Source organism: Terriglobia bacterium (assembly GCA_020072785.1).
Taxonomy (GTDB): domain Bacteria; phylum Acidobacteriota; class Terriglobia; order Acidiferrales; family UBA7541; genus Acidiferrum.
Window position 1 is genome coordinate 229,219 of sequence record JAIQGG010000001.1, and the last position, 56,522, is coordinate 285,740.

The following is a 56,522-nucleotide window of genomic DNA, read 5'->3' on the forward strand; positions in this document are numbered from 1 at the left end:
TGATCGGCTTGACGGGTTCGCTCTGTCGGGCGACGAGAGGGGCCTCCATGGCCACTGGGATCAAGAACATCAGCGGTACCCAACGGAATGCGGCCCATATAAAGAAAAGTGGATGTCTCATAGTGTGTTGTTTGGGGGATTTGATTCCAAAAAACAATAGCACCCAAAAACCATTATGTCAACCATTTTCTGCCCTAAATTTTCCTCGTATCTCATTACAACTACACACTTTAGCTTCGAAAAGTGCCCTCTCCAGATCCCCCCTTATCCTCTCACTGGCCTTCGGGTCAGCAAAACTGGCCGTTCCGACCTGTACTGCCGTAGCCCCCACAACCATGTAATCCAGCACATCTTCGGCGGTTTCGATGCCTCCAAGCCCCAGGATGGGGAGAGTGCAGGCCTTGCTGACCTCCCAAACCAGCCTCAGGGTGATGGGCTTGATCGCCGGACCGGATAGCCCCCCGGTCGGGTTCCCCAGTCGGGACCTTCCCGTCCGGTAGTCCACGGCCATGGCCGGGTAGGTGTTGGCCACTGTCAGAGCGTCCGCCCCGGCCTCCTGGGCCGCCCGGGCGATGGCCCCGATGTCCGTCACCAGGGGGGAAAGCTTGACCCACAGAGGGCGCTTGACAGCCGCCTTCCGCGCCGCCCCCACAACTTCCGCCACCAGCCCCGGGTCGCTCCCGAACTGCATACCCCCCTTCTTGACGTTGGGGCAGGAGATGTTCAGCTCATAGCCGGCCAGGCCCTCGGCATCCTCCAGGACGCGGATCACGTCCACGTATTCGTCCATTGTGTAGCCGAAGACGTTGGCGATCACCGCGGTGTCGAACTGGCGCAGCGCCGGCAATTTCTCCGCGACGAACGCGCGCACCCCCACGTTCTGCAGCCCGACCGCGTTCAGCATCCCCGACGCGGTTTCACACAGCCGGGGCGCCGGGGCCCCCGCGATGGGCTCCCGGGAAATGCCTTTGACGACCAAGCCGCCGAGACGATGGAGATCCACCAGGTGGGAAAATTCGAGGCCGTAACCGAAGGTGCCGCTCGCTGCGAGAATAGGATTCCGCAGGCGCAACGCGCCGACTTGTACGCTCAGGTCGACTGCTGCCGTGACGCTCACTTCGCCGGAAGTGTAGCACGAAGCCGAAACGCCGCACGCGGTTTCTTGCGCAAAATCTTGCAGCGGGCCTCAGTGTGGCGCGGGCTTCTCTGTTGCTGCGGATTGCAACGCGTCTGCGAGCATGTGGCCGTCGCGCGGCGCCAGCGTAATTCCGCACAGGGCCGCCAGCGTCGGCGCGATGTCCGCCGGCGTCGCTCCCTTCCAGTATTCGCCCGGACGGATCCCGAAGCCCATCAGGAGAATTGGCACGCGCTGGTCGTAGAGATACGGCGTGCCGTGCACCGTTCCGTAGCGCCGCGCCGCTCCCGCCGCTGTGTAGTCCATTGCCCAGTACGGCTTCGGCACCAGAAAGAGGTCTCCGCTGCGCCCCGCGAAATAACTTGCCGCCAGCGCGTTGCGCACCGGACTCGCGCTCGCCGGACGGTCCTGCAGCTCCTCCGCGCGGTACACGCGCGCCACGCCCGGTATCTGCTCCAGCGCTTGCAGCACCGCCTGCAGCGCCGCCGGGTCGCTCTTCAGCCGCTCATACACGCCCGGCGCGAAATAGATTTCGCTGCCCGCGCTGGCCAGCACCGGCTTCGGGTAGTGGAACGGCTCCAGCGCTTTCTCGATGTGCGGCGCAACCTCCGCCACTTTCAGCCAGCCCGCGTCCGCTCCCGTCCACGCCATGTCCTCGGGAATGGGCACCACGCCATGGTCCGCGCTCAAGGCCACCACGTAGTTGCCGCGCCCCACCTTCTTGTCCAGGTGCGTGAACAGCGCCCCCAGCGTGCCGTCCAGCCGCGCCAGCACGTCCTGCACCTCGTGGCTGCGCGGCCCGAACGCATGCCCCGCGTAGTCCAGCGCCGAGAAGCTCACCCCCAGAAAATCCGTGCCCCCGCGCTGCCCCAGTCCCAGCGCATCCACCGCCTGCTCCGCCAGCCGCCCCAGATAGGCATCCGAAAACGGGCTGGTCTGCCATTGCTGATAGAACGCCCGGTCCGGTTCCGCCCCGCCATCCTTCCCGCGTAGCGCGTGCGGCAAGGCCGCGCCCCAACCTTGCGGCGGCACCGCCCCGGTGGCTTTCTCGTCGTAGAGATACGCCGCCGCGGGCAGCAGCGCCGCCCAGGTCTTCCCGTAATCTTCTTTCACCGGATGCGCCTCCGCGTATTTCTCCACGAACGGCGCCGCGCCATACACGTTGGAAGTGGTCCAGGCCCCGGCGCCGCCGTCAAACCAGGTCACCGCGTCCCCGCGGTGCCCGGCGAGGTCGATGGCCGCCCGCGCCTTCAGTGAAAACGTCACCACCCGCGTCGCCCCGCCGCTCTGGAAGCGCAGCTCCTCCGCAAACGACGGCACGGCCAGCCGCCACCCGCTGTCCCCGCCCTTCACGGCGATCCCCGCATAGCCGGTATTCTTCGCCCGGGGATCCGCCGTGCACGTCACCTCCTGCGCCCCGTCGCGGTCCCACCATTCGTTGGCCACCATCCCGTGCATCGCCGGAAACGCCCCGGTGGAGATCGTTGCGTGCCCCACGCAGGTCTCCGTGGCCGCGTAGGGGTAGGCCGCGGCGCGGAACCACGCGCCCTCCTTCACCAGCCGCTTCAGCCCCCCCGTCCACTGTCCCTGGAACTTTTCCACGTAGTCCCCGCGCATCTGGTCCACCACCAGCAGCACCACAAGCTTCGGCCGCGCGGCGGCCTGGCGCACCACTGCGGCTCGGGGGCGCGCGCTGGGAGCCGCCGCAGCTGCTTGCGGCTTGGTCTGCGCCCCCGCGCCTCCTGCTGTCAGCGCCAGCAGCGCCGCCAGCCCGCACGCGATCTGCCTCAAATTTCCGTTTTGCCGCACCATGCGCACCTCTATTTCTGTGACCGCAAAGCGGTCAACGCTTTGCACTTCGCCGCGCAGTCTACCACGCCAATATGAATGTTCGGTTTCAGCAGGATAGCCAGGAATGCCGGTCCCCCACCCCCCTCCCGCCACTTATGCTAAAATCCCGCCAGCATGCCGCTCATCGAAAAAGCCCAGTTGATGTCCGCTCCGGAAATCGACCGGACGCTCCATCGCCTGGCCCATGAGATCGTCGAGAAAAGCGGCGGCACCAAGCACCTCGCGCTCATCGGCATCCGCCGCCGCGGCGTGCCCCTGGCCCAGCGCATCGCCCACGCCATGCGCGGCATTGACGGCGTCGAAGTCCCCGTCGGCACCCTGGACATCACCCTGTACCGCGACGATCTTTCCAAGGTCGCCCCGCAGGCCGTCCTGCACTCCTCGGACATCCCCTTTTCCGTCGACGACAAGGACGTCGTCCTCGTGGACGATGTGCTCTACACCGGCCGCACCGTGCGCGCCGCCATGAACGGCCTCTTCGATCTCGGCCGCCCGCGCCGCATCCGCCTCTGCGTGCTCATCGACCGCGGCCACCGCGAGATGCCCATCGAAGCCAGCTTCGTCGGCCGCGTCGTGCAGACCAGCGACACCGAGATTATCGAAGTCCGCCTGCGGGAGATCGACAAGGAAGACCGCGTGGTTCTCGTGGACCGTACGGGGTAGGACATTGCCACGAAGATCGCCCGAGTGAGGAGGATGTGACGCACCGCTTCCGTGATCTGCTGGCCCTCGAACCGCTCACCGCGGCGGAACTCTCCTTTCTATTGGAACAAAGCAGGCCCTTCCAGGAAATTCAGCGCCACCCCCTGAAAAAACTGGCTACCCTGCGCGGCAAAACCGTGGCCCTGGCCTTCTTCGAAAATTCCACGCGCACCCGCATCAGTTTCGGCACCGCCGCCTCGCGTCTCGGCGCGGACACCATGAACCTCCAGGCCGAAGCCTCCAGCGTGAAAAAGGGCGAGTCGCTGCTGGACACCGTGCACACCCTTGACGCCATGAAGCCCGATTGCCTGGTCATGCGCCACGCCGCCTCCGGCGCTCCGGAGTTCGTCGCCCGCCACCTCGACATCCCGGTCATCAACGCCGGCGACGGCACCCACGAGCATCCCTCCCAGGGCCTGCTCGACGCCCTCACCATCCGCGACCGCAAGGGCGGCATCGAAAATCTTAACGTCACCATCCTCGGCGACATCCAGCACAGCCGCGTCGCCCGCTCCAACATCCACCTGCTCGGAAAATTCGGCTGCCGCTTCACCCTCTGCGGCCCCGCCATGTGGGTCCCCAAGGAACTGGAAAAGATCGGCCCGCCCGGCGCGGTCATCCGCTGCACCGCGCGCATGGACGAGGCCCTCGAGGGCGCCGACGTCATCCTGGTTCTCCGCGTGCAGTCCGAGCGCCTGCACGAGCCGGCTCTGCCCCTCGACGACTACGTCCTCCTCTATCAGCTCAACGCCGAACGCCTGCGCCGCGCCAAAAAAGACGCCATCGTCCTGCACCCCGGCCCCATGAACCGCGGCATCGAAATCTCGCCGGAAGTCGCCGACGGGCCGCAGTCCTGCGTCCTCGAGCAGGTCACCAATGGCCTCGCTGTGCGCATGGCCATCCTCTATCTCCTCATCGGCACCGCGGGAGAAGAGGCGCCGCAGACCACGGAATCTTCCGGGGAAAAAGCTCCCGCAAAGGCCAGGGAATCCACGCATGCTTCTGATTAAGAACGGCCGCGTCCTCGACCCGGCCAGCAAGACCGACGCGCCTCTCGACATTCTTCTCGATGGCGAGCGCATCGCCCAGCTCGCCCCCGCCGGCAAGGTTGCCGCGCCGCAGGGCTGCGAAGTTCTCGACGCCGCCGGCCTCGTCGCCGCCCCCGGCTTCCTCGACATTCACGTGCATCTCCGCGAGCCCGGCCAGGAATCCTCGGAAACCATCGAGACCGGCACGCGCTCCGCCGCCCGCGGCGGCTTCACCGCCGTCTGCTGCATGCCCAACACCCGGCCCGTCAACGACAACGCTTCCGTCACCCGCTTCATCCTGGACCGCGCCAAAGCCGCCGCCAGTGTCCGCGTCTGGCCCATCGGCGCCGCCTCCCTCGGCAGCAAGGGCGAAGCCATCGCCGAAATCGCGGCCATGAAAGAAGCCGGCATCGTCGCCGTCAGCGACGACGGCAAGCCCATCGCCACCGGCATGCTCACCCGCCAGGTCCTGGACTACTGCCGCTCGCTCGATCTTCCCGTCATCGAGCACGCCGAAGACGTTTCCCTCGCCGCCGGCGCCGTCATGCGCGAGGGCGTCACCTCCACGCGTCTCGGCCTGCGCGGCATGCCCGCCGCCGCCGAATCCGTCTGCGTCGCTCGCGACGTCCAGCTCGCCGAGCTCACCGGCGCGCGCCTGCACATCGCCCATCTCTCCGCCAAAGCCTCTCTCGAACAGGTCCGCTGGGCCAAGCAGCGCGGCCTGCAAGTCACCTGCGAGGTCACCCCGCACCACTTCACGCTCATTGACGAAGATGTGCGTTACGACTCGCGCTTCAAGATGAACCCGCCGCTGGCCGCCCGCGAAGACCGCGAAGCCTTGCTGGCCGGCCTCGCCGACGGTACCGTGGATGCCATCGCCACCGACCACGCCCCCCACGAGCCCGCTCTCAAGGACGTGGAGTTCGACAAAGCCCCCTTCGGCATCCTCGGCTTCGAAACCGCCCTCGCTCTGGCCCTCGAGCAGCTCGTGCACTCCGGGCGCATCTCTCTGATGCGTATGGTCGAGCTCTTCACCACCGGCCCGGCCCGCGTCCTCGGCATCCAGCGCAAGCTGGCTCCCGGCGAGCCCGCCGACCTCACGATTTTTTCCACCGGCCATCCCTGGACCTACAACGTCAACGACTCCCCCAGCAAATCCCGCAACTCCCCCTTCGACGGGCGTGCCTTCCAGGGCGCGCCCATGGCCACCATCGTCGCCGGCCGCGTGGTTTATAAAAGATAGGAAAGCCACAGAGACACGGAGGGGAGAAGAGAGAAAGATTTTCGATCTTTCTCTTTTCTCAGTGTCTCCGTGCCTCTGTGGCTAATCTTCTGTATGCGTGATCGCGAAGCGGTCAACTTTCTTAGTGCGCGGCGGGTTCGGCGGCGGGATGGATCCCGTGCTGCGGCACTTCGTGCAACCCGCGCGCGGGCGGCTCGATCTTCAGCCGGTAGAAATGGTCCAGCGGCAGGCGCCCCTTGCCCACCGCGTAGCTCTTCTCGATCGCTTTGGTGACGTAGGCCTTCGCCAGCATCGCCGCTTCCGAGAGCGGCCGCCCCGCCGCCAGTTGCGCGGCCAGCGCCGAAGCGAACGTGCAGCCCGTCCCGTGCGTGTTCTCGATCCTCACCCGGTCGCTGCCCAGCGTCACCACCTCGTTGCCGTCGAACAGCACGTCCACCGGACGCTCCATGTGCCCGCCCTTGATGATCACCGCGCGCGCTCCCATCTCCACGATCTTGCGCGCCGCCGCTTCCATGTCCGCAAGCTCCTTGATCGCCAGCCCCGTCAGGATCTCCGCCTCCGCCACGTTCGGCGTCACCACGCTGGCCCGCTTCATCAGCTCCGTCGCGATGTACTTGACCCCGCCCGCGTCCAGCAGTTCCGTCCCCGTCGAGGACTTCATCAGCGGGTCCAGCACCACGTGCGCGAAATTGTGCGCATCCAGAAACTCCCCCACCACCACGGCGTTCCCGCGGTTGCCCAGCATTCCGATCTTCACCGCGGCGATCTCCACGTCCTTGGCGAGCACCTCCAGCTGCGCGCGCAGCGTCGCCGCCGGCGTGTTGTGCACGTCCTCCACGGTCTGCGTGTTCTGCACCGTCAGCGCGGTGATCGCCGCCACCCCGTAACACCCGTGCGCCGCGAACGTCTTCAGGTCCGCCGCTGTCCCCGCCCCGCAGCTCGGATCAAACCCGGCGATGCTCAGCAGTATCGGTGGCGCGGCATTCGTTGGGTTGCTCATCGTCTTGTCGGTCGTCCCTCGTGCAGCAAGAGTGTTCCTGTTCTCTTCTTCCCGCCCTCGCCCCGCCAAGCGAAAAGTGCCGGACACGCTCCGCGCGCGGAACGCACCGGCACTCGCGAATGTACGCGCACTCTTTTCTTCAACGCAACAAAAAAGTGAAGAAGAATTCAGCTCCTGCGTTCTCCCAAATCATCCTCGGACTCCTCTGCGCAGCTCCGGCTGGTCCTCCGCGAAATTCCGAGGCGTCCTGCCGGCGGCTTTTCCCCGCACAGGCCTGCCGGCGGCTGCACAAAAACAAAAACGCCGCCCGGAAGGCGGCGTCTTTCCAGATCCCGATACGCGCTCAGCCGCTCACGGGAACAGCCCGCGCACCAGCGTGGCCTCCGCCACGCGTCCCACCGCCAGGATCATGGCTCCGGCGCGCGGCGGCACGTGATGCTTGCGCATCGTCTCCACCATTTCCGTGAATGCCCGCGTCATGGTCTTCTGCAGCCGCGCGTCCACTTCCTCCGCGTCCCAGATCAGCCCCTGCTGGTTCTGCACCCACTCGAAGTAGCTCACCGCCACCCCGCCGGCGTTGGCCAGGATATCCGGCAGGACGGTGATCCCGCGCCGCACCAGCACTTCGTCGGCGTGCGGCGTGGTCGGCCCGTTGGCCGCTTCGGCCACGATGCGCGCTTTCACCTGGTCGGCGTTGTGCAGCGTCAGCACCCCTTCCAGCGCCGCCGGCACCAGGATGTCGCACTTCAGCGTCAGCAGATCGTCATTGGAGATGCGCGAAGCTCCGGGCATGCCCACCACCGTTCCCGAGCGTTCCTTGTAGCGGATGGCCTTCAGGGGGTCGATCCCGCGCGGATTGGCCACCCCGCCGCGCGTGTCGCTGATGGCCACGATGCGCGCCTTCTTCTCCGCGAACAGCCGCGCCGCCGCCGATCCCACGTTCCCGAAGCCCTGAATCGCTACGCTGGCCCCGCGCAGCGGGATCTTCTTCAGCTTGCAGGCCTCTTCCACCACGCACAGCAGCCCGCGCGCCGTTGCATCGGTGCGCCCCGCCGAGCCTCCCACCGATAGCGGCTTGCCGGTCACCACGCCCGGCGCCGCATGCCCCACGGTCATGGCATAGGTATCCATGATCCACGCCATGGTCTGCGCGTCCGTGTACATGTCCGGCGCAGGAATATCCTGATCCGGCCCGATGATTGGAAAAATCTCGCTGGCGTAGCGCCGCGTCATGCGCTCCAGTTCGCTCTTGGACATGCGCTTGGGGTCGCAGATCACTCCGCCCTTGGCGCCCCCGAACGGCACGTTCACCGCCGCCGTCTTCCACGTCATCCACGCCGCCAGCGCCTTCACTTCGTCCAGCGTCACGTTGGGGTGGTAGCGGATGCCGCCCTTGCCCGGCCCCCGCGCCACATTGTGCTGCACCCGGTAGCCCGTCAGCACTTTCACCTGCCCGTTGTCCATCTTCGTCGGCACGGACACTTCCAGCACGCGCTTCGGCGTGCGCAGGATCTGGCGCAGGCTGGGATCCAGCTTCAGAAACTCCGCGGCCATGTCGAACTGAATCTGCGCGATGCGGAATGGATTCAACTCTTCGCGCGGGGCGATGCGTGGCACGATCGGTGCGATCCCCGCGGGGCGCAACGGGGCTGTGGACTTGGGAACCGTGGCCATCAGTGTCGTTCCTTTCCTTTATCCGGCGTTCGTCCGCCGTCTAACCATTCGCCGCGTAGCGCTGGGAACTGGCATACTCCTGCCGGCACTTTTCCGAGCAGAAATACAGCGTGTTCCCCCCTGCGCGCAGCGGGAATGCGATCTCTTCCGAAACGTGGGTCCCGCAGAGCGGATCGCGCTGCAACCGCCTTGCGACCTCGCCCCGTCCGCGATTGGCCCCGGCGCGTGGTGTGGCTCCCCGCAGCAGCCAGGCCACGGCGCGGCGCAACAGCGCCACGCTCCAGGACACTACCAGCAACCAGAACAAGAACCGCATCACACGCGCAAGGAAGTTCATGGGAATGTCGTTCGCCCCCGCGGCCGGTTCATTACTCTCTGTAACCGCGAAGCGGTCAATTGCAAGTGTGACCGCAAAGCGGTCAACCTGCGGCTAGTTGCCCCGCCGGCAGCGGTGAGCGAAGTGTATGCAACGGGAAAAAGGAGTGTCAAACGAAAACGTGCAAATTCAATAGGTTGCGCGACGGAAAGGGTACGCTAGAGGGACCTTTTTAGGCCTCTTTTCAGATCCTAACAATCACATTATAAATGGGTTATGCAAGAAATACGCTGGCCCGTACGTCGCCTCCGCCTAAGGGCTCTAAATCACCGCCGGAATCCGTTCAATCCCCATATACGGGCGTAAGACCTCCGGAATCACGATGGACCCGTCGGCCTGCTGGTAGTTTTCCACCACCGCGATCCACGTGCGTCCCACGGCCAGCCCCGAGCCGTTCAGCGTGTGCACGAACTCGCTTTTTCCGCCGCCCTTGGGCTTGTAGCGGATGCCCGCGCGCCGCGCCTGGAACGCCTCGCAGTTCGAGCACGACGAAATCTCGCGGAATTCCCTGCTCGACGGCAACCACACTTCGATGTCGTAGGTCTTGGCCGAGGCAAACCCCATGTCCCCGGAGCACAGCAGCACGGTGCGGTAGTGCAGCCCCAGCTTCTGCAGAATCGTCTCCGCGTTGCGCACCAGCGCTTCGTGTTCCTCGTAGCTTTTCTCCGGCTGCGTGAACTTGAACAGCTCCACCTTCTGGAACTGGTGCTGCCGCAGGATCCCGCGGGTGTCCTTGCCCGCCGCGCCGGCTTCCGAGCGGAAGCAGGACGTCCAGGCGGTCACGCGGATGGGCAGTTGCTCCTCGGGCAGGGTCTCGTCGCGGTATAGGTTGTGCAGCTCCACTTCCGAAGTCGGCGTCAGCCAGTAATCGGTATCCTGCAGCTTGAAGAGTTCCGCGGCAAACTTCGGCAGTTGCCCCGCGGCCATCAGCGACGCCGTATTCACCACAAACGGCGGCAGGATCTCCGTGTAGCCGTGCTCCCGCGTATGCACGTCCAGGAAGAAATTAGCCAGCGCCCGCTCCAGCCGCGCTCCCCAGCCCTTGTATACCGCAAAGCGCGCCCCGGTCATCTTCGTCGCCGCCGGCAGGTCCAGAATCCCCGCGCGCTCGCCCACTTCCCAGTGCGGCCGCGGCGAGAAATCGAACTTCGGCGCGCTGCCCCAGCGCCGCACTTCCTGGTTGTCCGCCGCGCTCGTTCCCGCCGGCACCGAGCTGTGCGGCACGTTGGGTATCGTCAGCAGCAGCTCGCGTTGCGTGGCGTCCAGATTGGTGATCCGCTCGTCCGCCTGCTTGATGCGCTCGGAGACCACCTTCATCTCCGCGATCCGCGCGTCCGCGTTCTGCTTGTCCTTCTTCAACCGCGCAATCTCTTCGCTGGCCTTGTTGCGCTGCGCCTTCAGCTGCTCCGTCGCGGTGATCAGCTCGCGCCGCTCGCGGTCCAGTCCCCGGAACCCTTCGAGGTCCAGCGTGATCCCGCGGCGCTTCGCCATCTCCGCGTACAGGTCCAGATGTTCCCGGAAATAACTCAGATCATGCATGGTCCTAGGAGAATACCGCAAAGCGCTTGGCCGTTGTAGCGCCGGGCGAAACCTGCTTCGACCGCGGGGGGAGCTGGGCGCGGAAAATGTCCACAGGGACCAAGGTACTACTCAAAAGTACTCCCGCGAATGAACCACCGGGACTATAGCCCGCGCAAGGGCCCTCAAGCAGAATCATCTCGTGATCGGAAGCTGAGCGAGCCCGCAAGGGCGCGCCGGCGCCGGTCATGAATCAGGATACCCTCCATCACCCCACGCCCCGAGCGGCCGGCACCCCCACCGGCCGCTCTTTTCTTGGCCCCACACCCTGGCCACCTTCGCGCACTACCTCCGTTCGATGGTCCAGCCTTCTTGGTCCGAGATGAGGAATCAGGCAGGCAGGCGCCGGGACCGCAAAAGCCCCGGGAAATGAAAAAGGGGGCCGGTGCGGGCCCCCTTTTTAGCTCTTGGTCCCCAGAACCGCGATCCAGTCGAGGTCGGATGCGGCCACCCCGGGAAGCCAATCTTATGTTAGTTGTCGCTAAAGAAGTGCAAGCCGCATGCCACTATCACGGGGAACACTGGGAAAACGCAACTCACTGAATATGCACGGCATAAGGATTTCTCAGGCGCTATTTTCTGGCCCTAGGCACTTCCAATATACAAATTCTCACAGACTTCTCTCATCTGGCTCCATTCTTTGGGAGAAACAGCTCCGCAAGGCGGAAGGAAAACCTTGACTGTCCTCCTCGGCGGAACACCGAGCAGCCAGAACTGTCGGAAAAGCTGCGTCCGGAGGAGCACCCATGGGCCCTGCTTACCTCTAGTAATTGAGCGAAAAAATCACATCAATTGTCGTTTCCACTTCCACCGGCTGGCCTTCGAGGAGCGTTGGCGAATAGCGCCACTGCCGCACTGCCCGCATCGCCTCCTGGGCTAGAGAACAGTAGCCCGTTGCCACACGTAACATGTGGATGGACCCGTCCTTGCCGATGATGGCGAAGAGCTTCACCGTGCCCTGCAGGCGTTCCCGCCGCGCTTTCTCGGGGTACAGCGGCTGGATGCGCTGCAGGATCTTCGCCGCTGTTGCATTTCCGCCCATGCGAATCCGCTTTTCCTCAGTTTCGCTCGAAACCTTCTTTCGTGTGTCAGAAAACGATTCCGGGGGATGCAGGTTCCCGGCAAAGCGGAACCCGCCTTCCACGTAAACGATGGCCCACATGCGATAAAACCGTTCCCCCTTGAAAAATCGCAGCTCATACAGCGGCACCGCCTTCTGGCGCATCACCATCACCGGATAGATGAGCTCTCCTGCGTCGTCGTCGCAGGAAGCTTCGTGCTTCCGTGCCACCACGGACGTGGCTTTCTTCTCCCCCATCTTGCGAAACATCCCGCTGAGATCCCCCTCCAGCCGCAGCCGGCCTTGCTGATACTCCTGGAACATCGGCCCGCCGTCCTCGCCAAACGTCTCTCGATACCATTCTTCCGGTACCGGCTGCGCCAGGCTGCTCACCAGCGCGCCGTACTGCGCGGCGTCTCCGTCCTTGGCGGCGCGGAAAATATCCTTCACCAGTTTTTCCAGTCCCCCCGCGTTGTCCGGATAGCTGGGCAACGCTGCGGTGGCTGCCGGAGCGCTCGCCGCGGCCGCTTGCGCGCGCAATTCCACGCACGACGCCGCGAGCAGCACGCCCAGCAGCAGAAACACACTTCTCTTAGTGAGGAAACTGTTTAACACCCCGCTATGTTATGCAGAAAGACACTGCAGGCAAGCAAAAAGTGCGGCTCAGGCCCCGATGGCCGCGCGCAGCGCCGCGGCCACCCGCTCGCTGTAGCGCTTCACGTCCGCTTCGTGTTCCGCTTCGACCATCACCCGGGCCAGCGGTTCCGTGCCCGAGTAGCGCAGCACGATGCGCCCGTTTTCTCCCAGGGCTTTCTGCGCTTCGTCCAGCGCCCGCGCCACTTCCGGCAGCGACTCCAGCGGCGGCTTCGTGCGCACCTTCACGTTCACGATCTTCTGCGGATACTCCTTCAGCCCCGCCACCAGCGCCTCCAGCGGGCCGTGCAGCGCCACCAGCGAAGCCATCTTCACCGCCGTCAGCAGGCCGTCGCCCGCCGGCGAATCCTCCAGAAAGATCACGTGCCCGGACTGCTCCCCGCCCAGCACGCTCCCGCTGCGCAGCATCTCTTCCAGCACGTAGCGGTCGCCCACGTCCGTGCGCGCCAGCGCGATGCCCTCCGCCGCCAGCACGCGCTCCAGGCCCAGGTTGGTCATCGAGGTGCCCACGACGCGCGGGCCCTTCAGCCGCCCCTGCGCCTTCAGGTAGCGCGCCGCCGCCAGCAGCACGCCGTCGCCGTTCACCACCTGCCCCCCCGCGGTGACAAACAGCGCGCGGTCCGCATCCCCGTCAAAAGCCATGCCCAGCGCCGCGCGCTCCGCCACCACGCGCTGCTGCAAGCCCTCCAGATGCAGCGACCCGCAGCCCGCGTTGATGTTGCGCCCGTCCGGCGCCACATTCATCGTCACCACCTCCGCGCCCAGCGCTCGGAACAGCTCCGGCCCCAGCCGGTAGGCCGCGCCGTGCGCGCCATCCAGTACCACCCGCAGCCCCGCCAGCTTGGCCCCCGGCAGCGCGCAGCCGCGGAGAAATTTCAGGTAGTCCGCATCCAGCGTTTCGTCGGCCGCCAGCTGCGGCGGATTCGCGGGCGCCGCCGCGCCGCGCAGGCGCAGAATCTCCCCCTCCAGCTCCTCCTCGAACGCATCCGGAAATTTCATGCCTGCGTGCGAGAACAGCTTTACGCCGTTGTCGTGGTAGGGATTGTGCGACGCGGAGATCACCACGCCGGCGCGGAAATCTTCCTGGCGCACCAGGCAGGCCACACCCGGCGTCGTGATCACTCCCGCGAACGCGGTCGTGGCTCCGGCTTCCGCCAGCCCCGCGGCCAGCACGGCCGCGATGTGCGGCCCGGATTCCCGCGTATCCATGCCCAGGAGGACGCGCGGCGTATCGTGGTCCTGGCGCAGGGAAGCGCCCAGCGCGCGGCCGGTGGCGTAGAGCGTGGCGTCGTCCAGCGGCGGTGTTCCGGGGATGCCGCGAATTCCGTCGGTACCGAAGAGTTGTTTGGCCATGAGTCCATCGCGGCGAAAGCCTGCACCGCACGACGCAAAATCACGCGCAAAACGCAGTCTAGCACAGCCCTCCGCGCGGAGTCCGCGCCCCCCGCTCCTGTTCCGCGCCTGGCAATGCCCTGCGCATGCGCCGGTGTTCCCGTTATCGAAACTGCACGCGCCTCCGCACTCTCCGTGTCCTGCGCTTTGTGCTATTTTGATTCGCAGAGGAGTGTTCTTGTCTGCGAGCAGTCCACGTCCGGATATTGTCCGTTTGGCGGGATCCACCTTCAGCCAGCGCGTCATGGCGGGGGCCATCATCCTGCTCTTCTGCTATTACGCCGCGGGCGTGGTCATCACCGTCCTGCTTTCCGTGCTCCTCGCCTACTTTCTCGATCCGGCCGTCGAGATGCTCGAACGCCTGCGCCTGCCGCGCACCCTGGGCGCGCTGCTCATGGTGCTGGTTCTCATCGCCGTCCTCTTCGGCGCCGGCTACGCCATCTGGCTGCGCGCCGCCGATTTCGCCGACAACTGGCCGCGCTACAGCGGCGTCCTCAGGCAGGCCGCCCGCGCCATTGACAGCCGCATCGAGCGCCTCGAAGGCGGTGTCTCGGAAATCTCCGAGGCCCCGGCTCCGCCGCGGGCGGCTCCCGCCGTGGCGCAGGGGCCCGGAATCGTGCACACGCTCTTGTTGCGCGGCGCCAATTCGCTCTACGCCCTCTTTCTCGAAGCCACCTTTGTGCCCTTTCTCGTCTTTTTCATGCTCGCCGCCAAGCGCGAGGTCTGGCACGGCACCCTCCAGCTCTTCCCGCTTTCCCGCCGCACCCAGGTAAAGGAAACCCTCGAGGATCTCCGCGAGGTGCTGCGCAGCTACCTCGCCGGCATGACCGTGGTGACCCTGGTGGTCGTCGCCGTCAGCTCGCTCTTCTTCTGGATGATGGGCCTGGACTACCCGCTCCTCGCCGGCATCGTCTCCGGCATCTTCAACATGGTGCCCTATCTCGGCGCCGTCCTCGCCTGGGTGCCTCCGATGGTCATCGGCCTGGCCAAGTGGCACTCGGTCGCACCCTTTTTGCTGATCGCCGGCGTGCTCACCACCTTCCACGTTCTGGCCATCAACCTTCTCGCGCCGGAGCTGGTTGGCCGCCGCGTGCGCCTCAACGCCGTGGCCATCACCGTTGCGCTCCTTTTCTGGGGCTGGGTGTGGGGCGCCATGGGTCTGGTGCTGGCCATTCCCATCACCGCCACGCTGCGCGTCATCTGCGACCACACCGAATCGTGGAAGCCCATCGGCCGCTGGCTCAGCGCCTGAACCTTTTGCCGGACCGCGCGGCGCCGCGCCTGCCCCCTTGACAGCCGGCCTCCGCCTTCCCGTCAAGTCCGCACTGCAGAGAGGTCCTATGAAGCGTCATGGATTGCTCATCCTGGTTTTGGCCGCAGCGGCGGCGCTGTTTTTCTCCCCGGTGGCGCAGGCCTGGGGTTGCAAAGGCCATCAGACCGTCGCCCTGCTGGCGGAGAAGCACCTGACCCCGGCGGCGAAGCAGATGTTCGTCGCGCTGCTGCAAAACAATCCAGTGGACCCCAAGCTCAAGCGCTTCTGCGGCGGCGAAGCGGCGGACGACTTTGCCGACGCCGCTACCTGGGCCGACGACGTGCGCACTCTCCACCCGGAAACCGCCCCTTGGCACTTCCTGGACATTCCCCGCGGCGCGCCCCGCGGCGCGCTGACTCCGTTCTGCGGCGCCGCGGGCTGCGTGACCCAGGCCATCGAACAGCAGCTCGCCATCCTCAAGGACAAGACGGCCGCTTCCGCGCAGCGCGCCGAGGCGCTGCGCTTTCTCATCCATTTTGTCGGCGACCTCCATCAGCCGCTGCACACCACGACCAATGGCGATCGCGGTGGAAACTGCGTCCCCATCCGCTATTTTCACAGGATCCCGCACCTGAACGGCTCATCCTATGAGCCCAATCTGCATCACCTCTGGGACACGGAAATTCTGGAGCGCCAAGCCGCCGGCGCGGATCCCGCGGAGATCGCCGATTCCCTGGAAGCCAGCTTTGCCAGCAAGATTCCGAATTGGCAGCAGGCCAGGATGCACCTCGAGGACTGGGCCTGGGAAGGTCACCAGCACGCCGAGGAAACCGCCTACGGCGCGCTGGCCAAGAAGATCGCCGTGGAGCCTAACGTCGCCGTCAACACCTGTGCCGACAACCACAATATCGGCGCGCGGATGCTCCACAAGCACATCGTCGCCGGGCCGACCTATCAGAACCAAGCCGCAGCCGTGGTGGAGGAGAGCCTGGCGCAGGCCGGCATCCGCCTGGCAATGATTCTCAACGAGGCGGCGAAGTAGGGCTGGCGTTCGCCGCCGTCCCCAGCGATTGCACATAGCTCACCAGCTGCCAGCGCTGCGCCTCCGGCAGCTTCGACCACACCGGCATTCCGCGGCGTACCACGCCGTTGGTCAGCACCCAGAACAGCGCGCCGGGCGCCGCCTTCTGCACCGCTTGGGCGCGCAAGCTCGGCGCTTTCGGACTTCCCGCCGCGTCTTCCCCGTGACATTCCGCGCAATGCCGCTCGAATAATTTCCTTCCCGCGGCGGGCGCTTCGGCGTCGCGCTCCAGCGGGTTTCTGCGGTTGCGCGCCTTTTCCGGCGCCTGCGCCAGTTCCGCATAGGAAGATTCTTTCTTCGCCTCTCCGCCGCTCTTTTCCTTTTCCTTCTGCGCCAGAGCGGGGCCCAGGAAAAGCAGCCAAATCCCCAGCGCGATTCCCGCGCTCTTCATCGCCGCCCTCCCAGCATCCGCCGCATCGCCGCACCGAACCCCGCAAACTCCCGCGAAACGCTCCAGCGCAGCAGAAACCGCTGGCCGTTCCCGTTCAATCCAAAACCCGGCGAAACGCGCAGCGTCATCCCGCTGGGCAGATTCCACGCCACCACCGGCGCCAGGTAGTGCGCCGTGTCCCCCAGGCCGAAGCTGTGGCGGTCGCCCAGCCCTCCGTACATCTCCACCCCCGCGACGAAATTCTCCCGGCACAGCGTGCACCGCTGCGCCGAGGCCTTCAGTGTCAGCGGCCGGCTGACCCCCAGGGCGTAGCCGAACTCCCACGGCGAGTTGTTGATGTTTTTTACCGCCAGCACGTTCTCGGAGAGGTTCCAGCCCTTCCAATTGCTGGAAAGGATCAGCTTGAGTTCGAATTCCCGCTCGCGTTCCTGCCGCAGCACGCTGTTGCTTTCCGCCTGGTCGGCCGCGCCGTCATGCCCCACGACCTCCTTCAGGATCTTGTCCGCGCCGTTCACGTTTTCGAACTCTACGTACAGCAGCGGATTGATCCAGTGTTCCCGCCGCAGCGGGCGGAAGCGGTTCTCCCAGCGGACCCCGGTGAAGATCGTGCTGTCCCGGAAGGTGCTCTGCCCGTCGAGATACAGCTCCGTGGTCCACCACCCGGTCACCCCGTATTCCAGTTCCCCCCAGTAGGAGACGAAATCGTTGCCCGCGCGCTGCTTGCCGAAAGTCGAATTGACCGCCACTTCCAGGTTCCCCGGCTCTTCCAGATAGTGATCGTAAGCGACGAAATAGGGGCGTTCCTGCGCGGAGAGCGCAGGTCCGAGCAGGAGCAGGAGGACGAGGGCAGGAAGTGCCCGGAAAAAAGCGGAGAAATAAGTAGGCATAGGCTCTCTTTGCAAATGGTTTGCAACTGGAAAGACTCTAGCGCACCCTCCTTTCTATTTGCAACTCATTTTCAAGTACCCCCCCTTGCCTTTCCCCTCCTCTCGGCCCCATCCTGTGTCTCTCTTCGCTGGCACGAAGAAGACGGGCCGCGCCGCTTTTTTCCTTGGCGCGCGACGCCATACGGATGGTGCGCCATGAACAACGATTCGCTTCTGCTCCAGCTCCTCGACGAAGCCTATGAAAAGCGCGCCTGGCATGGCCCCAACCTCAAGCAGTCTCTGCGCGGCGTCACCGTGCAGCAGGCCGCCTGGCGTCCCGCTCCCGCTCGCCACAACATCTGGGAAGAGGCCCTGCACGCCGCCTACTGGAAATACGCCCTGCGCCGCAGGATCGAGGGCGGCCAGCGCGGCTCGTTCGCGCTGGCAGGCAGCAACTTTTTCCCCCGCCCGGAGCGGGGCCGCTGCACCGAAGCCGCCTGGCGGGCCGATCGGGAATTGCTGGAAAAAGAACACCGCGCCCTGCGTGCCGTGGTGGTCCGCGCGCTGCGCACCGCCCGCGCCTCCCGCTTCACCCGCCAGATCCTCGGCATCGCCTTCCACGACATCTACCATGCCGGACAGATTCGTCTCCTGCGCCGCCTGCAACAGCGCCGGAAAAGGGCCGCCTGATCCGTCCGCCGCGCTTCGCGCCACGTTTGCCATCCGTTGACTTGCCCTGCGCCCGCGCCTAAGATGCCCCAGTCGGCGCGCGTTTTCCCTACCCTCGTTGCGCGCAGGCTCTTGCTGGTGTGGCCATGCTGGGCCCGATGGTTTCGCACTATCGCCTGCTCAATCCGCTCGGCAGCGGCGGGATGGGTGTAGTCTATCGCGCCGAGGACACCACCCTCGGCCGCACCGTCGCCCTCAAGTTCCTCCCCGAGAGTTCTGGCCTGGATGCCCGCAGCCAGGCGCGCTTACGCGAAGAAGCCCGCACGGCTTCCGCCCTCAATCACCCCAATATTTGCACCATCTTCGAGGTCGGCGAATCCGCCGGCGAGTTTTACATCGCCATGGAATACGTCGAGGGCCGCCCGCTCGCCGAATCCATCCGTCCCGGCGGGGTGCCCGTGGAGACCGCGCTGCGCTACGCCCGGCAACTGGCCTCCGCGCTGGAGCACGCCCACGCCCGCGGCGTCATTCACCGCGATCTCAAGCCCCGCAACATCGTCATCACCGCGCAGGGCGACGCCAAGATTCTGGACTTCGGCCTGGCCCGCCGCACCGATCCGGCCGAGTTCGACCGCAAGACCCTGGAGATCACCAGCACCGCGGACAACATCGGCGTCGCCGGCACCTTTCCCTACATGGCCCCGGAGCAACTCGGAGGCAAGGACGCCACGCCACGCACCGATATCTGGGCCCTCGGCGTAGTCCTCCACGAAATGGTCACCGGCGAGCGCCCCTTCCGCGGGGACAATCTCTTCCGCCTGTGCACCGCCATCGTGCGCGATCCCCCGCCCCCCCTCCCGGCGCACGTGCCCCCGGGCCTCGCCGCGGTCATTCATCGCTGCCTGGAAAAGGAGCCGGAGCGCCGCTACCAGCGTGCGGGAGAAGTGCGCGCGGCCCTCGAAGCCATCACTCCGGAGATTTCTCTGCCGGCTTCCCGCTTCCCGCGCCCGCGTTTTTCCCGCAGCCTGCTCGCCGCCGCAGGGTTCGCCGCGTTCCTCTTTTTCGCGCTGTTCTTCCTGCGCCCCGCGCTCTTCCGCCCGGCGGCGGCTCCCGCCATGCCCGCGCGCATGCAGCTCGCCATTCTTCCCCCGGAGAGCAGCGGCAGCGGCGCACCTGAAGCGGCCTTTGACAACGGCCTGGTGGACACGCTGACCTCGCGCCTCGGCGCTCTCACCGACCGGCATCCCCTCGCGGTGATTCCCGCCAGCGAAATGCGCGCCAAGAAGGTCACCTCCATCGAGGGCGCGGGCAGCGAATTCGGCGTCAACCTCGTCCTCGTGCTGCACATCCAGCATGCCGCGGAACAGGTGCGCGTCAACTACAGCCTCGTGGATACCCACTCGCGCCAGCAGCTCCGCGGCGCCTCCATCACCGCCTCCTCCTCCAATCCCTTTGCCTTGCAGGACCGCGTCGCCGAGAACGTCGTCGAAGCCCTGGCCCTGCAGATCGGCCCTCCCGAACTGGAGGCGCTGCAGGCCCACGGCACCGCGCAGCCCGCTGCCTACGACTTCTATCTGCAGGGCCGCGGCTACCTGCGCGACATCGGCAAGCGGGAAAGTCTGGAGAGCGCCATCGCCGTCTTCCAGCGCGCCCTCGAAAAGGATCCGGCCTTCGCCGCCGCCGATGCCGGCCTCGGCGAAGCCTACTGGCGGAAGTTCGAACTGACTCACGACACCCGCTGGGTCGGCGAAGCCACCGCCTCCTGCCGGCGCGCCGCCGCCCGCGATCCCACGCTGGCTGTGGCCCACGCCTGTCTCGGACTGGTATTCAACGGCACCGGAAAATACGAACAGGCCGCCGCCGAATATCAAACCGCGGCGCGCCTCGCCCCCACCCTCGATGATGCCCACTCCGGCTTGGCCCTGGCCTTCGAACGCCTGGAGCGCCCCGCGGACGCCGAGAAGGCCTTTCGCGAGGCCATCGCCCTCCAGCCCGCTTACTGGGCCGGCTACAACCGCCTCGGCCATTTCTTTATGCGCCAGGGCCGTCTCGAGGAGGCCGCGCAGATGTATGCCCAGGTTGTCTCCCTCGTCCCCGACAGCTTCATCGGTTACAGCAATGCCGGGATGATCCGTGTCCTCCAGGGCCGCTACGCGGACGCCATCCCGCTCCTCGAGCGTTCCCTGGCCATTCGCCGCACCGGCCCCGCCACTTCCAACCTTGCCACCGCCTATTTCCAGTTGGCGCGCTACGCCGATGCTGCGCGCTGGTACGAGGAAGCCGCGCGTCTGGACCCGGAGAGCTTCGAGCTCTGGGGCAATCTCGGCGACGCCTATTACTGGGCTCCAGGATTGCGCGAGCGGGCCCCCGCCGCGTACCGCAAAGCCGTCGCTCTGGCCGAAAAAGACCGCAAAGTTAATCCCCGCGACGCCGATACCCTCGGCTACCTGGCCGGCTACTACGCCATGCTTGGGGAACCCCGCCAGGCCCGCGGCCTCATCACCGAAGCCCTGCGCCTCGCCCCGCGCAAGGGGGAAGTGCTCTACTCCGCCGCGCTCGTCTACGCGCAACTCGGAGAGCTCCCCCGCGCCGTCAGCGCGCTGGAACACGCCGTGGCCGCCGGCTACCCTGCGGCCACCATCCGCGACACCCCGAATTTCCAGGCCCTGAATGACAATTCGCGATTTACCGCTCTGGTCTCCGCGCCGGAGACCCAGGAAGGAAAAAAACCATGAAACGTTTCGCCACTATCCCGGCGGCCCTGCCCGGCGCCGCCCTGCTTCTCGCTTCTCTTGTTTTCTTCGCCGCTTGCAAGAAACCGGAGCGCGCCGTCGCGCCGCCCGCTCCGCAGCCGGCCAAAGCCAACAACCTGAAATACGTGGATTGCTACAAGCACATCTCCCATGAAGCCGGGGTTGTCGAGATTGCCGTCAATCCCCTGGACGGCATCGCGCAAGTGGACGAATTCGTCGCCGTGTGCGCCGGCGAGCGCGTGCACTGGAAGGCCAGCGCGGCTGCGGATGCCCAGGGCAACCGCGTGAAATCGTTCGAGATCAAGTTTGCAAGCGGGGAATGGCCGTTCCAATCCGCGCAGCAGGCGCTCGTGCCGGCCGGCGAAGCGGCGACGCCGGATCAGGAGCCCGTCAAGGTCCCCGACGGCGTCCGGCACAAAGCCTACAAGTACACGATTGTGGTGACCTTGACGAACAAGGCCACGATCACCTTGGACCCCTATGTCATCCCCATGGGCAGTTAGCTCGAGGGTGAATCGGAACGGCTAGCGGCCGCGCGGGCCCGCGCGCCGCAGCCGGCGCACGGTGTCGGAGAGGTCCGCCGCGGCTTGAAACAGGCGGATCGCCGCGATGCCCCGCGCGCCCGCGGCCAGACACTCCGCGGCGTTTTCCGCCGTGATCCCGCCGATGGCCAGCACCGGAATCTGCAGCGCGCGGCAAACCTCGCCCAGCCGCGCCAGCCCCTGCGGCGCGCCGTACACCGCCTTGGCGGGCGTCGCGAACACCGGCCCGAAGAAGACGTAGTCCGCTCCGGCGCGCTCCGCGGCGCGCGCCGCCTCCAGCGCGTGGCAGGAGACGCCCACCAGAAAATCCCGGGGTGCACCGGCGGCGCCGGCCGCGCTGCGCAACCAGCGCACCACCTCTTCCGCGGGCAGCGACTCTTCCCCCAGGTGCACGCCTCCGGCGCCGGCCGCCAGGGCCACGTCCAGCCGGTCGTTCACCAGAAGGCGTGTCTTCTGCGCGGCGCGTTCCTGTGCCGCGCGCGTCAGCGCCGCCAGCCGCGCTCCGGGCAGGTCCTTCTCGCGAATCTGCATCCAGTCCACGCCGGCTGCCGCCGCGCGTTCGAACGCCTCCAGCAGCGCTGCTTCGCCTCCCCGCGCGTCCGCGGGCAGACTTTTCCGGTCGCTCACGTAGCAGAGAGTGGATTTAGCGCTCGGAGGCACGGGCCGCCTGCCCGCCTTGCCGGATCATTCCGGCGGCCAGAAAGATGTCCAGCACCCCCAGGCCGCTGACGGCCCCGCGTAGCGAGGGATGCAGCAGGATGGGGATCAGTTCGGGGAATCGGCTGAGGAAATAGTTCTGTTCCCAGAGCGCCGACCACGGCAGATAGATCAGGATCGCTCCCATCTCGAAATACAACAGCACGAGCATGGCCTGCAGGATGCGATTCATCGTTGGGTGGTCGACCGCTTCGCGGTCGCACAAATAGTCGACTGCTTCGCGGTCACGCATACAGTTGACCGCTTCGCGGCCGCCTGAAAATAGAATCCCGCACGCCGCCGCTTGCTGTTTCTAGCGAGCCGTCTTTTCCAGAGCGGCGATTCGCTCGCCCACGTCGCGGTAGTCGATGTTCGACGCGTACACCTTCGAAAAACTTTTCAGCGCCGCTTCCAGATCGCCCGCGGACTCCTGGGCCACGCCCAGATCATACCGCAATGCCAGGATGCTTTCCGGGTCCAGATCTGGCGTCTGCAGCGCCCGCTCGTACCAGTGCGCCGCGATCCTCGGCTGCCCCTTCTCCATGAACGCTAGCCCCAGCAGTGTGCAGCACTGCATGGCGTAGCGGAAGGCCCGCCCGTGATCGTTGGCCTTCGCTACCTTCTGAAATTCGCTGATGGCCTCTTCCAGCAGGCCCATCTCCCGGAACGCAATTCCCAGGTTGTAGTGCGTCTCCAGGTCCTCGTCTTCCGTGTTCATCTCCCCGATTTCCGCGCGGAATTCGTTGAAGACGTCCTGCAGCGTATTGTCCCCTTCTTCCGCCGCCGCGGGCGGGCTCGCCGGCTGGGCCGGGGCCTTTGCCGCGGGAGCTTCTGCTGCGGCCTTCGCCGCGGGCGGAACGAGTTCTTCCAGTCCAAGGCTGTCCAGTTCGTGGGCCAGCTCTTCCAGAAACTGCTCCGAGGAGAACGCGGCCGCTGCCGGCGCCTCTTCTGCTTTCTTCGGTGGCGCAGCCGAGGCTGCGGGCGGCGGCACTGCCGGCGGCGGTGGCGGAGGCAGTTGCTCGTGCGCCGGCACCAGCGCCTCCGGCTCCAGCACCAGATCGTATTCTTCTTCGACCTCGAAAGCCGGCTCGCTCGCCGCGGGTTCTTTTTTCTGCGCGGGTTTCGCCGCCTTGGGTGCGGGCGGCGCCGCAGGTTCCATCAGCTCCGGAATCTCCGCCGCGGGCTCCGGTAAAGGCGCGGCTTCTTCCGCGGTAGGCAACTGGAACTCGCCGACATCCGCTTCCGCAGGCGCAACCGGGGCTGCGGGTGGCGGCGCGGCCGCTTCCGGCGCGGCTTCCGCCACGGCATTCTGGTTCAACATCGCGGCCCATTCGTCGGAGAGGTCCACTTCGTGGACCGCCGCCGCGGGCTCCGCGGACAATTCCACGGGAATCTCGGCGGCCGGCGCAGGCGGCCGCGGCGCGCGCGCTGGCACGGCTGGCGCCGGCGGCGGTGCGGCAACGGGCGCAGGAGCTTGTACGGGTGGCCGCGGTGCGGGCGGCGCTGCTGCCGCGGCCGGCAGCTCTCCTGCCGCCAGGTCCGGCAGGCCCGCGGCGCGCTGGAAGCGCCTCCGCAGTTCCCCGAATCTTTCTGCGTTTCGCTCATCGCCGTGCTCGTGGTGGATCTGTTCCAGTTGCGAGGCCAGCTCCGCAGTGCGCTTGTCGTCCCCCGCGCCAAGCACGAAATCCAGCAGCTTTTCCAGCGTCGACGTGTGCCGCGGCGCGCGCCGCAATACCGCATCCAGCAGCCCGATGGCTTTTTGTGTCAGCCCGTAGCTGGCGAACAGATCCACGTCCGTCAACGATTGCGAGATGAACTGCTGCGTCTCTTCATCCAGCGGGGCTTCCGCCGGTGCCAGCGGTTTTGCGGCCACCGGCTCCGCCCCTTCTTCCCGGCCTAATACGGGTTTCGCGGGCTCCCTGGCCAGCTCCACCTGAAAGGCTTCCTCGAGAAACGAAGGCGCCTTGCGGAGCTCCATCGGAAAATCTTCCTCGGTTGCCGCCGGTGCCGCCGCGGGTGTCCCCGCGGGTGCCCCGCCGCCGAGCATGCGCAGCGCTTCGTTCAGCTTGCTCTTCGCCGCCTCGCTCTCCGGCTGGCGGTCCACCAGTTGCTGGAATGTTTCCTTGGCCCGCTCGTACTCCCCCGCCGCCAACAGCGCAGCGCCAAAATTCGCCAGCGCGTCCGGCAACTGGAAGGAATTGCTCGTCCGGCCCAGCGTATCCACCAGCCATTCGTGCGGTTCCAGGTTGTTCGGCAGCCGCGTGATCAGCGTCCCCAGCATCTGCGTAATTGCTTCGTGCTCCCCCGCGTCGATCAGCGGCAGGCGGATCTGCCCTACTAGGCCCATCGCGCGTTCGCTCTGGTTCCCCTCCAGGAGTATTTCCGCGGCCTTTTGCGCCAGTCCGAAATTCTTGTTGTCCGCCTCGAAGACGCGCAGCGCCAGATTCGTCAGCTCGTTCCACTTCGAATTCTTACGGTACAGGTCCAGCAGCAGTTCCGCCTGTTCGCCGCCCTGCTCCAGGTCCGGCAGCTGTTCCAGCAGTTGCGCCGCCTCGGCCAGCTTGCCCTGCGCCGCGTACCCGCGCACCTTCACGGTGATGGCACCCGCGTTCTGCGGGTCCAGCTTCAGCACCTTTTCCGCGAGCCGGTCGCTTTCCGGCTGCTCGCCCCGCGCCATGGCCCGCTGCGCCGCTTCGAGATAAGCGGTCACCGCTTCCTGCGTCTGCCCCATGGCCTGGTACAGATCCGCCAGTCGTACCTGAATGCGCAGGTTATCGGGTTCCGCGGAAAGCAGCTTTTTCAGCAGGTTCACCGCCTCGGCTTGCCGGTTGCCCTTCAGGTGAATCTCCGCCAGCTGCAGGAACAGGGGCCGCGCCTCGCTCATCACGCCCTGCTGCACGTACAGCTCCGCCAGCTTTTCCAGCGGCTTGATCTCGTCCGGCACCAGCTTGGCGATGCGCTTGTACACGGCGATGGCTTTCGTCAAAAAGCCGTCGCCCACGAATATTTGCGCCAGCCGCTCGAAATATTCGATGGCCTGCCGCGGCTCGTTCTGGCGGATGAACAGCTCGCCGACGGTCATCAGCGTGACCTGATCCTTCGGCTCGTGCTTCAGAATTTGCTGGTATTCCGCAATGGCCTGCGGCACTTTGCCCTGGTTGAGGAGTTTCTGGGCGGCTTCGACGTATTTGCTCTTGTTATAGGCCATTCGCGAACTCAGACTTCGGACAACATCGGACAACAGTTGACCGCTTCGCGGTCACCCATACAATTGACCGCTTTGCGGTCACGCAGACGCTCGACTCGGCCGGCCCAGAGGGATTCCCCTCCGCCCCCACGGCGGCGGGGCAGGCAAAAGTCTTACGTATTCACGCTAACAGGCCGCGAAAAGCCAAGTCAACGAACCTTGCGCCCCATGTGAGCAGCCAGTTATCCCCCGTCCCGCACAGGCCCGGCCTTCCTCACGGCTATCTCGTATCCAGCGGCAACGCCGCCTGTATGGCCCCTGCCGCCCAGCAGCCCGCCTCGCGCACCGGCGCGAACGAATGGCGGTGCAGCGGCGTCGGCCCGTGCTGCCGCAGCGCTTCCAGATGATCGGGCGTGCCGTAGCCCTTGTTGTGCGCCAGCCCGTACTGCGGATAGACCGTGCTCCACTCTTCCAGCCGCGCGTCGCGATGGGTCTTCGCCAGGATCGACGCTGCCGCAATCGAAACCGAGCGCGTGTCTCCCTTGATCAGCGACTTCTGCTCGATCAGCAGGTCCAGTTGCATGGCGTCAATCAGCAGGTAATCCGGGCGGATGGCCAGTTGCTCGGTGGCGGCGGTCATCGCCTGCCGGCTGGCCTGGTAGATATTCCACGCGTCAATCCGCTGCGCGTCCACTTCGGCCACCGCCCAGGCCAGCGCATACTCGCGGATGCGTGCGGCAAGCTCGCCGCGCCGCTCGGGCGTGAGCTTCTTGGAATCATCCAGCCCCACGATCCGCCGCTTCGGATTGAGGATCACCGCCGCGGCCACCACCGGCCCGAACAGCGCTCCCCGTCCGGCTTCGTCCAGCCCGGCGATGCGTGTCCAGCCCAGTTTCCGTGCCGCGCGCTCGAATCGCGATGAGCACAGCCGCTTGCGCGGAGTTTCGTCGGAGCGCCCCATTGGCGCGCGATTTTAGCATAGCGCGCGTTGCGCGGCCGTGTCCCGCCTCCGGTCCGTGCTCCGGCAGTCCCATCCCGCACCGGCACGGCGCATCCCAAAAAAAATGGGACAGGCATTTCTGCCTGTCCCGGTAGCCCACGGTATCTTTTATTTCTCTGACCGCGCAGCGGTCAACTCTCACAGGACAGACAAGAATGCCTGCCCCACTGCTCAGGCCTTGGCTTCCGCCCCTGGCACGGCTTCCTCGCGCCCCGCGCGCTTGATGCGCGCCGCCTTGCCCTTCAGGTCGCGCAGGTAGTACAGCCGGGCGCGCCGCACCTTGCCCTTGCCCACCACTTCGATCGAGCTGATCGAGGGCGAGTGCAGCGGGAAGATGCGCTCGATGCCCACCCCGAAGCTCACCCGCCGCACCGTGAACGTCGCTCCCGACGCACGGCCCTTTTTCGAGATCACCACGCCTTCAAACGCCTGCAGGCGCTCTTTTTCCTTGTCGCCTTCGCCTTCGCGCAGGCGCACGTTCACGCGCACCGTATCCCCCGGGCGGAATTCCGGGAGGTCCTTGCGCAGTTGCCCTTCATGCAGTTTACGGATAATCGGATTCATAACCTATTTTCCTGCAGACCCGCTCAGGTGGGGCCAGCACTCCAGAGACAATCCAAAAGTATAGCCCAATTCCCCTGGTTTGCCTAGCCGCCGCTGGCCGTGCGCCGTCTCCGGCGCCGCCGTGAGCAAGGTCCGGACCGGGCGCGCGGCGCGTTCTATTGTTCGGCGATCCCCACCGCCGCTTGGACCCCGTCCCATTCCATGCGCAGCGTGAAGTTCTTGCCCCCGCAGTCCTGGAAGGAAATCGTGAAGTTCTCCACCGGCGCCTTCGTCGGCGCCACGGCCATCTCCACGCGCGCCAGATCCTCCGCTTCGCCCGGGTACTCGGTCCCCCATTCCCCCGTTTTCTTGCTGATAATCAGCGTCCACTTGCCTTCCTCGGGAATGCTGAAAAGCGTGTAGCTGCCCGCCGGCACGGTCTTGCCGCCGATGGTCAGCCCGGCCGTCGTCACCAGGCTTGTGGCCTCGTTGGCGCCCGTACGCCACACCTTCCCATAAGGCACCAGGCCGCCGAAAATCTTCCGCCCCTTCATGCGCGGGCTGCTGTAGCCGATCTTCACGGTTTTGCCGTCGGCAAATTTGTGTTCCGCCGCTGCCGGCGGGCTGAGACGCTTGCTCTTATCCTCCTGCGCGCGGGTGATACCCGCCACCACCAGCGCCAGCGAGGCCAGAAAAAGAAGTTGTTTGCGCATGGTTCCTCCCGGAAAATTTATACCGTGCTCGAATCAATCTGCAACCCGCCGCGCCTCGCGCAGCAGCAGATCCGGCCGGTTGCGCCGCGTTTTCTCCAGCGCCGCTGCCCGCCGCCACTTGGCCACTTCCGCGTGGTTCCCGCCGATCAGCACCTCGGGCACCTTCCACCCGCGAAACTCCGCCGGCCGCGTGTAGTGCGGAAAATCCAGCAGCACCTGCCCCGCACCCGCCGCCTGCTCCGGCTGTGGGGACACGGCATGTCCAGCCCGCTCGGCCGCACCCGCCGCCGCGCTGAACGATTCGTTCTGCGCCGAGGCGATATTCCCCAGCGCCCCCGGCAGCAGCCGCGTCACCGCATCCACAATGATCGCCGCCGCCAGCTCGCCTCCGCTCAGCACGTAATCCCCGACGGAAACCTCCTCCGTCGCCAGGTGCTCCGCCACGCGCTCGTCCACGCCCTCGTACCGCCCGCAAATCAAAATGATCCGCTCCAGCCCCGCGTAGCGCCGCGCCGTCTCCTGCCGGAACAGTTTCCCCGCCGCGGACAGCAGCACGATCGCCGTCTGCGGGTCGGGAGGCGCCGGCTGCGCCGCATCCCCCACCCCGTGCCCCACCAGCGACTCCACCGCCTCGAACAGCGGTTCCGGCTTCAGCACCATCCCTTCGCCCCCGCCGAACGGCCGGTCGTCCACCGTGCGGTGCCGGTCATGCGTGAACGCCCGCAGGTCCTGCACCTGCACCTGCACGAGATTCGCCTCGCGCGCCCGCCGCACAATCCCGTAGTCCAGCGGCCCCGCGAAAAACTCCGGAAATATGGTAATCAGATCAAATCGCATTCTGTCGTGAGTCTAACGCACCTTTGTCTGGGGTGGTCATTTCAAGTGCAGCGGGCCGGTTTTATTGGCCCGCAGAGCCGATCGATCTCGGATTCCGACTTTGTCGGAAAGATTCCGACCCGGTCGGAAAGAATCTCTCTTCGATTTCAGGGCTGCCGTGACACGTGCGGGTTCATCCGCCCAAATTCAGTTCCCGCAGCCCTTCGGGAAGCACCACGGTAATGCGCCGCGCGGCGGTGTCAATCCGCGTGCAAATATCTTCGGCCAGGGGGATGAGCAGCTCCCCGCGCGGCGTGTCCACTACCAGCAACGGCGTCCCGGAGCCGAACTGCACGTCGCGCACCGTTCCCAGCGGCTCCCCGCCCGGGGCTTCCGCTTGCGCCCCCGTACCGGGGACCATCTCCACCACCTCGCAGCCCACCAGGTCGCTGACGTAGTACCGCCCCGCCTCCAGCGGCGCGCGCTCGGAAAGCGGCAACTGCACCTCCAGGCCGCGGTATTTCTCCGCGTCATCCATGGAGTTGCAGCCTTCGAAATGAAAGATCGCGCGCTCTCCGTGCAGCCAGCAGCGCCGCAGCGCCGCCTTGCGCCGCGCGCTCCGCCCGTCGTACAGAAACACTTCGCGCAGCTTCGTCAGCCGTTCGGGAAAGTCGGTGAGGATCTCCGCGGAAACTTCGCCTTGGATGCCGCGCGGCCGCAGAATCCGCGCCAGCGTCACGTAGCCTTCGGCCGGGGGTGGCACGCGTCCCGGCACTACTCGAGAATCTCGAGCGTCAGCCGCTTGTGCAGCTTCATCCCCGAGGCGCCGAGGATCGTGCGCATGGCCTTGGCCGTGCGTCCCTGCCGCCCGATGACCTTGCCCAGGTCGTCCGGGTGCACGTGCAGTTCCAGCACCGTCGTCTGTTCGCCTTCGATGGCTTTCACTTGCACGTCGTCGGGATGGTCCACCAGCGCTTTGGCGATCGCCTCGACCAATTCTTTCATCGGGCACCTCCGCGCGAGCTGGAAGTAGGGGAACTCGGGCGTTGCGTCCCGGCTTCCGCCGGGACGCGAGCAGTCTTTGGTTTTTCCGTCAGGCGATTTCTTATGCGATCTTCTGCAGGCGGAGGAAGCTGCGGACCGTGTCGCTCGGCTGCGCGCCGTGCCCCAGCCAGTACTTGATGCGCTCGGCATCCAGTTTGATCTCCGCGGGCTTCTTCAGCGGATCGTACGTGCCCACCGCATCCACGGTGCGGCCGTCGCGCGAGCGTGTCCGCTCGATCACCACCACGCGGTAAAATGGCTTCTTCTTCTTGCCTATTCTTGCCAAGCGAATCGTCAGCACAGTCTTCTACTCCTCCTGGAGCCCCCTAGTATAGCCCATTTCCCCCTTTTTCGTCCCCTCCCTCCGCCCGGCCCGGAGGGCCGGTCCACTCCTGCGCCCGAGAGCTCCAACGGTGTCCCTCCAGTCGCGCTCGGCCGCTCGGACTGCTGCGACAGGGCCGCAATTTCGCCCCCGGCAAAGACGAACTTCAACAAACTGCGTTGCTGACCCTCCTGGGTTGACTAATCCCTGGGCGGCACTTACCATCTGCGTCAAATGCCGGCCCGTGAATCTCTTCTCGGGCGCAGTGTCTCTCACTACCGCGTCATGGAAAGGCTCGGTGGCGGCGGGATGGGTGTGGTTTACAAGGCCGCAGACACCCGCCTCGACCGCTTTGTGGCCCTGAAATTCCTCCCGGACAACGTGGCCCAGGACCGCCAGGCGCTCGAGCGCTTCCGGCGCGAAGCCAAGGCCGCCTCCGCGCTGAACCACCCCAACATCTGCACCATCTACGACATCGGCGAAGAGGGCGGCCGGTCCTTCATCGCCATGGAATTTCTCGATGGCATGACTCTCAAGCACATGATCACGGGCCGTCCGGTCGGTCTGGAACGCCTGCTGGAGATAGCCATCGAAGTCGCCGACGCGCTCGATGCGGCGCACACCGGGGGCATCGTTCACCGGGACATCAAACCCGCGAACATCTTCGTCACTAATCGCGGCCACGCCAAGATTCTCGATTTCGGCCTGGCCAAGGTGGCTGCGGCCAAGGACGCCAGCGGCAAGGGAGAAACGTTGGACACCCCGGGGTTTGCCGCCGAGCATTTGACCAGCCCCGGCACCGCGCTGGGGACCGTGGCGTACATGTCACCCGAGCAAGCCTTGGGCAAGGAACTGGACCGGCGCACGGACCTCTTTTCGTTTGGCGTGGTGCTCTACGAAATGGCCACGGGCAAGCATCCCTTCCAAGGCGACACTTCCGCCGCGATTTTCGACGCCATCTTGCACAAGTCCCCGGTAGCGCCCGTGCGCCTCAACAGCGAAGTCCCCACCGAACTCGAGCATCTCATCATGCGTTCGCTCGAGAAAGACGCCCGGCTCCGTTACCAACATGCTTCGGACATGCGCGCGGAACTCCAACGGCTGAAGCGGGACACGGCTTCGGGCCGCTCGGCCGTTTCCACGGCGGTTGCTTCCGCTGGAAATGCGGCGTTGCCGGCGGCGGGCAGCGGCGGAATTCCCCGGGGCGCGCTCGAATCCAGCTCCGACACACAGATTGCCGTCAGTCTCTTGAAGCGGCACAAAAAGGTTTTTCTGGCGTCCGCGGCCGCGATCCTGCTCCTGATGGCGGGGCTGGGATTCGGCGCCTACCGCGGATTCTTCCACGGCAGCGGTCCGGCGATTGACTCGCTCGCGGTTCTGCCGTTCGCCAACGTCACGGCCGACCCCAACACGGAATACCTGTGCGATGGCTTGACCGAAAGCCTCATCAGCAGCCTCTCGCAGCTTCCGGGCCTTGCCGTGCGCTCGCGCAGCGCCGTCTTCCGCTACAAGGCCAAGGACGTGGACCCGCAGACGGCGGGGAGCGCGCTGAAGGCCGCTGCGGTGGTGACCGGGCGGATCACGCAGCGCGGCGACACGCTCCTCGTGAGCGTCGAGCTGACCGACGCGCGCTCGAACCGCAATCTCTGGAGCGAGCGCTACGACCGCAAGCTCTCCGACGTCCTCGGCGTGCAGCGCGAGATTGCCGGAGAGATCTCCGCCCGCCTGCGCGAGCACCTTACCGGAACGCAGAAGGCCGGGCTCGATCGTGGCGGGACCTCCGACCCCGAGGCCTACCAGCTTTATCTCAAGGGGCGCTTCTATTGGGAGAAGCGCACTCCGGAGTCGCTCGAAAAAGCCCGCGACTTCTTCAATCAAGCCATCGCCCGGGACCCGGCCTACGCCAGGGCCTACGTCGGGCTGGCCGATTACTGGGCGGTTATCGCGGGCTATGAACCGGTTCCAGCAGCCAGATCCGTGCCCCAACTGAAAGCCGCGGCGCTCAAAGCCTTGGCACTCGACGAGAAACTGCCGGAAGCGCACGCGGCGCTGGCCGCGGCCCATTTTGGCGCCTGGGAATGGGCGGACTGGGAACGGGAAATGCAACGCGCTCTGGAACTGGATCCCAACTATGCCAATGCGCACCACTGGTATGGTCTCCAGTTGAGCTTGCTGGGCCGCTCCCAGGAAGCCATCGCCCACCTCCAGCGGGCCGTTGAACTCGATCCCCTGAACCTGAGATACAACGTCAGTCTGGGCGGGGGCTACAGGCTGGCTCGAAAGTATGACCAGGCACTCGAGCAATTGAAAAAGACGCTCGAGCTAGACCCCAATTTCGTCAGTACGCATGACGAACTCTCGTTTCTGTACTGGGCCATGGGCCGCTACGACCTCTGGCTGAAGGAGAGCAAGAAAGAGGCCGTTCTGATCAACGACCGGGACGAGATCGCCCTGGCCGAAGAAACCGCGAAAGTTTATGCCCGTTCCGGCTATAAGGCAGCCCTCGCTCGCGAGATTGAGCTGCGCAAAGAGATGTCCGCCCGCGCCTATGTGGATCCCACCCGAATCGCTTTGGAGTATGGCTGCCTGGGAGACAAGGAGCAGGCCTTCCGCTGGCTGGAAAAGGCCTACGCCGAAAAGGCCGACGGGCTGCAGGACATAAAAGTGGAGTTCTGCTTCGATTCCCTTCGCTCCGATCCGCGCTACGCCGATCTCCTCCGCCGCATGGGGCTGACGCCGTAATCGCTCCCGGCGTTTTGCTTATTTGCCCGTGAAATGCAGCCGATGCGCATCCCCCGCCGGCGCATCGTCCACCGTCAGGGGATGCATTATTTAGCGTTGCGCCTGCGCTACAATCCGCTTCATGAACGAACCGCTCCTGCGCCTCGGCACCTCCGCTTTCACCGCCGCAGGCTGGCCCGGCAGCTTCTATCCCGCCACGCTGAAGCCCGCGGAATACCTCTCCTACTACGCCACGCAGTTCGACACCGTCGAGCTCGACAGCACCTTCTACCGCACCCCCGCCGCCTCCACCGTGCGCGGCTGGTACGCCAAGACCCCCGCCAACTTCCTCTTCGCCGCCAAAGTCCCGCAAGCCATCACTCATGAAAAGGTGCTGGTGGACTGCGACGCCGATCTTCACCGCTTCCTCTCCGCCATGGACCTCCTCGGCGAAAAGCTCGGCCCGCTCCTCTTCCAGTTCCCGTACTTCAACAAATCCAAATTCGCCAATGCCGCGCAATTCCTCACCCGCCTTCGCCCCTTCCTGAAAAAACTGCCGCAGAACTACCGCTTCGCCCTCGAAATCCGCAACAAATACTGGCTCGTCCCCGCGCTCACCGAAGCCCTCCGCGAACACAACGTCGCTCTGGCCCTCATCGACCACTCCTGGATGCCCCCCATCCGCGACGTCCTCAAATCCCTCGATCCCATCACCGCCGATTTCACCTACATCCGCTGGCTCGGCGACCGCAAAGGCATCGAGGCGCAGACCAAAACCTGGGACCAGACCATCGTGGACCGCCGCCGCGACCTGCAGGTCTGGGTCGCGGCCTGCCGCAATTTCCTCGCCCGCCGCATCGCCATCTTCGTCTTCGCCAACAACCACTACGCCGGCCACGCCCCGGCCACCCTCCGCCTCTTCCAGCAGCTCTGGGAAAACTCCCCCCGCTGATCGCCTTCTTCCCGCGCATTCACCACCAAAGCTGCAACCGCCCTCTTCAGAGAGCGGTCTCTTAGTGCTATGATTCAACCTCTCCCGCGCGATGACTGACCTTCGCCTCTCGAACGACCCTATTCCAGAGCCAAAGCGAAGTGACGCGTTCAAACTTGTCATGCGACTCCTCGCTATGGCCGGCGTTCTGACCGTGTTAGGTGCGGTTGTTGGACTCCGCGCATGGAGCCGCTATTCCCGGAAGATCAGTGAAGTTGACCACTCGGCTGATTCCATCACAACTAGCGCCTCTCAGCCTCTCCGCTTGGAGAGCGGCCCTCGCCCGAGCTACCAGACCGCCTTTGAAACTGTTTACAAGAATGCGAAAACCGGCGTAACCCTGAGATTGCCAGGCGTGTGGAGAAAAGTAAGCGCTCCCCAAATAACCAAACCCGACGCGGCGCACCGGTTCTGCATTCTCGATTCCCAGGACGGTTTAGACTTGATGTTCTGGCCGCAACCCGATCTCCTGCCATCGCTTGACGCTGATGCAGATTTCCTGCGCAAGAATTACGCGGCCGGAGGCTACATTGTGCGAGGGCAGAGGGAGCTCGAAATTCGAGCCAAGAAGGCAAAGGAGTTGGAGTTCTTCGTGCCCTCCAGTGGCCTCAATTTGAATCTGGTCATAATCCGCAAATGGCCAGTGTTGTATGTGCTTGCGATAACCGGCTCACCGCAGTCACAAACGGCATGGGAACGAGTCGAGAACGCCCTCCCAGAAGCCGTTGACATCCCCTAGCTCTGTTTTCTTGGCTTTCCCCCGCCCTGCTAGTCCACCCACTACGCCGGCCATTCCCCCGCCACCCTCCGCCTCTTCCAGCAACTCTGGGAAAACTCCCCCCGCTGACCGCATTTAGCGGGATAATTTACGCAGTACCGTCATTTAGCGTGACAATTTATAGAACAGCGTCATTCCGAACGGAGTCCGCGAAGTGAGGAATCTCTCTTCGATTTCGGTTAGACTCCTTGACTCCGCGGGAAATGCAACCATGCCGGAGAGGAACCCATGCCGGTGTCACTCGCACGATGGCGCGGCCAGATCGACGCAATTGACCAGAAGCTGCTCGGGCTCCTGAACGAGCGCGCCCGGCTGGCCCTCGAAGTCGGCCGCAGAAAGTGCGCCGTTGGCATCGCCCTGCGCGATTCCCGGCGCGAAGCGGCCATCCTCGCCCGTATGCGCCAGCGGAACCCCGGCCCGCTCACCGCACCCGCCGTCGCGCGCCTCTTCCGCGCCATCCTCGCCGAATCCCGCCGCGTCGAAGCGCGCACCTTCGCCAAGTCTCGCGCCGCCGGAAAGCGGGCCCGCGCATGAGCGCCGCGCCCCTCCTGCCCGCCGGCTCCCGCGTCGCATTTCAGGGCGAGCCCGGCGCCTTCAGCGAAGAAGCCGCCCTCCGCCTGCTCGGCCCGGCCATCATCACCGTGCCGCGCCCCACCTTTGAAGCGCTCTTCTCCGCCATCAGCGACGGCGCCGCCGACGCCCTTCTCGCCCCTGTCGAAAACAGCCTCGCCGGCTCCGTCGTCCGCGTCTACGACCTGCTGGTCGAAAGCAGCCTCACCATCGTCGCCGAAACCATTCTCCCCATCGAGATGCAGCTCATTGGCTGTTCCGGCGCCACGCTCGACGGCCTGCGCTCCGTGGCCTCCCATCCCATGGCCCTCGCCCAGTGCGAACGCTTCTTTGCCGCGCATCCCGGGCTGAAGCGCGTCCCCGCCGAAGACACCGCCGGCGGCGTCCGCGAAGTCCTCGCCCGCGGCGACAAATCCTGCGCCGGCATCGCCAGCCGCCGCGCCGCGGAACACTACGGCGGCATCATCCTCGCCGCCGGCATCCAGGACAACGCCGAAAATTTCACCCGCTTCTTTCTCCTCCTGCCCGGCGCTGTCCGCCCCCTTCCCGGCGCCAACAAGATGAGCATCGCCATGCGCCTCGCGCACCGCCCCGGCGCGCTCGTCGATTCCCTCGAGCCCTTCGCCCGCCACGGCGTCAACCTGCAGAAGATCGAAAGCCGCCCCATCCACGGCCGTCCCTGGGAATACCAGTTCTTCCTCGACGTCGAAGCCGAATCCCACGAGCGCTTGGAAGCTGCTGCCGCCGATCTCCGCCGCGCCGCCAGCGACGTCCGCGTCCTCGGCCTCTACCCCGCCGCGCACCGCCCGTAGCTGCTGCGCAGAAAAACAAAAGGGCCGGCCTCGCGGCCGGCCCTTCGTACCAATCAAACCATCGATTACCCTCAGCAGTAGCTGCAGGCCTCGTCGCCCAGCACTCCGGAGCCGCTGCCCGCCGCCACTTCATCGCTCATGCGCCGCAGCCGCTGCCCCAGCCGTTCCGCCAGCTGGTGCCGCGCGCGCCACAGCCGCGCCTTCAGCGTATTCTCCGTCACCCCCAGCTTCCGCGCCGCCTCCCCCGTCGAGTAGCCCTCCACCTCGCGCAGCACAAACGCCGTGCGCAGCAGCGGCGACAGCTCGTCCAGGTTTTCCCGGATCATCTCCCGCAGCTCCGTCCCGGCGAACACCTGCTCGGGGTTCGGCGCGTCGTCCGCGAAGCGCTCCGCGATGCTCAGCGCGTCCTCGTGCGTCGTGTCGTCCAGCGAAACCGCCGGCCGCGCCTTCTGGCTGCGCCGCCGCATCAGCGCCGCGTTGATCACAATGCGCGTCAGCCACGTCGAGAATTGCGAGCGTCCTTCGAAGCGCTTCAGGTTGCGGTATGCGGAGAGCAGTCCGTCCTGCACCGCGTCCTCGGCCTCCTCCGCGTTCCCCAGCACCCGCAGCGCCGTTTGGAACAGCGGCCGCTGGTAGCGCCGGAACAGCGTCTCCACCGCCTCCGCGTCGCCCCGCTGCCCCGCGCGGATCAAGTCTGTGTCATTGCCCTGCATTTTTCCAATCGCCTGTGTCGCCATCTCTTCCCCCATTGCTCAATACGCAATTTCCGCAAAACCGGCCGCCAAATCCTTCGCCCGCCACGCGCTCAGTGCCCCGCCAGCGGCCCCTTCGGCGGCTCCGCTTTCTTCATGAACAGCAGCAGCGGCATCACCACCAGGAAAATCATGCCCAGCATCCAGAAGTTGTCGATGAACGCCAGCATCGCCGCCTGCCGCTCCACCAGGTTGTACAGCAGCCGCTGCGCCTGCCCCGCGGCCTGCACTGCATCCGACCCGCGCCCCACGAAATACGCCGTCGTCCGGGCCAGGAAGCTCTGGTATTCCGGGTTCATGGCATTCACGTGCCCCGCCAGATGCGCCTGGTGAAACTGCGCCCGCCGCTCCAGCATCGTCGTCACCGTGGCAATGCCCACGCTGGCCCCGATGTTCCGCGCCAGGTTGATGATCCCCGTGCCCATGTTCGTCTTCTCTTTGGCCACATAGGAGAACGCCGCCACGTTGATGGGGATGAACAGAAACGCCAACCCCATGCTCTGCAGCATCCGCGCCTTCACCGCGACCCCGAAGGAGATATCCAGGTTCCACCCGGCCATCACGAACAGCGCCGCCGAGCACACCACGCATCCGAACATGATTAGCCAGCGCGCCTCGTACTTCGACACCAGCGTCCCCACCACCGGCATCATCAGCATGATCACCAGCCCGCCCGGCGACAGCGCCTGCCCCGCCAGCTCCGCGTTGTAGCCCATCAGCTGCTGCAGAAACTGCGGAATCAGCACCGTGCTCGCGTACAGCACGAATCCCAGAAAAAACATGCTCATCGTCCCGATCGCGAAGTTGCGGTCCTTCAGCATCCGCAGATCCACCACCGGTTCCTTCTCCCGCAATTCCCAGAGCACCGCCGCCGCCAGCCCCACGATCATCAGCACGAAAAAGACCCGGATGAAGTCCGAGTGCAGCCAGTCTTCGCGCTGCCCCTTGTCCAGGATGATCTGCAGGCTTCCCAGCCCCAGGCTCAGCAGCCCGATCCCGATGTAGTCCACGCGGAAGCCCTGCTTCACGCTCAGCCGCTTCATGTACGGCGGATCGCTGATCAGCAGCGACGTCAGCAGCAGCGAGATGATCCCCACCGGCACGTTGATGTAGAAAATCCAGCGCCACGAAAAATTGTCCGTGATCCACCCGCCCAGCCACGGCCCCACCGTCGGCGCCACCACCACCGCCACTCCGTACACCGCGAAGGCCATGCCCTTCTTCGACGCCGGAAACGTGTCGCTCAGGATCGCCTGCTCGCTCGGCTGCAATCCCCCTCCGCCCGCCCCTTGCAAGATCCGGAAAAGCACCAGCACGCCCAGGCTCGGCGCCAGTCCGCACAGAAACGAGCTCGTCGTGAACAGCGCCACGCAGATCATGTAGAACCGCTTGCGCCCCAGCAGCGACGAAAACCACCCCGACAGCGGCAGCACGATCGCGTTCGACACCAGGTACGACGTCAGCACCCACGTCGATTCGTCGAGCCCCGCGGAAAGATTCCCGGCGATGTGCGGTAGCGCCACGTTGGCGATCGAGGTGTCCAGCACCTCCATGAACGTCGCCAGCGTCACTGTTACGGCGATCACCCACGGGTTGATGCCCCCGTCCGCCGTCCGCAGCTTCGCTAAAATTCGCTTGACCATGCACCTGTTCTTCCCTCGCCGCTCTTACTTCGTCACCACCGTCACGTCCGCGTTCATCCCCGGCCGCAGCACCGCCTTCTCCGCCGGGATGGCATCCAGCACGATCTTTACCGGGATGCGCTGCACCACCTTCACGAAATTCCCCGTCGCGTTTTCCGCCGGCAGCAGGCTCAGCCGCGCCCCCGTCGCTCCCGCGATCGAGTCCACGTGCCCCGTGAAGGTTCTTCCGTAGGTGTCCACCTCCACGTACGCCTTCTGCCCCGGCTTCATCCGCCGCAGTTGCGTCTCCTTGAAGTTCGCCGTCACCCACACGTCGTGCAGCGGCACCAGCACCAGCAGGCCCTGCCCTCCCTGTACCACTTGGCCCGGCTCCACCTGCTTGCGCGTCACCACCCCGTCCACCGGCGCCACCACTGTCGCCGCTTGCAGCGTCAGCTCCGCGTACGTCAGCGCCGCCCGCGCCTGCTCCACCCGTGCCAGTTTGGCCTGCGCCTCCGCGCTGCGCATCGTCACCTGCTTCAGATTGGCCCGCGCCGCCCCGATTCCCGCGCGCGCTTCGTCCACCCGCGCCTTCGCCGCCTGGTACGCCGCCTCGGTGATCGCGATGTTCCGTTCCGCCTGCGCCAGCCGCTCCTGGTCCGCGTGCAGCACGCTGCCCGCGGCCTCCGCGTTGGCCCGGGCCGCGTCCAGTTGCTGCTTGGAAATTTCGTCTTTCGCCGCCAGCGGCAGGAAGCGCTCCAGGTCGGCTTTCGCCAGCTGCGCATTCGCCCGGCTCTTCGCCACGTTGGCCTGTGCGTACGCCAGGTCCGCCGTGCGCGCCAGGTCGTAGGCCCCCTGCGCGCGTTGCAGTTCCGCCTCCGCTCCCGCCAGTTGCGCTTCCGCGCTGGACGTTTCGCTGGCCATGTTCTCGCGCGTTCGCGGCACATCGATCCCCGCCGCCCGCGCCTCGCTCTCCGCCAGCGACACCGCCGCCCGCGCCTGGTCCACGTTGGCCTGAAAATCCCGCGTGTCCAGCCGCACCAGCACCTGCCCGGCTTTCACCGCCTGGTTGTCCTCCACCAGCACCTGCTCCACGCGCCCGTACACCTTGGCCGCCACTGGCGTGACGTGTCCGTCCACCTGCGCGTCGTCCGTGGTCTCCCGCAAGTGGTAATAGAAGTACAGCCCGCTGATCACCGCCAGCAGCCCCATCCCCGCGCCCAGCAGCGCCCGCTGCAGTTTCGGATTCGCCAGCCCCGTCGCTTCCGCTTTCCTCGGCGGTGGCTCCTCCGCGGCGGCCGGCATCTGGGGCGCGTTTTCCAGTCCGACTTCGATCTCGATGCCCATCAGTCCCTCACTTCGCGTACAGCTTTTCCATCTGTCCGGTGGCCCGCGCCAGTTCCGCCCGCGCCTGATTGAAGCGGTACACCGCGGCGATCTGGTTGTCGTTGGCCCGCTCCAGCGCGGCCTGCGCCGTGATCACTTCGATGTTGCTGCTCACCCCGGCCTGGAAGCGGTCGCGCGACTGTGCCACTTCCTCGGTCGCCAGCTGCACGCTCAGATTCGCCAGCTGCACTTCGCTGCGTGCCGCGTTCAGGTTCACCAGCGCGGTCTTCACCTCCCGCGCGATCTCGTTGCGCAGGTCCGCTTGCTGCTGCTCCAGCTTCTGGATCTCCAGCCCTGCCCGCGCCACCTCCGCGTGGATCCGTCCGCCGGTGAACAGCGGCACATTCACGCTGGCCTGATAGTTGTAGACCGGGATTCCGGTCGCCGCGGAAACCCCCGAGTAGGCCCAGTTTCCGTCGAAGCGCAGCGACGGCAGCCGCGCCGCGCTGGCGCCCTTCCGCGTGTCCCGCGCCGCGCGCAGCTTGGCCTCCAGCGCCTGCCACTCCGGCCGCACCGCCAGCGCCTGCTCCAGGCTGGCGTTCAGCTCCGGCTGCGGCGTATCGAAAAACTCCATCGCATCGGCCAGCTCGATCTCCTGCCGCGGATCCAGATTCAGCAACCGGCTCAGTCCATACAGCCCCGCCGTGCGTTCCGCCTGCGCCTCCAGCAGCCGCTGCTTCTCGTTCTGCAGCTCCACGTTGGCGCGCAGCGTGTCCAGCCCCGTCCCCACTCCGGCTTTCTGCAGGTCCGTCGCCAGCTCATGCAACGCCTCCGCCAGCGCCACCCGCGCGTCCGAGGCTTTCACGCTGGCCTCCGCGCGCAGCGTCGCGATGTATTGCGACACCACCACCAGCACCACTTCCTCGCGCACCGAATGGCTCGTCGCACGCTCCGCCCTGGCCGTCTCCCGCGCCGCCTGATATTTCCGCCACAGCGTCAGGTCCAGCACCGGCGCCCCGAACGAACTGCCCGCGGTGAACACCTGGAAGGGACCCGCATGTTGCGGAAACCCGGGAAAGCGCTGCCCGAACCCGGTCTCCAGGTTCAACCGCCGTGCCGCGTCGTCGACCGTGAGCTGCGCCTGCGGCAGCAGCGCCGCCCGCGCCACGTTCTTCTCCTGCTCGCTCTGCGCCGCCGTCAGCACCGCAATCTGCGCCGTGGTGTTCTGCTTCAGCGCCAGCGCCACCGCCTGGTCCAGCGTCAGCCGCAGCACCCCGCTCGGCGCCTCCGCAGCTGGCGCCGCGCTCTGCTGCGCCGCGAGCCGCCCCGGCAGCAGCAGCGCAAACAACAGGAACCCGTAAAAAATGATGTGCGACCCGTTTCCGCCCGGGCCGTTCTTGTCGCTGTCCGTGCCCTTCTTGCAGCCCACAATTTTCCGGATGATCTCCTGGTTCAGACAGCCTTCCGCCAGTAACTGCGCGCCTCGCCGGTGGATCTCCTGCAGCAGTTCCTTTCCCGCCGCATCAATAAAACTCACCGCGCACAAATTCACGGATAATTTCAGCTTCGGGAATCCCGTGCGCAGCTCCCGCCAGCACTGTTCCAACGTTGCTACCCAGGGCCCGGCCAGCCGCCCCTCGACGCTCAGGATCAGCTTTCCGCGCTTTCGCTCTGTAGTGATCTTCAACATGTTGACCGCTTTGCGGTCACCCTTATAGGTGTCCGCTTTTCGGTCACCCCTATAGGTGTCCGCTTTGCCTTCACCGCACGAAGGTTCCGTTTGTCCATATTGCAATTAGACGAACAATTCACAAAAAACGATGCAAGTAAATTAAGGCTTTATATAAGTGTAACATACGAACTTATTGTGGTTTATCTATTGCCTTAAATTAGACTATATATGGGCAATAGATAAAATTAAGTCTTTTAGAAATGCCGTAATATGGTCATTGATCTATTCCTTTCAGCGTATCTTCGAGCCTTTTTTCACCACCAAGGAGCTGGGCAAGGGCACGGGGCTGGGACTCTCCACGGTCTACGGCATCGTCAAGCAGAGCGGCGGCCACATCGAGGTCTACAGCGAGGTGGGCAAAGGCACATCCTTCAAGATCTACCTGCCGCGCATAAACGAAAAACCGCAGGCGGCGGCCGTAGAGCCCCAGCAAGAAGAAACGCGCGGCACGGAGACCATTCTCGTTGTCGAGGACGATGAGGAATTACGCACCATGGCCTGCGAGTATCTCACCGCGCAGGGCTACACCGTTCTCGTGGCCAGCAATGCCGCCGAGGCCATCCCCCTGGTGAAAAGCCATCCGGGACCGATTGCGCTGGTGATTACCGATGTGGTCATGCCCGGACTGAGCGGTCCCCAACTGATTCAGAAATTGACGGACCTGCGACCTCATATCAAGCCGCTCTAGAAGGTGATCCAGCCGGCGCGGATGAGCCACAGCGATCCGGCACCCACCACCATCCACAGCAGAACGCCCTGCAGCAGCGGCCGCCAGCCCACTTGCTTGAGCGTGCCCCGGGAGATGCCCGTGCCGATCAGGAACAGCGTGGCCGTCAGCCCCAGGCGCCCCAGGTTGAACAGGCCGTGCGCCGCGCCGGAAATCCGTGGCACGTAGGTGTTGGCCACCGCGGCCAGGCAAAACAAAAAAATAAACCAGGGAATCTGCACCCGCGAATTGCTCTTCCTCGCCGCCGCCGTGCCCAGCGACAGCGGCACAATCCACAGCGCCCGCGCCAGCTTTACCGTCGTGCCCACCACCAGGGCCGCCGCGCCGTAGCGCGCCGCCGCTCCCACCACCGAGCTGGTGTCATGAATCGCCAGCGCCGCCCACAGCCCGAACTGCCCCTGCGTCAGATGCAGCCACCAGCCGATCAGCGGGAAGATCAGCAGCGCGATCGAATTCAGGATGAACACCGTGCCCAGCGAGACGGCCATCTCCTCCTCGCCGGCTTCGATGATCGGTCCCACCGCGGCAATGGCGCTGCCGCCGCAGATGGCCGTGCCCGTGCTGATCAGAAAGGACGGCGCGGCCCGCACCTGCAGCAACCGCCCGAGCCCGTATCCCGCGCTCAAGGCAAACGCGATGCCCACCGCTGTATACGCAAATCCGCTGCGCCCGGCCTTCAGCACTTCCTGCAGGTTCATGCCGAATCCCAGGGCCACCACCGAGGATTGCAGGAGAAACTTGGCCAGGTTGCGGCTGTCGGTATGGAAGGGATGGGCGAAGCTCAGCCCGTACAGGAGACCCGCGGTCAGCGCCAGGGGCGGCGAGAGCAAGCCCGTCGCGGAGATGATCAGCCCGAGAAAAAATACTGTCTTCGTATTTATGTTCATAGAATCCCAGGTAGTTTAGCAGGTCGCGGAGTTCTCCACCGCGGTACGGCTGCAAGAATTTCTTCCACGAAGTGCGAGTGTGCGCGGCGCTTCACGGTTTTTTGTCTTCCGGGACGGCGGGCGGGGCGAGCTTTGCGGCGTGATGCGTCCGGGCGACAAGGGCCGCGACGATCTTCCTGGCGGCGGCCTGGCTCACCGGGCAGGCGGAATCGTTGATGCGGCACTGCGCCAGGGTGAGCTGGCAGGGGCAGGAGCAGCTTTCGGCGTTGAAGCGGCGCAGCGCGGTCTGCTTCTGTTCCGGAGTGAGCTTCGAGAGGTCCACGCCGGGAAGCTCGGTGGCGCGGTCGGCGTGCTGCAGAAAGACCTGGCCGGTGTCCTCGAAGGTTTCGATCTTCGCGCCGAAGGGCAGGCCGAGCAGGGCGCGAATCTCCGTTTCGTAGAGCGCGGGATCGCGCAGCCCGGTGTGCTTCTGCACCACGCGCCCTTCGGTATCCAACACGAACGAAGTGGGCAGCGCGGGAATTCCGCCATAAAGCTCGCGCAGTCCCGGCGGGGCCAGGGCCACGGGATAATTGATGCCGAACTCCTGCACGAACTTCTGCACGTCTCCGGGCGCATCGTCGTCCACTGAGAGGCCGACGATCTGCAGCTTGCCGGCGTATTTCGTCTGCAGATCGATGAGATCGGGAATTTCCGCGCGGCAGGGTTTGCACCAGGTGGCCCAGAAATTGAGCAGGACTACTTTGCCGCGCAGCGCGGCGAGCGCGAGCGGCTTGCCGGCGAGATCTTTCAGGGCAAAGGGCGGGGCCGAGTCGGGATTGCGCACGAAGCGGATCACCGGACCGGCGGCCGCGGCACTGTCCGCTGCGCTGCTGGGCGCGCTGCTGGGCGCGGTGTCCGGGGGAGCGGGGCTTTGCGCGGCGGCGAGGCCGCTGAGCAGCAGCCCCAGCAGCAGGAGCAGGCCGGATTTCGCGGAATGGGCGGTGATGGACATCGCTATCATTGTATAACCACCCGGGGGGATTGTGGGTAGGGAAGCAAGGACGTAAAGAAGAAGAGAAGTTCTTCGCTCGCAATCCACGCAGCGAAGGGAGCGCGGTTCCTTTCCGACCGGCCGCGCGGCGCCCGGAAGGACGAGAAGCGTTTTTGAGGTATGGTTACACCCATGGTGGAGAGCGGGAACAAAAGGAAGCCGGCGCTGCTGGAGATGAGCCACGTGACGGTGCAGCGCGGGGAGCGCGCGGCGCTGGACGACGTTTCGCTGCGCATCGGCGACGGGGAGCACGTGTGCATCCTGGGGCCGAACGGGTGCGGGAAATCCACGCTGATCAAGACGATTACGCGGGAATGTTATCCGGTGGCGCGGGCAGGGTCGTCCATTGCGATTTTCGGGCAGGAGCGCTGGGATATTTTCGAGCTGCGGGCGCTGCTGGGGATCGTTTCGCCGGACCTGCTGGCGATGTGCTCGACGGATGCGACGTGCCGCGACGTGGTGCTCTCGGGATTCTTCAGCAGCACGCGGATTTTCCCCAATCACCATCCCGCGCCGGAGCACCGGGAGCGGGCCGAAGCGGCGCTGGCGCGGCTGGGGATCGCGCATCTGGCGGGGCGCGCGGTGGCGGAGATGTCCTCCGGGGAGGCCAAGCGCACGCTGATCGCCCGGGCCCTGGCGCACAATCCGCGGACGCTGCTCTTCGACGAGCCGAGCAACGCGCTGGACATCGCCGCGCAGATGCAGCTGCGCACGACGATGCGCGAGCTGGCGCAGGCGGGCCTGGGGATTCTGCTGGTGACGCACCACGTCTCGGAGATCATCCCGGAGATCGAGCGGGTGGTGCTGCTGCGCGCGGGGCGCATCCTGGCGGACGGGCCGAAGGAGCGAGTGCTGACGTCGGAGCGGCTGACGGAGCTGTTTGGCGTGCCGGTACGGCTGGCGCAGCACGACGGGCACTTCCATTTGTGGTAGCAGGTACCAGAATTCCACCCTCTTCCTACCCCCACCCCCGTTGTTTATTGCAAAGAGTGCGGAGATGCTTGATTCTGAAAGAGTTGCATTTTTCATTGAGAAAAAGAGTGCGCAAGAGCAGCCAGGGCAAGAACTTAAAGTCCTGGCTTTTGTGTTAGATAGAAAAGAGTGTGTAAGGCTATGAAAAGAAAGGAGTAGAGAGGCAGTTAACAGTTGACAGTTGAAAGTTGAAAGCAGGAGGAGGCGGGAAGGACGCCGGGAAAGTATTCGAACAGAAGATTGACGAAACACAGAGAAGGATAGCAGAAGAGTGACCTTGTTTCAATAGATTACTGAGTGGTATTCGAATGGATTGTGGAAAAGTACGGGAGTGACGCGCTTTTGCAGTCCGAAACGTCAAAACCCCCGCACGTAAACCCGACGTGTGGGCCACCCGCCTAGAGTTCCAATACTAGGTAGTTACAGACCGATCAGCTTATGCAGAACGGCAAAGATTCCTACAGCCATTGAGACGCAACCTACCAGCCGGAAAACAATCCGCGCGTGACGAAAACGCACGTCCGTCTTGTTGAGCGGCGAGAGGTTGTACTTCTTCTCAAGACCGTCAACAATTGCGTCCGCTCGAAAAAAGACGATGATCCCAACTATTAACGGCACGAGGCTACTTGCGTATTGCAATGCATCCTCAGCGGTCATGGCCAAACTTGACCAAACAGGAAGAGGGCGAGGAAAATCCCGTGAAGCAAGGAACGAACTAGTACGAACAGCAAGAATAGTCCGAAGCCCAGTGCAAGCAAACCAGGGATGCGCTGGTTCCACTTCCATGCTGAAGTTTTTTCGACGTTTTCTAGGATCGCGGGCGAAACTCCACTCCTCCGGCGTCGCCACCTACTGAAGCGCAGCAGCTGGCCCGGGGCAAACGTTTTCAGCGCACCCACGATCGTGAGGAGTACCGCGGCGCTGAACATCAGCAGGTAGGCGCCTAAGGACACCTTCGACGGAGAACCAGGACCGCCTACCAAGGCCGATAAAGGGATCGCAAACTCAGTCATTTGCCAAACGAGGCTTTCTACTTATGTATGTGCCAATATCCGGAATATGTTTCAGCCACTTGGGGCGGGTGGCCCAGTCCTCCGGATCTTCCCATGTTCCTGGCGGCGCACGCGGAGAGGATACCACTGTTGTAAGTTATCGCGGAGTAGTGCGATGGGGGGCGTCCCGAACCTGTTCGATCATTAAACCTGTGCTACCGGCCTGGTTGCGATTGCAAGCAGGGATGCTAAAAACGCGGACAAGCCGGAATTGAGTGGAGAATAAGCGTGCGCGGGGCATGGCCGCCGGACAAAGTCCGTAAGAGAGCAGTCCGAAGAGTTCCATTCCAACGCGTTCTTTTCCTACCAGAAGAGGAGCACGCGCGGACATGGCAACTAGTCCCTCCATGGAACCAAGAGACAGGGAAGGTCCAAACAAGGGTTCAACCGCGACGATTTATCTGGGTAACGATCCGATGTTCACGCTGCGCAGCCTTCCCGACGACGACAGCGTCACCCTGAGCGACGTCCGGGACCCAGCCCAGAGTTGCCGGATTCCCGCGAAGCTGCTGCTCATTCTTGCTGAAACGTTTGTTGCGTTAAGAAAAAAGCGCGCGCTGTCCGACTGAGCGGGGTCCAGACAAGCAAGCAGGGTTTGCGCGCCGAAGAGCCTCGATCGCGTGCACATTACAGCAGGCGCAGGCAATGACACTCGCTCGTCTTTTCCACTCTGTTTATACATTCCGGATGAAACGTTCGTTTTATCGACCAGAACGGGCGGCTTGAGGTATGCTTTTGTCCAGGAGAGCACTTGAGCGTTGCGGGCCGACTGCGGGAGTTACGTTCGCGGATCGGAATTACCACGCGCGAAGTAGCCGAGCAAAGCCAAAAGATCGCCGAGGCCGAAGGCAATCCAGAATATTTTGTTTCGAACGCGTGGCTCACGCAACTCGAGAACACCGACTCGGTTCCCAGCATCTTCAAGCTATTCAGCCTCAGCGTGATTTACAGGATCAAGTTCACCGACCTGGTTTTGTTGTTCGGGGTGGACCTGGAAAAGATCGAGAAACATCGCATCGCGATGCCGCCGCAGGACACCTCCCGCGCGACGATTGAAGTCTACGACACGGAACGAACCGTAACTTTTCCCGTGCGCTTCGACCCGGGATTCAGCGTCAGCACGACAAACCTACTGTCCCGGATGGTGGAGGTGTGGGGGGAGATTCCGATCTCCCTGATTCAGCACCTGGACTTGCGGCACCAACACTACGGGTACATCGGCCTGCAAGATTTCACCCTCCATCCACTGCTGCGCCCCGGCTCCTTCGTGCAGATTGACGAGGGGGTCAAGAAAATCCAGCCGGGCAAGTGGCGGACGGAATATGACCGGCCGATTTATTTTCTCGAACTTCGCGACGGTTATGCCTGCGGATGGTGCGAAGTGAACCGCAACGAACTCCTTTTGCTCCCGCACCCGCTATCCCCTTGCAGCGTGAAAAAATACGCGTATGGGACCGAAGCGGAGATCGTGGGACAGGTGACCGGGGTGGCTATGCGGCTTGTGGATCCCGATTACGAGGGAGCAGGCGAGAGCGCAAGATTGCCAAAGCGACAGTGACATTGGACGTAAAAAGCTCCGCGGTCAGGGGATCGCAATCCAAGGGTGCCGTGATTCGATAGGGCTGAAGCTTCTCCCAAGTGCCGATGAGTTCGATTATTTCTATCCGATTGCAACAAGCATAGACTTCCAGCTCCTCCACCAAGTTCTCGAGGGAACTCGTCCCCAGGCATTTGAATATTTCCTGGTGGCAGGCCGTCAGCGCGGCGGCGGCGGCGTCTTGCGAGAATTCATTCGCCAGTCCGTCATGATGATAGCGGCCCGTGGTGTAATCGCGGGTGGAGGCGAGATAGATCAGCCGGGCAAAATCCCCCTTGAGTTTTGCCAGAGTGCGATGCTGGAGATCCTCGCGCGCGGCTTCCACGGCCATTCGTTTGATCCTTGTTTCCATTTAGCCACCGATCCGGGGGAGATTTGCTGACGGAGATTGTGGTATCCCCGCAGATTTTCCGGCCAGGCCCCAAAGTTGCGTCGACAAATCGCTCACATAGCGAGCCATCCCCCGCGTGTGAATGGGACCGAGGAAATAGATAGCAACGGCCATCAGCCAGCACATTCCGGAAACGAGCAGGCAATCGACAGCAATCTTGATTTCCGTCCCAGGATTCAGGTCCGTGCTTTTCCGGGCTATTTCCGCATGGTATCGCCGGACATTGGCGATCTCGTGGCGGGTCTGGCGCAGCCATAAATAGGCAAGTCTTTTCCGCTCGCGGTGGAACAACTCCTGAGCCCCGCGCGAGTGTTCCCGGGCGATAAAATCGGAATCTTCCCGGTCGAAGATTCGTTCCAGGACCTCCGGCGGGCACGGTACGGCAGGCATTGCCGCTGCCGTCTGTTCTTCCGACCGATTGCGCGTGCTCCCCGATTGGGCTCCCTCACGCATAAACGAAAAACCAATCAATACGATGAACAGGAAGCCGAGAAGAATGACGAGAATGGCGGGCCAGCTCACGGAAGCACCGTCTTCGAGATGTAACTGCGGACCATGGCCACGCGCTTTCTCGTGCCGGCCGAAAGCAATTGATAATCGTATTCGAGCTTCGATTCGGAAGCGGGCAAGGGCATGGGCGCGTAGGCCCACAAGGCGGGGCACCAGATGGCCAAAACGAGAACGTAGGAAAGAGGTTGAAGATATACCCACCATACTTGAAAGGCTGAGCCTAACTGTGTGCGGAACGTGAGATTGACGACGCTGGTGCCAAGGAAGAGACCATAACCCAGCATCATGCCCCGAAGATTCTTGCCCAGAGGGATCGCGTAATAATAAAACAGGGCAAACAGAGCGATTAGAAAGACAGACTGAACCATCCGGAGATTTCGTTCCAAGTCATAGGCTATTGATCCCGGCGACAATCCCGTGCCGGACAACGCATTGGCCAGGACTTTCGAGATCACCATGGCAAAAACGAAAGCGAGAACATTGCGCGCCATGCGCGCGGCGCCCGGGTAGTGGACGAGGCCCTGCCTGTAAAGCTCGAAGAGTATCCCGCAACCCAACAACATATCGATGAATTGCGTATACCAATAAAAATAGGGGTATAAATCCGCATGCCAGAGCAAGATGTAAAATCGAGCGAGCGATTGCAGGAATACACAGAGCAGATACGCGTAGAAGAGAGAGTATTTCGCGAAGAATCTTCCGCGAACCGCTCTCAGGAGCAAAATGGCTTCGAGGATGTTGCACGTCCAGAAAATTAACTGGCTAATCATGATTGTTAGCCAGAAATTCTAACACGAAGCCCAGAGGGAAGGTTCAAGAAACCTTCCCTCTGGTCGGTTTGCAACCCTCGTGCTACGCGGCCAGTGTGGACGACGGGAGCACCCAGGGTGACGGTGCGGGTGGCGCACCGCCATCACTCTGCAGAACGGGCTGCTCCGTTTTAACTGGTTGCAAGTCAATGGGAAGCGTGAGTGTGGCGATTACTGCGAGCAAAAGCGCGAGCCCAAATAGTTTTCTTCCGAAAGACATGTTTCCTCCAAGTGTTGAGAGTTGGGACCCCTAGCGACCCGGCGGGCCTCTGAGTCTTATTAACGCGTAAGAGACACAGTGAGTTTGCGCGAATCGAGAATCTGGTTCGTAAGCCGAGCAACTCTTTCAAACGGAGCCTGGGCGTGGAGTTCCACGGTTCGGATTCCGAGCAACGGCCAATTCCCTGGCCGGTACCTCGATGCCCTGTCATGAACGCATTCCGGAGACAGTGAGGCTGGGGCTGCCGGTACGACTTCCTGCCCCCTTGCTGAGAGCAAACCAGCACGTACTCCATTTCTTCAATCAAAACCCCGGTCCGCTTGCTCTGCATGCCAAGCAAGAATCTGAATTTCGGAAGAATTCTTAGGAGCGATGCGGATACTAAAAACTCGGGAATGATCGTTGCAAACTGCGTTGGACGGAGGAGCGATCAGTGGAAGCAGAGTCTTCCAGTGGAAGCCGTGCAGCGAGGTACCCGTTTGTCGCTGAGGTGAGGGCCACGAATTTGGCCTCCGGAACACAGATCTATGGAGAAACGGAGGATTTGAGTATAGGCGGATGCTGCATCCGCACGCGTGAGCCATTGCCTCGTGGCAGTTCCATCCTGGTGGAAATCAAAAGAAGCGGAATTCTCTTCGTAACTCGAGCAACTGTAGCCTACAGCCTGGCGGCAGAAGCGATGGGTGTAATTTTTCTGAACGTGCCATCCGAGCAGATGCCAATTCTCGCAGGCTGGCTTCAAGCTGCAATTCCAACCATTCGTCGCAATGTAAGGGAGGAACAGCCGGGCAGTGAGGCTGCGGATGCTCTCCTTGAAAAACCGGAGACAATCAGCGATTAGGATAGCCCGCCTGTGTGTCAACGAAACCCTTACGTTTCATTGGACCGACTCCAAATCCGCCCATTGCCCGTTGCTGAAAACTGCGATCTTTGTGATCGGGTGTAACTCCCATAACGTCGGCCTGTATTAGGGCGGGTGGCCCACTCGTGCGGATTTTTTTCTTCTATCTGGCGGCGCACGGGGAGAGGATACCGCTTCTGCACGTCAGCACGGAGTAGCGAGATGAAGGGCAGCCCGAGTCTGCTCGGTCAGTGAACCTAGGGCAATCGCGGATCAGATACGGGGGCCCATCAAATCACTCCGTTCATCTCCCAAAACGGTAACTGCGCTCGAGTTCACCCAGGCGGGTCACGAGTTCTGAATGTGACTGCACGTGGAAAAGATACCTGGGTACGTCTCTTACCGTGCTGCGGGCCATAAATGGCTCCCCCCAGAAACTCAAAAGTATTTCTGTGTTTCCGTCAGGTTCCGTCTCTGCCCGGATGAACGATACACTTTCGCGGAGCGGGCACCAGATCGGCGGCTGCATTTTCTCGGAGCCGGCACACGCACGCCTTGATCTTAGGCATCACGTCGTCGCGCCAGCGCTCCTTCTCGCTCTCATCCAGAATGAATTGAATGGCAGTGACGCGGGGGTTTTCGATTGCTGGCCGCAGGAGAGCATCAAAAAGGGTTTGCGGTCTGAACATGAGCAGGCAGACGTTAAAATAGAGCATTTCTCCGAGGGAACGACGCGCGAACTGCGCGCTCATCGAGCGTTACTGCGACGGCCCAATGAGTACGGCGTCAGGCGGCTGCAAAGCCGCTTGCATCTTCATCACCGCCGCCTCTGCCCGCTCGATGTGCTCCGTCAGACGCCCTTGTTGGTGTTCGCGGCGCAAATCGCGAAGGAGAAGGAGCGCTAGAAGCAGAAGCATCATTGTCAAAAGAGCTTCGGCTTTCACAATGTGCAGGAAATGCAGGACCAATGCCGCGACCGCGGCTGTTATCCCCGCCACGGCGTCCCAATCCACACTCAAGAACCGTTTCATACTTCCTGTCCGCGTTGTGATCCGAGAAAGCATCTTGCAGCCGCCTTGTTACTTCCGTTCGCTTTGCGCCCCGCCCTCCCCGGCTTCATGGTAATGGCCCGAGACGGGTTCCGTGGCTGCCACATACATTCGTTCAGCGTAGTGGATAAATTCTATATACGCTTTAACGTACGCGTGGCCCGCCTCGACATTGTTTTTGTTGAAGTCCGCCTTTTCCAGCGCGCCTTGGAAATGCTCGCGAAGCCCCTTCTCCGCAGCTCCATTGACAAGCTTCACCAGCGGCTCTGCTGTCCGATCCGCGAGCGCTTTGTCCGCGGCGGGGATGGCGGGGCCGAGATCCCGGCCCGCAGGTTTGAGCCCAGTATAGGGCGCTCCTTCGCCCGCTCGATGCAGGCGCACTAGGGTCTCGAAGAAATATCGATCGGCTAGCGCCTTCGCTTCCGGGCTCAGTTTCCGGACAGTCATCGTTTGGTCAAAGGCTTTTCGTATTTCAACTTCATCAGCCTTTTGCACCCAAATGAGAACGAGATTGACGTTTCCTGTCTCCAGCGCTTTCTGCGCCGCCTTGACCACGGGTCCATCCATTCCATCGCAGTGACCCAGGGCACGGTTCGGCGTCAAAACCAGGAGGCCCAGAACAAGCAGAGCCCGCTTCCAGCTACGTTCCGTCATGGCGCACCTCCTTTTTGGGGTGAAACTTGGCGGCTTGCGCATTCCATTCTCTGAAATTTTTTTTGCCAGCGCACCCCGGCGAGAGGATAGCACTTCTGCAAGTTAGCGTGGAATGGTGCGATGGGGGCACCCCGGATCTGCTCGGTCATTGAACCCGGGGCACCCGGCTGAAATAGTGAGCGTAGGCTCTTAAGATTTTGGGGAGGGCGTTCCCGTGCCTTGTTGAGACAAGTTTCGCCCGCCCCCCAGTCGCTATCTGTGGAAGCTCAGGACAAATGCCTCAACCTTTCACAGGGATCGTGACCGGCTCAGCGAGCTTGAACGTGAGTGGAGTCTCGGGGCGAAGATGGATGTCTTTCTTTCCCGTCAGAAAGGCCACCGTCGTTCCTACCCCTGCGCCCACAGGCCCACCGATTAGCGCGCCCTTACCGCCACCGGCGAGCGCGCCAATCAAGACTCCTCCGCCTGCTCCGCCGCCAATCCACGCCCAGTTGCGTTTCTTGTGGTCGCCGCCAGCCTTCCAGGAAGCAGTTGTGCGGACGCCGTAGTTCTGGCCATTCACTGAAACGCCTTCGAGCTCCAGCTGCAACCGCGCCCTGCCCATTAATCTTCCTGAGTGCCGTGCATCAACAACCAATCCCTCAGCGTAGGCACCCCGAGGGATGACCGTCTTGCCATCAATGATCACGGGTTCTGAGACCGTAGCCTCAAAGTGATCTCCCGGTCTGCTCTGGTCGCTCGCCAGGGCTTGATTCAGAGTCACATGGATGGCTGTGGTTTCAGGCAGCGTCAGAGCTTCTGAACGTTTCGGCAAAGTAGCAGCCGCAACCCCCAGCGCCACTACGAGCAATACCGAACCACCAACCATCAAGTATTTTCTTTTGGTCAGAATCATAAGCACCTCGAAGCCCGATTAGAGTCAGATGGTTTTCCATCGAGTACCTTATTAAATGATTTGAAATGAATAAGTTGCCAATTTTTTACTTCCAGGATCCCGGCAAGAATTACATGACTTGAGAACTTCTGGAGTACTGCGAGTACTAATGGCGGAAACAGCGAAGGTCGTGGGACTAGAAGATTTCAATAGCTGGATTTTTGCGTCCAGCTCATGGGCCTCATTGTGAACCCATCGCGAGAAGGGCCCGCTCAGACGTACAATTTGTTGTCAGAGAGGACGTCCGAATTATTTTCAGGATCACAACCCTGTATCACTCTTGCAATTCATCCGGCGTACAAAACGAGGGTGCCCCGCGCACATTTAAAGACCGAAGCGCGAAACGCGAAATACGAAACGCGAAATGTGAAACGCGAAACTCGAAATGCGAAATTGTCAGATGGGGCGGCGGAGGCCGAGTTTGCGCATGCGGGCCTGCAGGGTGGTGCGCTTGAGGCCGAGGAGGGCGGCGGCGCCGCTGGGTCCGGCGATGCGCCAGTGGGTAAAGCGGAGGGCGCGGAGGATGTGCTGGCGCTCGGCTTCTTCGAGGGTGGAGATGGCGGCATCGGCCGGAGCGCGGGAGGGGGCGAAGGAAAAAGCGTCGCCGAAGGCGGCGGCTGGAGCGGGCTTTAACTCGGCCAGGGGGACGCGGAGCTCGTTGCCGGGGGAAAGGAGCACGGCGCGCTCGATGAGATTTTCGAGCTCGCGGATGTTGCCGGGCCAGGAGTAGCTGACCAGGGCGTCCATGACTTCGGCGGGGACGTATTCGACTTTTTTATTGAGCTGGCGGCTATAGCGCTGGACGAAGTAGCGGACCAGGAGGGGCACGTCTTCGCGGCGCTCGCGCAGCGCGGGAACGTGAATGGGGAAGACGTTGAGGCGGTAGTAGAGGTCGCTGCGGAACTGTTTATCGGCGACGAGTTTGGCGAGGTCGCGGTTGGTGGCGGCGACGACGCGGGTGTCCACGCGAATGGTGCGCGGGCTGCCGAGACGCTCGAATTCCTGCTCCTGGAGGACGCGGAGGAGTTTGGGCTGCAGATCGAGGGGGATGTCGCCGACTTCGTCGAGGAACAGGGTGCCTTTGTCGGCGAGCTCGAAGCGGCCGATCTTCTGGGCGATGGCGCCGGTGAAGGCGCCGCGCTCGTGGCCGAAAAGCTCGGATTCGAGCAGGCCGGAAGGGATGGCGGCGCAGTTGACCTTGACGAAGGTGCGGGCGCGGCGCGCGCTGCGGTTGTGGATGGCGCGGGCGATGAGCTCCTTGCCGGTGCCGGTCTCGCCGAGGATGAGCACGGCGGTGGAGGCGGCGGCGACGAGCTCGACCTGGGCGAGGGTGCGCTTGATGGCGGCGCTTTCGCCGATGATCTCCTCGAAGTTGAACTCGCTGCGGATCTCTTCTTCGAGGTAGAGCTTTTCTTCGTTGAGCTTGTTCTTGAGGGCGTCAATCTCCTTGAAGGCCAGGGCGTTTTCGACGGCGATGGCCACTTGCCCGGCGACCTGGCGGAGGAGCTCGACGTCGGCCTCGGGAAAGGCGTCGGGGCGGCGGCTGGCGAGATTGAGGGTGCCGAAGGTGCGGCCGTGGGTGAAGAGCGGAACGCAGCAGATGGAGGTGACGCCTTCGCGGCGGAGGATGCCGATGATTTCGCCGGGGAAGCGGTCGAGCTCGGGGCCGCGCAGAAGGCAGGGCTGGCCGGTGGAGAAGCAGCGGCCGGAGGGCGAGGCGTCGAGGGGCACGATCATCTCCGGGCGGAGGAGTCCCTGGGCGGCGGGGAAATCGAGGGCGTGAATGCGAAGCAGGCCGCTGGCGGGATCGAAGAGGGCGAGGCTGGTGTAGTCGTGGTGGATGACGCGCTCGAGGGTGGTGACGATGCCGCGGAAAAGTTCCTGGAAGTCGCGGTGGGCGACGAGCAGGTTATTGACTTCGAGGAGCACCTGGAGGCGGTCGCGTTCGCGGGCGAGTTGCTGCTGGTAGGCCTGGGAGCTCTCGGAATTGAGGGCGTTGTCCACGGCGACGGCCACCTGGCTGGCGACGCGCTGCAGGAATTGCAGCTCGGCGTCGGTGATGCGCTGGGCGGCGCGGCGGCCGAAGCCCAGCGCGCCGATGCGGCGCTGGGCAGTGGTCAGGGGGAGCAGGGCCAGGGAGTGGACGCCCTCGGCTTGCAGGCGCTGCATGAACTCGGGGTAGCGCGCATCGAGGGCGGCGTCGGCGACGAGAAAGGGCTGCTGCATCTGCAAGACCCAGCCCGCAGGATGGTTTTCGACGGGCGCCTCGGTGCCGGGTTCGTGATCGGTGGGCTGGCGCGCTTCGAGGACGTGCAGGCGCATGACGTTACGCGCGGGATCGTGGAGGACGAGGGCGAGGAAATCGAAGGAGACGACGGAATGGAGACGGCCGGAGAGATCGTGGAAGAGGGCTGGCAGATCGCGGTGCTGCGCGACGGCTTCGCTGACTTCCAGCAGGGCTTCGAGCTGGCGCCGGGACTGCTCGGGCGGCGCGGCCGCGTTGGGGGAGGAAGGAACGGGATCGGCCATGAGAGGCAGGATAGCACCGCGTTCCACGAGGCCTCAACCGTGAGGCGGGCAAGATCGTTGGTGGAGCCGTCGTAGTAGCGGTTGGATGTTTGGCTGCGCAGGATGTAGAGGGAAGCCACGGCGGTGTAGATGGTAGGCCCGTGGGGGCTCGAACCCCAGACCTCCACCGTGTCAAGGTGGCGCTCTAACCAACTGAGCTACGGGCCTAAATCCCACTCAGTTTAACACGAGTGAGATAGTGTTACGGAATAGGAAGGATTGGAACCTAGACCCGGGCGACCGGGCCGGCAAGCTGCGGGGAGGCAATTGAAAGAGGCAAGAGCTGGGGCGGGGGAAAACGGACCAGGCTTGTCCAACTTGTTGCAAGAGTTAACAGTGCGGGCGTTTTTTTATTTGACGCGAACATGTGAACGTGGTATTTCATAGTTGCCCTTCTAGCAGCCTGTTCGCGAGTGAGTTTTTCGCGATGGGAGCACTTGTGAGGAACGATCTCTCGCAAGCCGGGTTTCCCGTCTCATTCCGAACACCCCCGACAATTTGGACAACTCTTTTCTATTTGTGCGGCCTGCGGACCGCCAAAGGAGTTCCACGATGCACTCGAAAGTACGTTTACTCATCGTTCTGCCACTGCTCCTCGCTTGCGCCGGGATGCTGGCTTATGCCACGGCCGGCGCGGGGCAGACTGCCAACCATGAGGCCGGACCTGGGGCCGCACAGGACCAGGCGCAAGCCGCAGCGCCCTCGGGGGCGGACGGAGATTATGTAGGAAGCGACACCTGTATAACATGCCATCAAGATCAAGAGCGCCGCTTTAAGAACACCATCATGGGCAAGGTGATGGCCAATCCCCGGACGCCCCTGGAGGCCCGCGGTTGCGAAGCGTGTCACGGGCCGGGGAAAGCCCACGTGGAAGCCGGCGGCGGCAAGGAAACCATACCGCTGCGCTTCGGCAGGGATTCCAAGAACACGGTCGCGGAGCAAAACGCCGCCTGTCTGGAGTGCCATTCGCGCGGCGGGCGGCTGTTCTGGAGAGGCAGCCCGCACGAATCGCGCGGCATGGCCTGCGTGGACTGCCACCAGGTGAAGCAGGAGCTGCATGTCGCGTTGTCTACCGAAGGCCGCTACAACGCTCCACTGTCGGAGAACCGGGGCGTAAAGAAGTCGCAGCCGGAGTTGTGCCTGCAATGCCACCAGATGCGGCGCGCACAGCTGCAACGCTCCTCGCATATGCCCTACCGCGAAGGCAAGGTGACCTGCACCAGCTGCCATAATCCGCACGGCTCGCCGAATCCCAAGCAACTTCTGCAGAGCACGACCAACGAGAATTGCCTGAGCTGCCACACGGAGCGGCGCGGCCCCTTCCTGTGGGAGCACCCGCCGGTAATGGAGAACTGCGCCAACTGTCATGAGCCGCACGGCACCAGCAACCCGGAGTTGCTGAAGGT

At 64.0% G+C, this 56,522-nt stretch carries 53 protein-coding genes, 1 tRNA gene and 1 pseudogene (2 of these 55 only partly in view); 19 read left to right on the top strand and 36 right to left on the bottom strand.

What is annotated here, in order from left to right:
• The 3 genes from LAN61_00960 to LAN61_00970 all read right to left on the bottom strand — a co-directional run.
• A protein-coding gene (locus LAN61_00960) for a septal ring lytic transglycosylase RlpA family protein (GenBank protein ID MBZ5539066.1) crosses the window boundary here: on the bottom strand, nt 1-121 show its 5' portion. It extends 302 nt beyond the left edge of the window; the window shows 121 of its 423 coding nt (coding positions 1-121); the start codon lies at nt 119-121; its stop codon lies beyond the left edge, outside the window.
• A gap of 57 nt (nt 122-178) precedes the next feature.
• Nucleotides 179-1,093 carry a dihydroorotate dehydrogenase gene (locus tag LAN61_00965; GenBank protein MBZ5539067.1) on the bottom strand — a complete coding sequence of 305 codons (915 nt, stop codon included), beginning with the start codon at nt 1,091-1,093 and terminating at the stop codon, nt 179-181.
• A 93-nt stretch (nt 1,094-1,186) separates the two neighbouring features.
• The gene (locus tag LAN61_00970; GenBank protein MBZ5539068.1) at nt 1,187-2,947 is read right to left on the bottom strand and encodes an alkaline phosphatase family protein; all 1,761 of its coding nucleotides are present in this window, start codon (nt 2,945-2,947) and stop codon (nt 1,187-1,189) included.
• Between the two features lie 153 nt (nt 2,948-3,100).
• Here LAN61_00970 and pyrR point away from each other — a divergent pair, with 153 nt between their 5' ends.
• The 3 genes from pyrR to LAN61_00985 are packed head-to-tail and all read left to right on the top strand — an operon-like array spanning nt 3,101 to nt 5,959.
• Complete coding sequence (gene pyrR, locus LAN61_00975) at nt 3,101-3,649, top strand: bifunctional pyr operon transcriptional regulator/uracil phosphoribosyltransferase PyrR (GenBank protein MBZ5539069.1); 549 nt, start codon at nt 3,101-3,103, stop codon at nt 3,647-3,649.
• A gap of 35 nt (nt 3,650-3,684) precedes the next feature.
• Nucleotides 3,685-4,698 carry an aspartate carbamoyltransferase catalytic subunit gene (locus LAN61_00980; GenBank protein ID MBZ5539070.1) on the top strand — a complete coding sequence of 338 codons (1,014 nt, stop codon included), beginning with the start codon at nt 3,685-3,687 and terminating at the stop codon, nt 4,696-4,698.
• Nucleotides 4,685-5,959 (top strand): dihydroorotase, encoded by a 1,275-nt coding sequence (locus LAN61_00985; protein MBZ5539071.1) that lies wholly within the window; start codon nt 4,685-4,687, stop codon nt 5,957-5,959. The genes LAN61_00980 and LAN61_00985 overlap by 14 nt, the downstream gene beginning before the upstream one ends.
• 121 nt (nt 5,960-6,080) lie before the next feature.
• On the opposite strand, the gene thiD is transcribed toward LAN61_00985, so the two are convergent.
• The 6 genes from thiD to glmM all read right to left on the bottom strand — a co-directional run bounded on the left by thiD (nt 6,081) and on the right by glmM (nt 13,654).
• Nucleotides 6,081-6,959, bottom strand: coding sequence for a bifunctional hydroxymethylpyrimidine kinase/phosphomethylpyrimidine kinase (gene thiD, locus LAN61_00990; protein ID MBZ5539072.1), 879 nt, complete (start codon nt 6,957-6,959; stop codon nt 6,081-6,083).
• A gap of 351 nt (nt 6,960-7,310) precedes the next feature.
• A complete protein-coding gene (locus LAN61_00995) occupies nt 7,311-8,633 on the bottom strand; it encodes a Glu/Leu/Phe/Val dehydrogenase (protein MBZ5539073.1) in 1,323 nt (440 codons plus the stop codon).
• 40 nt (nt 8,634-8,673) lie between these two features.
• Nucleotides 8,674-8,970 carry a hypothetical protein gene (locus LAN61_01000; protein MBZ5539074.1) on the bottom strand — a complete coding sequence of 99 codons (297 nt, stop codon included), beginning with the start codon at nt 8,968-8,970 and terminating at the stop codon, nt 8,674-8,676.
• Between the two features lie 300 nt (nt 8,971-9,270).
• Nucleotides 9,271-10,548, bottom strand: a complete 1,278-nt coding sequence (gene serS / locus LAN61_01005; GenBank protein ID MBZ5539075.1) for a serine--tRNA ligase — start codon at nt 10,546-10,548, stop codon at nt 9,271-9,273.
• A gap of 802 nt (nt 10,549-11,350) precedes the next feature.
• Nucleotides 11,351-12,232: an energy transducer TonB gene (locus tag LAN61_01010; GenBank protein ID MBZ5539076.1), complete on the bottom strand. Its 882-nt coding sequence runs from the start codon at nt 12,230-12,232 to the stop codon at nt 11,351-11,353.
• 78 nt (nt 12,233-12,310) lie between these two features.
• Nucleotides 12,311-13,654 carry a phosphoglucosamine mutase gene (glmM, locus tag LAN61_01015; GenBank protein ID MBZ5539077.1) on the bottom strand — a complete coding sequence of 448 codons (1,344 nt, stop codon included), beginning with the start codon at nt 13,652-13,654 and terminating at the stop codon, nt 12,311-12,313.
• Nucleotides 13,655-13,907: 253 nt separating this feature from the next.
• On the opposite strand from glmM, the gene LAN61_01020 reads away from it, so the two are divergent.
• On the top strand, nt 13,908-14,945 hold the full coding sequence (locus LAN61_01020; GenBank protein ID MBZ5539078.1) for an AI-2E family transporter: 1,038 nt from the start codon (nt 13,908-13,910) through the stop codon (nt 14,943-14,945).
• Nucleotides 14,946-15,033: 88 nt separating this feature from the next.
• Nucleotides 15,034-15,987, top strand: a complete 954-nt coding sequence (locus LAN61_01025; GenBank protein ID MBZ5539079.1) for a S1/P1 nuclease — start codon at nt 15,034-15,036, stop codon at nt 15,985-15,987.
• Here LAN61_01025 and LAN61_01030 read toward each other — a convergent pair.
• On the bottom strand, nt 15,968-16,417 hold the full coding sequence (locus LAN61_01030; protein ID MBZ5539080.1) for a cytochrome c: 450 nt from the start codon (nt 16,415-16,417) through the stop codon (nt 15,968-15,970). The two genes, LAN61_01025 and LAN61_01030, sit on opposite strands and share 20 nt — an antisense overlap.
• Complete coding sequence (locus tag LAN61_01035) at nt 16,414-17,304, bottom strand: hypothetical protein (GenBank protein ID MBZ5539081.1); 891 nt, start codon at nt 17,302-17,304, stop codon at nt 16,414-16,416. The genes LAN61_01030 and LAN61_01035 overlap by 4 nt, the downstream gene beginning before the upstream one ends.
• Nucleotides 17,305-17,499: 195 nt before the next feature.
• Here LAN61_01035 and LAN61_01040 point away from each other — a divergent pair, with 195 nt between their 5' ends.
• The 3 genes from LAN61_01040 to LAN61_01050 all read left to right on the top strand — a co-directional run bounded on the left by LAN61_01040 (nt 17,500) and on the right by LAN61_01050 (nt 21,208).
• Nucleotides 17,500-17,973: a DinB family protein gene (locus tag LAN61_01040; protein MBZ5539082.1), complete on the top strand. Its 474-nt coding sequence runs from the start codon at nt 17,500-17,502 to the stop codon at nt 17,971-17,973.
• 119 nt (nt 17,974-18,092) lie between these two features.
• Nucleotides 18,093-20,687, top strand: coding sequence for a protein kinase (locus LAN61_01045; protein ID MBZ5539083.1), 2,595 nt, complete (start codon nt 18,093-18,095; stop codon nt 20,685-20,687).
• Nucleotides 20,684-21,208: a hypothetical protein gene (locus LAN61_01050; protein MBZ5539084.1), complete on the top strand. Its 525-nt coding sequence runs from the start codon at nt 20,684-20,686 to the stop codon at nt 21,206-21,208. The genes LAN61_01045 and LAN61_01050 overlap by 4 nt, the downstream gene beginning before the upstream one ends.
• Nucleotides 21,209-21,229: 21 nt before the next feature.
• On the opposite strand, the gene LAN61_01055 is transcribed toward LAN61_01050, so the two are convergent.
• The 10 genes from LAN61_01055 to rpsP all read right to left on the bottom strand — a co-directional run bounded on the left by LAN61_01055 (nt 21,230) and on the right by rpsP (nt 29,547).
• On the bottom strand, nt 21,230-21,874 hold the full coding sequence (locus tag LAN61_01055; GenBank protein ID MBZ5539085.1) for a thiamine phosphate synthase: 645 nt from the start codon (nt 21,872-21,874) through the stop codon (nt 21,230-21,232).
• A gap of 16 nt (nt 21,875-21,890) precedes the next feature.
• Nucleotides 21,891-22,196 carry a hypothetical protein gene (locus tag LAN61_01060; protein MBZ5539086.1) on the bottom strand — a complete coding sequence of 102 codons (306 nt, stop codon included), beginning with the start codon at nt 22,194-22,196 and terminating at the stop codon, nt 21,891-21,893.
• 60 nt (nt 22,197-22,256) lie between these two features.
• Entirely contained in the window at nt 22,257-25,151 is a 2,895-nt protein-coding gene (locus LAN61_01065) for a tetratricopeptide repeat protein (protein ID MBZ5539087.1), read from the bottom strand.
• 259 nt (nt 25,152-25,410) lie between these two features.
• The gene (locus LAN61_01070) at nt 25,411-26,091 is read right to left on the bottom strand and encodes a ribonuclease HII (GenBank protein MBZ5539088.1); all 681 of its coding nucleotides are present in this window, start codon (nt 26,089-26,091) and stop codon (nt 25,411-25,413) included.
• A gap of 210 nt (nt 26,092-26,301) precedes the next feature.
• On the bottom strand, nt 26,302-26,694 hold the full coding sequence (gene rplS, locus LAN61_01075; protein ID MBZ5539089.1) for a 50S ribosomal protein L19: 393 nt from the start codon (nt 26,692-26,694) through the stop codon (nt 26,302-26,304).
• A gap of 155 nt (nt 26,695-26,849) precedes the next feature.
• Entirely contained in the window at nt 26,850-27,386 is a 537-nt protein-coding gene (locus LAN61_01080; protein MBZ5539090.1) for a DUF2911 domain-containing protein, read from the bottom strand.
• Nucleotides 27,387-27,419: 33 nt separating this feature from the next.
• Nucleotides 27,420-28,223 carry a tRNA (guanosine(37)-N1)-methyltransferase TrmD gene (gene trmD, locus LAN61_01085; GenBank protein MBZ5539091.1) on the bottom strand — a complete coding sequence of 268 codons (804 nt, stop codon included), beginning with the start codon at nt 28,221-28,223 and terminating at the stop codon, nt 27,420-27,422.
• 172 nt (nt 28,224-28,395) lie between these two features.
• Entirely contained in the window at nt 28,396-28,965 is a 570-nt protein-coding gene (gene rimM, locus LAN61_01090; protein MBZ5539092.1) for a ribosome maturation factor RimM, read from the bottom strand.
• Nucleotides 28,966-28,976: 11 nt separating this feature from the next.
• On the bottom strand, nt 28,977-29,207 hold the full coding sequence (locus LAN61_01095) for a KH domain-containing protein (GenBank protein ID MBZ5539093.1): 231 nt from the start codon (nt 29,205-29,207) through the stop codon (nt 28,977-28,979).
• A gap of 100 nt (nt 29,208-29,307) precedes the next feature.
• Nucleotides 29,308-29,547, bottom strand: coding sequence for a 30S ribosomal protein S16 (gene rpsP / locus LAN61_01100; GenBank protein ID MBZ5539094.1), 240 nt, complete (start codon nt 29,545-29,547; stop codon nt 29,308-29,310).
• Nucleotides 29,548-29,802: 255 nt separating this feature from the next.
• On the opposite strand from rpsP, the gene LAN61_01105 reads away from it, so the two are divergent.
• The 5 genes from LAN61_01105 to LAN61_01125 all read left to right on the top strand — a co-directional run bounded on the left by LAN61_01105 (nt 29,803) and on the right by LAN61_01125 (nt 35,440).
• Nucleotides 29,803-32,310: a protein kinase gene (locus LAN61_01105; protein ID MBZ5539095.1), complete on the top strand. Its 2,508-nt coding sequence runs from the start codon at nt 29,803-29,805 to the stop codon at nt 32,308-32,310.
• Nucleotides 32,311-32,431: 121 nt separating this feature from the next.
• Complete coding sequence (locus LAN61_01110; GenBank protein MBZ5539096.1) at nt 32,432-33,241, top strand: DUF72 domain-containing protein; 810 nt, start codon at nt 32,432-32,434, stop codon at nt 33,239-33,241.
• A 175-nt stretch (nt 33,242-33,416) separates the two neighbouring features.
• The gene (locus tag LAN61_01115) at nt 33,417-34,019 is read left to right on the top strand and encodes a hypothetical protein (GenBank protein MBZ5539097.1); all 603 of its coding nucleotides are present in this window, start codon (nt 33,417-33,419) and stop codon (nt 34,017-34,019) included.
• A gap of 267 nt (nt 34,020-34,286) precedes the next feature.
• Nucleotides 34,287-34,592, top strand: coding sequence for a chorismate mutase (locus LAN61_01120; GenBank protein ID MBZ5539098.1), 306 nt, complete (start codon nt 34,287-34,289; stop codon nt 34,590-34,592).
• Nucleotides 34,589-35,440 (top strand): prephenate dehydratase, encoded by an 852-nt coding sequence (locus LAN61_01125; GenBank protein ID MBZ5539099.1) that lies wholly within the window; start codon nt 34,589-34,591, stop codon nt 35,438-35,440. The genes LAN61_01120 and LAN61_01125 overlap by 4 nt, the downstream gene beginning before the upstream one ends.
• Nucleotides 35,441-35,511: 71 nt before the next feature.
• On the opposite strand, the gene LAN61_01130 is transcribed toward LAN61_01125, so the two are convergent.
• The 4 genes from LAN61_01130 to LAN61_01145 form a co-directional block, all read right to left on the bottom strand.
• Nucleotides 35,512-36,177, bottom strand: a complete 666-nt coding sequence (locus tag LAN61_01130; protein ID MBZ5539100.1) for a sigma-70 family RNA polymerase sigma factor — start codon at nt 36,175-36,177, stop codon at nt 35,512-35,514.
• 68 nt (nt 36,178-36,245) lie between these two features.
• Complete coding sequence (locus LAN61_01135) at nt 36,246-37,835, bottom strand: DHA2 family efflux MFS transporter permease subunit (protein ID MBZ5539101.1); 1,590 nt, start codon at nt 37,833-37,835, stop codon at nt 36,246-36,248.
• A gap of 24 nt (nt 37,836-37,859) precedes the next feature.
• Nucleotides 37,860-39,161, bottom strand: coding sequence for an HlyD family secretion protein (locus LAN61_01140; GenBank protein MBZ5539102.1), 1,302 nt, complete (start codon nt 39,159-39,161; stop codon nt 37,860-37,862).
• 7 nt (nt 39,162-39,168) lie between these two features.
• Nucleotides 39,169-40,830, bottom strand: a complete 1,662-nt coding sequence (locus tag LAN61_01145) for a TolC family protein (protein MBZ5539103.1) — start codon at nt 40,828-40,830, stop codon at nt 39,169-39,171.
• Nucleotides 40,831-41,005: 175 nt separating this feature from the next.
• On the opposite strand from LAN61_01145, the gene LAN61_01150 reads away from it, so the two are divergent.
• On the top strand, nt 41,006-41,560 hold the full coding sequence (locus LAN61_01150) for a response regulator (protein ID MBZ5539104.1): 555 nt from the start codon (nt 41,006-41,008) through the stop codon (nt 41,558-41,560).
• On the opposite strand, the gene LAN61_01155 is transcribed toward LAN61_01150, so the two are convergent.
• The gene (locus tag LAN61_01155) at nt 41,557-42,486 is read right to left on the bottom strand and encodes a putative sulfate exporter family transporter (protein MBZ5539105.1); all 930 of its coding nucleotides are present in this window, start codon (nt 42,484-42,486) and stop codon (nt 41,557-41,559) included. The genes LAN61_01150 and LAN61_01155 overlap by 4 nt on opposite strands.
• Nucleotides 42,487-42,577: 91 nt before the next feature.
• Nucleotides 42,578-43,480, bottom strand: a complete 903-nt coding sequence (locus LAN61_01160) for a TlpA family protein disulfide reductase (protein ID MBZ5539106.1) — start codon at nt 43,478-43,480, stop codon at nt 42,578-42,580.
• 171 nt (nt 43,481-43,651) lie between these two features.
• On the opposite strand from LAN61_01160, the gene LAN61_01165 reads away from it, so the two are divergent.
• On the top strand, nt 43,652-44,452 hold the full coding sequence (locus tag LAN61_01165; GenBank protein ID MBZ5539107.1) for an ATP-binding cassette domain-containing protein: 801 nt from the start codon (nt 43,652-43,654) through the stop codon (nt 44,450-44,452).
• A 459-nt stretch (nt 44,453-44,911) separates the two neighbouring features.
• Here LAN61_01165 and LAN61_01170 read toward each other — a convergent pair whose 3' ends face one another.
• Nucleotides 44,912-45,148 carry a hypothetical protein gene (locus tag LAN61_01170; protein MBZ5539108.1) on the bottom strand — a complete coding sequence of 79 codons (237 nt, stop codon included), beginning with the start codon at nt 45,146-45,148 and terminating at the stop codon, nt 44,912-44,914.
• A 724-nt stretch (nt 45,149-45,872) separates the two neighbouring features.
• On the opposite strand from LAN61_01170, the gene LAN61_01175 reads away from it, so the two are divergent.
• Nucleotides 45,873-46,112 carry a hypothetical protein gene (locus tag LAN61_01175; protein MBZ5539109.1) on the top strand — a complete coding sequence of 80 codons (240 nt, stop codon included), beginning with the start codon at nt 45,873-45,875 and terminating at the stop codon, nt 46,110-46,112.
• A 182-nt stretch (nt 46,113-46,294) separates the two neighbouring features.
• Nucleotides 46,295-47,101, top strand: a complete 807-nt coding sequence (locus LAN61_01180) for a helix-turn-helix transcriptional regulator (GenBank protein ID MBZ5539110.1) — start codon at nt 46,295-46,297, stop codon at nt 47,099-47,101.
• Here the strand turns inward: LAN61_01180 and LAN61_01185 are convergent.
• The 3 genes from LAN61_01185 to LAN61_01195 are packed head-to-tail and all read right to left on the bottom strand — an operon-like array spanning nt 47,034 to nt 48,811.
• A complete protein-coding gene (locus LAN61_01185; protein ID MBZ5539111.1) occupies nt 47,034-47,471 on the bottom strand; it encodes a hypothetical protein in 438 nt (145 codons plus the stop codon). The genes LAN61_01180 and LAN61_01185 overlap by 68 nt on opposite strands.
• A 21-nt stretch (nt 47,472-47,492) precedes the next feature.
• On the bottom strand, nt 47,493-48,053 hold the full coding sequence (locus tag LAN61_01190; GenBank protein MBZ5539112.1) for a hypothetical protein: 561 nt from the start codon (nt 48,051-48,053) through the stop codon (nt 47,493-47,495).
• Entirely contained in the window at nt 48,050-48,811 is a 762-nt protein-coding gene (locus LAN61_01195; protein ID MBZ5539113.1) for a hypothetical protein, read from the bottom strand. The genes LAN61_01190 and LAN61_01195 overlap by 4 nt, the downstream gene beginning before the upstream one ends.
• Before the next feature lie 692 nt (nt 48,812-49,503).
• On the opposite strand from LAN61_01195, the gene LAN61_01200 reads away from it, so the two are divergent.
• Nucleotides 49,504-49,911: a PilZ domain-containing protein gene (locus LAN61_01200; GenBank protein ID MBZ5539114.1), complete on the top strand. Its 408-nt coding sequence runs from the start codon at nt 49,504-49,506 to the stop codon at nt 49,909-49,911.
• Nucleotides 49,912-50,215: 304 nt separating this feature from the next.
• On the opposite strand, the pseudogene LAN61_01205 reads toward LAN61_01200, so the two are convergent.
• The 5 genes and pseudogenes from LAN61_01205 to LAN61_01225 form a co-directional block, all read right to left on the bottom strand.
• Nucleotides 50,216-50,942: pseudogene (locus LAN61_01205) on the bottom strand (hypothetical protein).
• A 48-nt stretch (nt 50,943-50,990) separates the two neighbouring features.
• Complete coding sequence (locus LAN61_01210; GenBank protein MBZ5539115.1) at nt 50,991-51,614, bottom strand: DUF6448 family protein; 624 nt, start codon at nt 51,612-51,614, stop codon at nt 50,991-50,993.
• Between the two features lie 280 nt (nt 51,615-51,894).
• On the bottom strand, nt 51,895-52,509 hold the full coding sequence (locus LAN61_01215) for a hypothetical protein (GenBank protein MBZ5539116.1): 615 nt from the start codon (nt 52,507-52,509) through the stop codon (nt 51,895-51,897).
• 435 nt (nt 52,510-52,944) lie between these two features.
• Nucleotides 52,945-55,077, bottom strand: coding sequence for a sigma 54-interacting transcriptional regulator (locus tag LAN61_01220; GenBank protein ID MBZ5539117.1), 2,133 nt, complete (start codon nt 55,075-55,077; stop codon nt 52,945-52,947).
• Between the two features lie 130 nt (nt 55,078-55,207).
• Nucleotides 55,208-55,284, bottom strand: a tRNA-Val gene (locus LAN61_01225).
• 441 nt (nt 55,285-55,725) lie between these two features.
• On the opposite strand from LAN61_01225, the gene LAN61_01230 reads away from it, so the two are divergent.
• Nucleotides 55,726-56,522 carry the 5' portion of a DmsE family decaheme c-type cytochrome gene (locus LAN61_01230; protein MBZ5539118.1) on the top strand. The gene runs 160 nt beyond the window's last position, so 797 of the gene's 957 nt are visible here — the first part of the coding sequence; the start codon lies at nt 55,726-55,728; its stop codon lies off the right edge, out of view.

Excerpts from the sequence above, each read along its gene's own strand:
- LAN61_01030 (MBZ5539080.1), bottom strand. The coding sequence starts at position 16,417 with ATGAAGAGCGCGGGAATCGCGCTGGGGATTTGGCTGCTTTTCCTGGGC.
- trmD (MBZ5539091.1), bottom strand. The coding sequence starts at position 28,223 with ATGCGATTTGATCTGATTACCATATTTCCGGAGTTTTTCGCGGGGCCG.
- LAN61_01115 (MBZ5539097.1), top strand. The coding sequence starts at position 33,417 with ATGGCCGGCGTTCTGACCGTGTTAGGTGCGGTTGTTGGACTCCGCGCA.
- LAN61_01195 (MBZ5539113.1), bottom strand. The coding sequence starts at position 48,811 with ATGATTAGCCAGTTAATTTTCTGGACGTGCAACATCCTCGAAGCCATT.
- LAN61_01130 (MBZ5539100.1), bottom strand. The coding sequence starts at position 36,177 with ATGGCGACACAGGCGATTGGAAAAATGCAGGGCAATGACACAGACTTG.
- LAN61_01170 (MBZ5539108.1), bottom strand. The coding sequence starts at position 45,148 with ATGACCGCTGAGGATGCATTGCAATACGCAAGTAGCCTCGTGCCGTTA.
- glmM (MBZ5539077.1), bottom strand. The coding sequence starts at position 13,654 with ATGGCCAAACAACTCTTCGGTACCGACGGAATTCGCGGCATCCCCGGA.
- LAN61_01025 (MBZ5539079.1), top strand. The coding sequence starts at position 15,034 with ATGAAGCGTCATGGATTGCTCATCCTGGTTTTGGCCGCAGCGGCGGCG.
- LAN61_00970 (MBZ5539068.1), bottom strand. The coding sequence starts at position 2,947 with ATGGTGCGGCAAAACGGAAATTTGAGGCAGATCGCGTGCGGGCTGGCG.
- LAN61_01105 (MBZ5539095.1), top strand. The coding sequence starts at position 29,803 with ATGCCGGCCCGTGAATCTCTTCTCGGGCGCAGTGTCTCTCACTACCGC.
- LAN61_01160 (MBZ5539106.1), bottom strand. The coding sequence starts at position 43,480 with ATGTCCATCACCGCCCATTCCGCGAAATCCGGCCTGCTCCTGCTGCTG.
- LAN61_01040 (MBZ5539082.1), top strand. The coding sequence starts at position 17,500 with ATGAACAACGATTCGCTTCTGCTCCAGCTCCTCGACGAAGCCTATGAA.
- LAN61_01110 (MBZ5539096.1), top strand. The coding sequence starts at position 32,432 with ATGAACGAACCGCTCCTGCGCCTCGGCACCTCCGCTTTCACCGCCGCA.
- LAN61_01080 (MBZ5539090.1), bottom strand. The coding sequence starts at position 27,386 with ATGCGCAAACAACTTCTTTTTCTGGCCTCGCTGGCGCTGGTGGTGGCG.
- serS (MBZ5539075.1), bottom strand. The coding sequence starts at position 10,548 with ATGCATGATCTGAGTTATTTCCGGGAACATCTGGACCTGTACGCGGAG.
- pyrR (MBZ5539069.1), top strand. The coding sequence starts at position 3,101 with ATGCCGCTCATCGAAAAAGCCCAGTTGATGTCCGCTCCGGAAATCGAC.
- LAN61_01060 (MBZ5539086.1), bottom strand. The coding sequence starts at position 22,196 with ATGCGTGACCGCGAAGCAGTCGACTATTTGTGCGACCGCGAAGCGGTC.
- LAN61_01120 (MBZ5539098.1), top strand. The coding sequence starts at position 34,287 with ATGCCGGTGTCACTCGCACGATGGCGCGGCCAGATCGACGCAATTGAC.
- LAN61_01185 (MBZ5539111.1), bottom strand. The coding sequence starts at position 47,471 with ATGGCCGTGGAAGCCGCGCGCGAGGATCTCCAGCATCGCACTCTGGCA.
- rplS (MBZ5539089.1), bottom strand. The coding sequence starts at position 26,694 with ATGAATCCGATTATCCGTAAACTGCATGAAGGGCAACTGCGCAAGGAC.
- LAN61_01035 (MBZ5539081.1), bottom strand. The coding sequence starts at position 17,304 with ATGCCTACTTATTTCTCCGCTTTTTTCCGGGCACTTCCTGCCCTCGTC.
- LAN61_01210 (MBZ5539115.1), bottom strand. The coding sequence starts at position 51,614 with ATGACGGAACGTAGCTGGAAGCGGGCTCTGCTTGTTCTGGGCCTCCTG.
- LAN61_01065 (MBZ5539087.1), bottom strand. The coding sequence starts at position 25,151 with ATGGCCTATAACAAGAGCAAATACGTCGAAGCCGCCCAGAAACTCCTC.
- LAN61_01140 (MBZ5539102.1), bottom strand. The coding sequence starts at position 39,161 with ATGGGCATCGAGATCGAAGTCGGACTGGAAAACGCGCCCCAGATGCCG.
- LAN61_01070 (MBZ5539088.1), bottom strand. The coding sequence starts at position 26,091 with ATGGGGCGCTCCGACGAAACTCCGCGCAAGCGGCTGTGCTCATCGCGA.
- LAN61_01050 (MBZ5539084.1), top strand. The coding sequence starts at position 20,684 with ATGAAACGTTTCGCCACTATCCCGGCGGCCCTGCCCGGCGCCGCCCTG.
- LAN61_01135 (MBZ5539101.1), bottom strand. The coding sequence starts at position 37,835 with ATGGTCAAGCGAATTTTAGCGAAGCTGCGGACGGCGGACGGGGGCATC.
- LAN61_01145 (MBZ5539103.1), bottom strand. The coding sequence starts at position 40,830 with ATGTTGAAGATCACTACAGAGCGAAAGCGCGGAAAGCTGATCCTGAGC.
- LAN61_01155 (MBZ5539105.1), bottom strand. The coding sequence starts at position 42,486 with ATGAACATAAATACGAAGACAGTATTTTTTCTCGGGCTGATCATCTCC.
- LAN61_00995 (MBZ5539073.1), bottom strand. The coding sequence starts at position 8,633 with ATGGCCACGGTTCCCAAGTCCACAGCCCCGTTGCGCCCCGCGGGGATC.
- LAN61_01125 (MBZ5539099.1), top strand. The coding sequence starts at position 34,589 with ATGAGCGCCGCGCCCCTCCTGCCCGCCGGCTCCCGCGTCGCATTTCAG.
- LAN61_01095 (MBZ5539093.1), bottom strand. The coding sequence starts at position 29,207 with ATGAAAGAATTGGTCGAGGCGATCGCCAAAGCGCTGGTGGACCATCCC.
- LAN61_01165 (MBZ5539107.1), top strand. The coding sequence starts at position 43,652 with ATGGTGGAGAGCGGGAACAAAAGGAAGCCGGCGCTGCTGGAGATGAGC.
- LAN61_01215 (MBZ5539116.1), bottom strand. The coding sequence starts at position 52,509 with ATGATTCTGACCAAAAGAAAATACTTGATGGTTGGTGGTTCGGTATTG.
- LAN61_01220 (MBZ5539117.1), bottom strand. The coding sequence starts at position 55,077 with ATGGCCGATCCCGTTCCTTCCTCCCCCAACGCGGCCGCGCCGCCCGAG.
- LAN61_01175 (MBZ5539109.1), top strand. The coding sequence starts at position 45,873 with ATGGCAACTAGTCCCTCCATGGAACCAAGAGACAGGGAAGGTCCAAAC.
- thiD (MBZ5539072.1), bottom strand. The coding sequence starts at position 6,959 with ATGAGCAACCCAACGAATGCCGCGCCACCGATACTGCTGAGCATCGCC.
- LAN61_00985 (MBZ5539071.1), top strand. The coding sequence starts at position 4,685 with ATGCTTCTGATTAAGAACGGCCGCGTCCTCGACCCGGCCAGCAAGACC.
- LAN61_01000 (MBZ5539074.1), bottom strand. The coding sequence starts at position 8,970 with ATGAACTTCCTTGCGCGTGTGATGCGGTTCTTGTTCTGGTTGCTGGTA.